Raw genomic sequence first — 56364 nt, forward strand, 5'->3', positions numbered from 1 at the left:
GGCGCGCGGCTTGCGGTCGAGCAGATGATCAATGTGCAGGATTTTGGCGGCATGCTGCACGGCGCTGTCGATTTCGGCCTTGGACTTGCCGGCGATCTTGAGGCCGAAGGCCATGTTGTCGTACAGCGTCATGTGCGGATACAACGCATACGACTGGAACACCATGGCGATGCCGCGCTTGGCGGCCGGCACGTCATTCATGCGGCGCTCGCCGATGTTGAGCTCGCCGGCGCTGATGTCCTCGAGGCCGGCGATCATGCGCAGCAGCGTCGATTTGCCACAGCCGGAGGGACCGACGAAGACGACGAACTCGCCGTCGTCAATGTCGAGATTGATGTCGCGCATCACTTCGTTGTCGTCGTAGCGCTTGGCGAGGTTGCGGATGGTGACGGCTGCCATGATGATCTCCTTGTTTCGTGGTTTTCTTGCTTATGCAGCGCGTCCGGCCAACAAGGCCGCGATCAGCGCAGGCAATTCCTGCATGTCTTCAAATACCAGTTCGGCGCCGGCGTCGAGCAGCTTCCGGCGCATGCCGTGGCGGTCATGCGCCACGCCGGTGAAGCCGAGCACATGCATGCCCGCGCTGCTGGCGGCGCGCACGCCGGTCACGCTGTCGTCGACTGCGACGCAGTGCTGCGGGGCCACGCCATAGCCGGCAGCGGCGGCGAGATAGACATGCGGCGCCGGCTTGGGCCGACCGACGTCGTGCGCGCTGTGGATGTGACCGTCGAACAGGGCGAGCAGGCCGCAACGCTGCAAACCCCTGACGATGCGATCGGTGCTGCTGTTGCTGGCGACCGCCTTGGGCAAATCGATTTTCTGCAAGGCCTCGGCGATGCCCGGTACCAGCTGGACCTCGTCGCCGCAGGCGATGCCGACGGCGATGTTGATGTCGGCGTATTGCGCGGCGTTCAGGCCGAAGCCGAACTCGACGTCGAGCTCATCCAGCAGCAATTCCGTGAACATGCCGAGGCGGGAGGCAATCGCGTGATGCAGCTTGTCGCCGTCGGCGGGATTCTTCAGCAGCAGCGACAGGTGTTCATGCAGCACGCGCAACGCAATGCTCTCGCTGTCTAGCAGCACGCCGTCGCAGTCGCAGACCAGGTGGGTGATTTCCGGCTTCATGTTTCCTTTCATTTACTTCACGGCGCCAAAGGTCAGGCCGCGCACCAGTTGCTTTTGCGCGAGCCAGCCGAGCGCCATGATCGGCGCGATCGCCAGTAGCGAGGCGGCTGACAGCTTGGCCCAGAACAGGCCTTCCGGATTCGAGTAGGAGGCGATGAATACCGTCAGCGGCGCGGCGTCGACGCTGGTCAGGTTGAGGCTCCAGAACGCCTCGTTCCACGACAGGATGATCAGCAGCAGCGCGGTCGACGCCAGTCCCGGCATGGCGGTCGGCAGCAGCAGGTAGATCATCTCCTGCCAGGCGTTGGCGCCGTCGATGCGCGCCGCCTCGAGGATTTCCTTCGGCACGTCGTTGAAATAGGTGAACGCCATCCACACCGCGATCGGCAGGTTGATCAGCGTATAGATCAGCGTCAGGCCGGTGACGGAATCGAGCATGCCGCTGTTCTTGGCCAGCAGGTAGATCGGCACCAGCACGCCCACCGCCGGCATCATCTTGGTCGACAGCATCCACAGCAACAATTTCTGCGTACGGCCGGTCGGGAAGAAGGCCATCGAATACGCCGCCGGCACCGCGATCAGCAGCGACAGCAGGGTCGAACCCAGCGAGACAATCATGGAATTCTTGACGAAGGCCAGGTAATTGCTGCGCTCGAAGACTTCACGGAAGGTGTCCAGCGTCGGCATGAAAATCAGGCTCGGCATGTAGGCCTGGTGCTCCGTCTTGAAGGCCGTGACGGCGACCCAGAAGATCGGGAAGAACAGGATGACGGCGCAGGTCCATGCCAGCAGCCCCACCCAGAGCGGACTCTTTTTTTGGTCGTTCATTTTTCGTTCGCTCCTTTAAGGTTCTTCGCCAGCATGCGCACCAGGAAGAACGACACGATGTTGGCCAGCACCACGGCGAAGATGCCGCCCGCCGACGCGATGCCGATGTCGAATTGCTGCAAGCCGATCGAGTACACCAGGTAAGTCAGGTTGGTGGTCTCGGTGCCTGGGCCGCCGGCGGTGGTGGTGAAGATTTCAGCAAATACCGACAGCAGGAAAATGGTTTCGATCATGATCACCACGGTGATCGCCCGCTTCAGATGCGGCAGCACGATGTAGAAGAAGATGCGGATCGGTCCGGCGCCGTCCAGCTGGGCGGCTTCCTTCTGATCGCCGTCGAGCGATTGCAGCGCCGTCAACAGGATCAGGAAGGCAAACGGGATCCATTGCCACGACACGATGATGATCACTGACAGCATCGGATATTCGGCGAGCCAGTCGATCGGCTCCATGCCGAGGTGGCGCATGACGAAGGCCAGCATGCCGTAGACCGGATGCATGATCATGTTTTTCCAGATCAGCGCAGCCACGGTCGGCATCACGAAGAACGGTCCGATCACCAGCAGCCGTGCGATGCCGCGGCCGCGGAAGGGCTGGTCAAAGAGTACCGCCAGCAAGGTGCCGCCGATCACGCTGATGCCGAGCACGGAACCGATCAGCAAGGCGGTGTTGGCGATCGAAGGCCAGAAGGCGGGATCTTCCAGCAGGAATTGGTAGTTTTCCAATCCGACGAAACCGGTCTGGTCCGGCGACATCAGGTTGTAGCGATTGAAGGAGAAGTACACCGTCATCGCCAGCGGCACAATCATCCACAGGAACAGCAAGGCCACGGCCGGCGTCTGCAGCAGGCGGATCGGCAGGAAACGCTCGCCGCCCGTGCGCTTGCCGCGGCGGGATTTCGGTGTGGATGAAGAAGCGTTGGCTTCGGAAGGCATGGGAGAAGTATTCGATATCGACGACATGGCGGCCTCGAGGCAATCAGGTTCGGGCCGGCGTCGTGAAGGACGGTCCGGCGGAAATCGCTTAAACAGTTTCATGCGCCGCCCGGCGTCAAGCCGGGCCGGCGCATAGCGGCACGATTGGCATTACTTGATATAACGCCCCTGCTTCATCATGCGCACAGTTTGCGCCTGCGCCGTCTTCAGCGCAGCATCGGCAGTGCCCTTGCCTGCCAGCGCACCGGCAATCGCCTGGCCGGTGATGGTGCCGATGGACTGGAACTCCGGAATCGTCGCGAACTGGATGCCGGTGTAGGGCACCGGCTTGACGGTCGGATTGTTGGCATCGGCCTTCTGGATTGCATCGAGGACGAAGTCGGAGAACGGCGAAGCCTTCTTGTACTCGGCGGAAGCGTAAGTCGAGGTGCGCGTACCCGGTGGCACCAATGCCCAGCCGCTATCCTTGGCGACCAGCTTGATGTAGTCCTTGGAAGTCGCCCAGGCGGCGAATTTCTTCGCGGCGTCCTGCGACTTGGACGACTTCGGCACGGCCAGCGACCAGATCCACAACCAATGCGAGCCCTTGTCGGTGGTCGCCATCGGCGCCGGCGCGAACGCGACCTTGTCGGACACCTTGGAATCCTTGCCGTGGTACAGCATGCCGGCGGCGACGGTGGCGTCCACCCACATGCCGCACTTGCCGCCCGAGAACAGCACCAGGTTTTCATTGAAGCCGTTGGAGCTGGCGCCCGGCGGACCGGACTTGCGCATCAGGTCGACGTAGAAATTGACGGCCTGCTTCCATTCCGGCGTATCGAGTTGCGGTTGCCATTTTTCATCGAACCAACGGCCACCATAAGCATTGACCATGGTGCCGACCAGCGCCATGTTTTCACCCCAGCCTGCGCGCCCGCGCAGGCAGATGCCGTAGACGCCCTTGGCCGGATCATGCAGTTGCGAGGCCAGTTTTCCGATCTCTTCCCAGGTCGGCTTTTCGGGCATCTTCAGGTTCTTTTGCGCGAACAGATCCTTGCGGTAATAGGTCATCGAGCTTTCCGCATAGAACGGCAGCGCGTACAGCTTGCCGTCGCTGGTCAGGCCTTCGCGCACGGTCTTGATCAGGTCGGCTTCGTCGTAGTCGGCGGGCAGGCCCGTCATCGGCGCCAGCCAGCCCTTCTTGGCCCAGATCGGCGCTTCATACGCGCCGATGGTCATCAGGTCGAACTGGCCGCTGTTGGTGGCGATGTCGGTGGTCAGGCGCTGGCGCAGCACGCTCTCTTCCATCGTCACCCAGCGCAGCTTGATGTCGGGATTGGCTTTTTCGAACTGCGGCGACAGCTTCTGCAGTTCGATCATGTCGGGGTTATTGATCGATGCGATGTTCAGTGTGACGGGTTCCGCGAAGGAAAAACCGGCAGTACCGAGCATGGCGATAGCGGCAGCAAGGCGTGCCAACGGACGTGCGGGGGCGCGAAGTTTCATGCTTGTCTCCATTGTGTGCGGGCTGAGGATTAGCGTTGCCGCCTTCCTCGCTTCGATGTAATTTTCTGAGCAAAAAATCTATTTGCGAGCAAATAATCAAACATTGACAAAAGATTGTCAAGCATTTGCTTTTTTATTGAGCAAATGTTCAATTTTGATAATAATGACTACCTGACCTGCCACTAAAACACGTGACCAAAGTCCGTACAATGCCGGATCAACCGCCGCAGTACACAAGTGATGTACAAGGGGAACGGCAGGTTCACAACAAGGAAAAACGATGTCATCCAGCTCATCCAAACTCGACTTGGCGGCGCGCGCCGCATGGATGTATTACGTCGCCGGCAACACCCAGAATGAAATCGCCGAGCGCCTTGGCATCTCGCGCCAGATGGCGCAGCGCATGGTGGCCTACGCCGGCGCGTCGAACCTGGTCAAGGTGCAGATCACCCATCCCATTTCGTCCTGCCTGGAGCTGGCGCAGGGCTTGCAGCAGCGTTACGGCCTTGAGGTCTGCCGGGTGGTGCCCAGCAATGCCGACGGCGCCGAGGATGATGCCCAAGGCGTCCAGCAGATGCTGGCCGTGGCCGGCGCCGAATTGATGGAGCAATACCTGCGGCAGGAAGAGCCCTTGATCGTCAACGTCGGCTCGGGCCGCACGCTCAAGGCCGCGATTGAAAAGATAAGCGACATGGAGCGGCCGCAGCATCAGATCGTCTCGATGATCGGCGCCTTCGCATCCGACGGTTCCGCCAACCGCTACGACGTCGCCCTGCTCGCCGCCGAAAAAATGCAAAGCCGCTTTTACCTCTTGCCGGCGCCGCGCGTGGCGGAGAACGAAGCCGACCGCAAGCAATGGTGCAATCATCGGGCCTACCAGATCGTCACCGGTCTGGCGCAACGCGCCGACGTCACCTTTCTCGGCGTCGGCACGATCGCGCTGCAGGGTGCGATGCACGAAGACGGCTTCATCGACGACGACGAAGTGGCGCAACTGCAAAAGCAGGGCGCGGTCGGCGAACTGATCTGCCACGCCTTCGACGCTGCCGGCAAAATGCTGCGTTCGCCGCTGGCCGCGCGCATCACCACGCCGCCGCTCAGTTCACCGCCGGACAAGCCGGTGATTGCACTGGCCGGCGGCCGCAAGAAAGCCGAAGCGGTGCGCGGCGCCTTGCGCGGTGGTTGGCTGACCGGCCTCGTCACCGACGAGTACTGCGCACAGTTTGCGTTGCGGGACTGAATTCCAGGCCCCACCAGAACAACTATTTCAGCATCAGCATTACGGAGACATTCATGCCGCATCCCATTGAATTCGTCGTTTTCGGCGAAGCCCTGACCGACTTCATCCGCCAGCCCGGCGGCGAGTGGCGCGCCCTGCCCGGCGGCGCCTGCTGGAACGTCGCACACGTCGGCGCCCGCCTTGGCGTAGCAACCGGTTATGCCGGCAGCGTCAGCAGCGACGTCTTCGGCGAAGAATTGCGCGTGCTCACGCAAGAGGCAGGACTCGACATGCGTTACCTGCAGCAGGTCGACAAATCGCCGCTGCTGGCGATGGTGACCTCGACCACGCCACCCAATTATTTCTTCGTCGGCGACGACAGCGCGGACCTGCATTTCGATCCGAGCAAGCTGCCTTCCGGATGGATGGATGAGGCGCGCGTATTGCACTTCGGCTGCATCAGCCTGACGCGCGAACCATTGGCTTCCCGCTTGCTGGCGATTGCCACGGAAGGCGCACAACGCGGCAAGCGCATCGCCTTCGATCCCAATTGGCGCAAGCTGATGGATCAGCCCGGCTATCACGTGCTGATGCGCAAGCTGCTGGCGCTGTCGCATTACGTCAAGGTGTCGGATGAAGATCTGGAGAAGTTGTTTCCCGGCGATGCGCAACCGTTGGCTACGTTGAAGGCCTTGGCGCCGCAAGCGGAGATTTTGTTCACGCGCGGGGCGGATGGTTTGTCGTGGATCAAAGGGGAAAGCGTTGTCGACCAGCCGGCTTATCGGGTTGAAGTGATCGATACCGTTGGCTGCGGCGACGCGTCGATGGGTGGGTGGATTGCGAGTATTTTGCGTCAGGCGGACGCGCCGGTGATGACGCATTTGCAGTGCGCTGCTGCTGCGGCGGCGTTGTCGGCGGCGCGGGCGGGGGCTTATGCGGCGACTTGGGATGAGGTGCAGGAGCTGGTTAATCGCTGAGCGCGATGGCTTGTTTTTGTTTTGTTCCGACCAGCGATTTTAGGTACTTCTTCTTTTCTTTCTTCGGACGACCAAGCCGGGGGCGGCCCGGCAGCCGCTCACTTTTCTTGCTTCGCCAAGAAAAGTAAGCAAAAGAAGGCGACCGCAAGTTCGCAGCCCCTTCGGGGTCCCCGGCGGCGGCAGGCGCAAATCGGGAGGGGAAACAAACTCGCTGCGCTCAGACAAGTTTCCCCTCTTTATCCGATTTGCACCTGCCGCCACCGGCTGCTCGCAAGCGGACTTCCAGACTGGCTCGCTGCGCATCGCCAAGGGACTAAGGTGAAGTGATGGTCGTCGTTCTTCGCGGCGTCCGCTAAGGGAATAAGACAATCACGATGCCGAAGGCGAGTAACCCAAGGCAATGCGAAGCGAGCCGAAAAAGAATTCCGCTTATGAGTCGCCGTTGGTGACGTGCTCAAATCGGAAAAAGAAGGGAAACTTGTCTGAGCGCAGCGAGTTTGTTTCCCTTCCCGATTTGAGTGCGGCGCCAACGGGTACCCCGCGCAGCGGGGCGGCGAATCGTTGCGTTGGAGCAGTGCTCCAACCCTTTCTTTGCTTACTTTCTTTGGCGAGACAAAGAAAGTGAGTAGCTGCCGGGCTACCCCCGGCGAAGGGTGGATCGAAGAAAGAACAGCATCAGAATTCACAGAAAGCAAGTCGGAACAACCGAGAAAAACTCACCCCACCTTATCCAACTTAGCCACACTCAAATCCAACAACTTCATCCCAAACTTCCCGAAGTTGATATGCGCCCGCGTACTTCCGCCCCCACCTTCAATGTTGACGATAACGCCCTCGCCAAACTTGGCATGCGCCACGTTCTGTCCAATCCGCCACCCCGAATCCGGCCGCGAAAAATTCTGCGCAATCTTGTTGTTGCCGGACTCCGGCGCAGCATCCCAAGCCGATTTCGGCTGAGCAAACCAGCTGTGCTGTTGCTGCTGAATCTTCGGCGACAACCACTTGATCGACTCCTCCGGCAATTCATCAAAGAAGCGTGAGCGCATGTTGTAGCGCGTCTGGCCATGCAGCATGCGCGTCTGCGAAAAGCTCATGTACAAACGCTTGCGCGCGCGCGTGATGGCGACGTACATCAGACGGCGCTCTTCTTCCACGCCGCCCTCTTCCTTGGCGCTGTTCTCATGCGGGAACAGACCTTCTTCCAGCCCGGTGATGAACACCGCGTCGAACTCCAGGCCCTTGGCGGAATGCACCGTCATCAGTTGCAAGGCATCCTGGCCGGCCTGCGCCTGGTTGTCGCCGGCTTCCAGCGATGCATGCGAAAGGAAGGCCGATAGCGGCGACATGATCGTCGTCAGCGCGGCGTCGGCGTCGATGATTTCAATACCGTCGGCGGTAGTGATGGACGTCCCGGCAACGGCTTGCGCCTGCGGCCCGAGGAAGGCCGGCGCATCGAGGCCATAACCTTCTTCCGAAACGAACAAGGTCGCCGCGCTGACCAGTTGCTCCAAATTCTCGATGCGGTCGGCGCCTTCTTTTTCATTCCGGTAATGCGTGAGCAAACCGCTGCTGTCGAGCACCACCTGCACCATCTCCTGCAAAGGCAGATTCTGCGTTTCAAAACGGGCGGCTTCGATCAGCTTGATGAATCCGTTGAGCGTCGAACCGGCTTTGCCTGCGACATACGGCACCGCTGCATACAGCGAGCAGTTGTATTGACGCGCAGCGTCCTGCAACTGTTCCAGCGCCTTGGCGCCGATGCCGCGCGTCGGGAAGTTCACCACACGCAGGAATGCCGAGTCGTTGTGCAGATTGTCCATCAACTGCAGATAAGCGATCGCATGCTTGACCTCGGCGCGCTCGAAGAAGCGCTGGCCGCCGTACACGCGATACGGAATCGCCGAGGAGAACAAGGCATGCTCCAGCACCCGCGACTGCGCATTGGAGCGATACAGCAAGGCGATCTCGCTGCGCGACCAGCCTTCGGCGATCAGGTTCTTGACCTGCTCGATGATCCATTGCGCTTCCTGCAAGTCGCTGCTGGCCTCGAACACACGCACCTGCTCGCCGTGGCCTGCGTCGGTGCGCAGATTCTTGCCGAGGCGCTTGCTGTTGTTGGCAATCAGGATATTGGCCGCGTCGAGGATGTGGCCGTGCGAGCGGTAGTTTTGCTCCAGCTTGATCAGGTTCTGCACGCGGAACTCGCGCTCGAACGACGTCATGTTGCCGACGTTGGCGCCGCGGAATGCGTAGATGCTCTGGTCATCGTCACCCACCGCAAACACTGCGCCGCTGTCGACCTGGCCTTGGCCGGACATGATCTTGAGCCATTTGTATTGCAGGTCGTTGGTATCCTGGAACTCGTCCACAAGCACATGGCGGAAGCGGCGCTGGTAATGCTCGCGCAGCGGCTGGTTGCGCGACAGCAGTTCATACGTGCGCAGCAGCAGTTCGGCAAAATCGACCACGCCTTCGCGCTGGCATTGCTGATCGTACAGGTCGTAGAGTTCGACGAACTTGCGGTTGTAGTCGTCGTGCGCCTCGACGTCCTTGGCGCGCAGGCCCTGGTCCTTGGCGCCGTTGATGAAGTACATCAGGTTGCGCGGCGGATATTTCTCGTCGTCGACGTTCATCTGCTTGAGCAGGCGCTTGATGGCCGACAACTGATCCTGCGAGTCGAGGATCTGGAAGGTCTGGGGCAACGCCGCGTCGCGGTGATGCGCGCGCAGCAGGCGGTTGCACAAGCCGTGGAAGGTGCCGATCCACATGCCGCGCGTGTTGATCGGCATCATCGCCGACAGGCGCGCGGTCATTTCCTTGGCCGCCTTGTTGGTGAAGGTCACCGCCAGGATGCCCGACGGCGACACTTGCCCGGTCTGGATCAGCCACGCGATGCGCGTGGTCAGCACGCGCGTCTTGCCCGAGCCGGCGCCGGCCAGGATCAGTGCGGATTGTGCGGGAAGGGTGACGGCGGCAAGCTGCTCGGCGTTGAGATTGTGAAGAAGATTTTGCATCCTGCGATTATACGTCCGCGCGTCATTACGAACGCGCGCAGCCTATATATTCCTGTCCGGATCACCCTCGTCAATTGGGTGAAATCCCGCACCGCCAGCAGGTTTGCGTCAAACGGCGTAAAATTCTGCACTGCAACATGGCATTGAGGCCCGTTGCATCCTCTCTTTATCCCTATCATGTCCGAAGAAGCACTCCGCCCAGTTCCTGTCGCCGCCGCCGAAGGCGCGTCTGCCGTCACGCCCGCACAGCCCCATTCCCAAACCGCCGTCATGGTCCAGATCCTGTCGACGGTGTTGTTCACCTTCCTGGCCTACATGACCATCGGCATCCCGCTCGCGGTGCTGCCCGGCTATGTCCACCTCGACCTTGGTTACAGTTCGTTCATCGCAGGCCTGTCGATCAGCGTGCAATACCTCTCTACCTTGATCACGCGCGCCCAGGCCGGCCGCATGGTCGACACCATCGGCCCCAAGAAAACCGTCATGCGCGGCATGCTGGCCTGCGTTGCCAGCGGCGCTTTCCTGGTGCTGGCGGCATGGTCCGCCGAACTGCCGTGGCTGAGCCTGTCCATGATCCTGGTCAGCCGCTTCTGCCTCGGCATCGGCGAAAGCCTGGCCGGCACCGGTTCGATCATCTGGGGCATCGGCCGCATCGGCGCCACGCACACCGCACGCATGATTTCGTGGAACGGCATCGCTACTTACGGCGCACTGGCCATCGGCGCGCCGCTGGGCGTGGCGCTGCTGCACGTGGGCGGCTTCGCGGCGATCGGCTTCCTGGCGCTGGCGCTGCCGTTGATCGGTTACGTGATTGCGCGCCGCCGTCCGGCCGTGCCGGTGGTGCGCGGAGAACGCCTGGCCTTCCGCCTGGTGCTCAACCGCGTGCTGCCTTACGGCATCGGCCTGGCCTTGGGCACCGTCGGCTTCGGCGCCATCGCCACCTTCATCACGCTGTATTACGCCAGCCATCAATGGTCCAACGCGGCCTTCTCGCTGACGCTGTTCGGCGTCTGCTTCATCGGCTCGCGCCTGCTGTTCGCCAATGCCATCAACCGCTTCGGTGGTTTCAAGGTGGCGATCGCTTCCTTCATCGTTGAGGCGTTCGGCCTGACCATCCTGTGGCTGGCCGGTTCGGCGGAAGTCGCCATGCTCGGCGCGGCGCTGGCCGGCTTCGGCTTTGCGCTGGTGTTCCCGTCGCTGGGGGTGGAAGCGGTCGGCCTGGTGCCAGCGCCCAATCGCGGCGCGGCCCTGGGCGCGTATTCGGTGTTCCTCGACCTGGCGCTGGGCATCACCGGGCCGCTGGCCGGATTGATCGTGGGACAGTTCGGTTACGAGGAAGTGTTCCTGTTCGCCGCCATCGGCGCGCTGTGTGCGGTGGCATTGACCTTGTCTCTGTATCGCCGCGCACAACTTGCAAAAAAGCCAATCTGACGGGAACGGCTAACACCTTGTGATGATGGCGATCATCCTCAAGTGTTATTCATGGGCTTGCGGTTTTGACATAAAATCGCAGCGTTGCATTCCATCACACCAAGGAGCGAAACAATGGCAAAGAAAAACGTCGCAGCAATCAACATCGGCATCAACGACAAGGATCGCAAGAAGATTGCGGACGGCCTCAGCAAACTGCTGGCCGATTCCTACACGCTCTACCTGAAGACCCACAATTTCCACTGGAACGTCACCGGCCCGATGTTCAACACCCTGCACCTGATGTTCGAAGGCCAGTACACCGAACTGGCGCTGGCAGTCGACCTGATCGCCGAACGCATCCGCGCACTGGGCTATCCGGCGCCCGGTTCGTACAAGGAATTCGCCAAGCTGTCGTCGATCCCTGAAGCCGAAGGCGTACCCACCGCCGACGAAATGATTCGCCAGTTGGTGGCCGGCCAGGAAGCCGTCACCCGCACCGCGCGCTCGATGTTCCCGGCCGTCGATGCAGCCGCCGACGAACCGACCGCTGACCTGCTGACCCAGCGCATGCAGTTGCATGAAAAGAATGCATGGATGCTGCGCAGCCTGCTGGAAAGCTGATCACTGGCTTTACCGCGCGAAAAAATGCCGCTGACATCATGACGATGCAGCGGCATTTTTCATTTCCGATACGACGCGTTCAAAACAGATCGGCAAACCGGCGCGCTGCCGCTTGCGGATCATCGGTCATGTAGACGCTGCTGATCGCCGCCACCATGTCGGTGCCCTGCGCAATCAGCGGCAGGCAATTCTCCTGCGTCATACCGCCGATGACGACCACCGGCAAGGGGATCTCCTTCTTCGACTCGGCGACGATTTCCGGCGCTGTCTTGAAGTCATATTTTTTTACGCGCGACGGATAGAAGCCGCCGAACGCCACATAGGTCGCGCCGGCTGCGTACGCATCGCGCGCCAGTTGCAGGGTACCGTAGCATGAGGCGCCGACGATCTTGTCCTTGCCAACCTGGACGCGCACGTCCGCTACCGATGCATCGGTGCCGCCGACGTGAATGCCGTCGGCGTCGAGTTCAAGGCACAGGTCAACGTAGTCGTTGATGATGAACGGCGTGTTGTGGCGGCGGCAGACTTGCAGCAACGCACTCGCCTGTTCCTTGCGCAGGATCGCGTCAGCGGTCTTGTGGCGGTATTGCACCAGCGTCGCGCCGCCTTTGATTGCCTGGTCGGTCACACCGACCAGCTTGTCGGTGTCATCCCAGTCCGGGGTCACGATATACAGGCCGCGCAAGGACCATTGTTTGGCTTCACTCATTTGTTTTCTCCAGCAAAGGGGCGTTCATACAGCGGTACGCGATTGGGAATGCGTTGTCCGTCCGCGATCGCGTAGGAAGTTTCCAGCGCGTGCTGGCAATACTGCTGCGCCGTATCGATGGCGTCGCGCATGCCGAGACCTTGCGCCAGTTGCGCCGACAAGGCCGCCGCCAGCGTGCAACCGCTGCCGTGGAATTCGTCCGGCAAACGCGGCCAGCTCCACGACGCAAAAGCACCTTCAGGGCCGAACCAGCGATTGACCACATCCTGATGCTGCGGACCGTGACCGCCCTTGAGCAACACGTTTTCGCAACCGCGCTGCATCAGGATGGCGGCCTGCTGTTCCGGCGCATGCTCGCTGCCGCACAGGCGGTTGGCTTCATTGAGATTGGGCGTGATGACGGTGGCGACCGCATATAAAGATTCAATCGCCCGCGCCGCATCGTCGGTCGACAACTGATCACCCTTGCCGTTGGCCAGCACCGGATCGAACACCACCGGCAAATCCGGCTGACGTGCGCGCAATTGCAAAATCAGGCCCGCAATCGCCTCGGCATTGCGGCGGTTGCCGGCAATGCCGAGCTTGACGGCGCGGATGTCGAAGCGATCGATCAGCACCTGCGCCTGATGGCGAATCAACGCGGCATCGAGCGGGTGCACCGCAAACACGCTGACGTTGTCCTGTACCGTCAACGCGGTCGGCACCGACAGCGGATGGCAGCCGAGCGCGCTGATCGCGGGAATATCCGCCTGCATGCCGGCGCCGCCGCTGGGGTCGGAACCGGAAAACACCAGCACGCACGGCGGCGACGAGCGATACGAAGACATGACCTGGCTCAGACGACCCGGCCCGCCATCGGCGACGATGGCGACGCCGCAAAGCGCTTCGGCACACGACCGGCGAGGAAGGCTTCACGACCGGCTTCCACCGCCAACTTCATCGCCCGCGCCATGCGGATCGGATCGCGCGCACCGGCAATCGCGGTATTCATCAGCACGCCGTCGCAGCCAAGCTCCATCGCAATCGCGGCATCCGAAGCCGTACCGACGCCGGCATCGACCAGCACTGGAATCTTCGATTGTTCGATGATCAGCGACAGATTCCAGGGATTCAGGATGCCCATGCCGGAACCGATCAGCGACGCCAGCGGCATCACCGCCACCACGCCGATGTCTTCCAGCATGCGCGCCTGGATGGGATCGTCGCTGCAATAGACCATCACGTCGAAGCCATCCTTGACCAGCGTTGCGGCGGCCTTCAGGGTCTCCGGCATGTTCGGGAACAGGGTCTTCTCGTCGCCCAGCACTTCCAGCTTGACCAGCTTGTGGCCGTTCAACAATTCGCGCGCCAGTTGCAGCGTGTAGACCGCATCTTCGGCGTTGTAGCAACCGGCCGTATTCGGCAGGATGGTGTAGCGCGAAGGCGGCACCACGTCGAGCAGACTCGGCGCATTCGGATCCTGGCCGATGTTCACGCGACGAATCGCCACGGTGATGATGTCGGCGCCGCTGGCCTCGGTGGCTTCGCGGGTTTCGTTGAGATCCTTGTACTTGCCGCTGCCGACCAGCAGGCGAGAGTTATAGGTTTTTCCTGCAATCGTCAGTCCCGCGTCCGCAGTCAGCGCAGGAGCGTCGTTCATGTTCATGTCAATTCCTTTCAGGTTTCAGCCGCCGCCGATGGCGCGGACCACGTCGACGCGGTCCGCATCGGCCAGCACGCGTCCGGCCCAGAGCTGCGACGGCACCACTTGCCGGTTCACGGCGACCGCCACGGCCTTGCCGGTCAACTCCAATGCAGCAATCAGCTGCGCCAAGTCGGCGCCATCGGCGAGGGCGTGCGGCTTGCCATTCAATTCAATCTGCATCGCATTCACCGCAACGCTCAGGTCTTGGAATAAATCTCGGCGCCCATCTTCACGAACTCCACCGACTTCACTTCCATGCCCTGCTTCAAGGCAGCGATCTCCGAGATGCCTTCCTTGGCGGCGTAATCGCGCACTTCCTGCGTGATCTTCATCGAGCAGAAATGCGGACCGCACATCGAGCAGAAATGCGCTACCTTGGCCGAATCCTTGGGCAGGGTTTCGTCATGGAATTCGCGCGCCTTGTCCGGGTCGAGACCGATGTTGAACTGGTCCTCCCAGCGGAATTCGAAACGCGCCTTCGACAGCGCGTTGTCGCGGATCTGCGCGCCCGGATGGCCCTTGGCCAGATCGGCGGCGTGCGCAGCGATCTTGTAAGTGATGATGCCGTCCTTGACGTCGACCTTGTTCGGCAAACCCAGATGTTCTTTCGGCGTGACGTAGCACAGCATCGCGGTGCCGTACCAGCCGATCTGCGCGGCGCCGATACCGGAGGTGATGTGGTCGTAGCCCGGCGCGATGTCGGTCGTCAAGGGCCCCAGCGTGTAGAACGGCGCTTCGTGGCACTGCTCCAGTTGCAGGTCCATGTTTTCCTTGATCAGGTGCATCGGCACGTGGCCGGGACCTTCGATCATGACCTGCACGTCGTGCTTCCACGCGATCTTGGTCAGCTCGCCCAAGGTCTTCAGTTCGCCCAGTTGCGCTTCATCGTTGGCGTCGTAAATCGAGCCCGGACGCAAGCCGTCGCCGAGGCTGAAGCTGACGTCGTAGGCCTTCATGATGTCGCAGATGTCTTCGAAGTGCTCGTACAAGAAGGATTCCTTGTGATGCGCCAGGCACCACTTGGCCATGATCGAGCCGCCGCGCGAGACGATGCCCGTCATGCGCTTGGCGGTCAGCGGCACGTATTGCAGGCGCACGCCGGCGTGGATGGTGAAGTAGTCGACGCCTTGCTCGGCCTGCTCGATGAGCGTATCGCGGAAGATTTCCCAGGTCAGGTCTTCGGCCTTGCCGTTGACCTTTTCCAGCGCCTGATAAATCGGCACTGTACCGATCGGCACCGGCGAATTGCGGATGATCCATTCACGCGTTTCGTGGATGTTCTTGCCGGTCGACAGATCCATGACGTTGTCGCCGCCCCAGCGGATGGCCCAGGTCATCTTTTCGACTTCTTCGCCGATGGACGAGGTCACGGCCGAATTACCGATGTTGGCGTTGATCTTCACCAGGAAGTTGCGGCCGATGATCATCGGTTCGACTTCCGGGTGGTTGATGTTGGCGGGAATGATGGCGCGGCCGCGGGCGACTTCGTCGCGCACGAATTCCGGCGTGATCATGGCGGGGATAGAAGCACCGAAAGATTGTCCCGGATGCTGGCGGCCCATCAGGTCGGCCAGCTTGTTGCCCATCGGGCCGGAGGCTTTCAGCTCTTCCAGGTATTCCTGGCGGCGCAGGTTTTCGCGGATGGCGATGTATTCCATCTCCGGCGTGATGATGCCCTTGCGCGCGTAGTGCATTTGCGAGACGTTGCCGCCTTCTTTGGCGCGGCGCGGCTTGCGATGCAGATTGAAGCGCAGCTCGGCCAGTGCCGGATCGTTCAGGCGCTGCTGGCCGTATTCGGAAGTCGGGCCATCCAGTTCGTCGGTGTCGTTGCGCTCCAGGATCCACGGCAGGCGTGGCGTCTCCAGACCATTGCGGATGTCGATTTTGGCGTCCGGATCGGTGTACGGACCGGAGGTGTCGTACACGTAGATCGGCGGATTCTTTTCCGAGCCGAACATCGCCGGCGTGTCGGACTGGCTGATCTGGCGCATCGGCACGCGGATATCGGGGCGCGAACCGGTGACATAGATCTTGCGGGAATTCGGTAAAGGCTGGACGGCTGCTTCGTCTACCGTGGCGGTAGCGGAGAGGAATTTCGGATTGGCGTTCATTTTGGCTCCTTTGCTTGAAATTACTTGGCTTGGAGCCAGCAAAGGAGGATTCGGAAAGGAACCTGTTGCGTGCTGAAGAGGCAATGCAATACGGTAGTTCCGGCGCTTCCCTTCGCTGGCATTACCCAGATCAGGTTCAAGGGTATTTCTCACCCGTCAATGTCCGGTCCTTACAACCTACTGCGCGTGCCGATCCTGAGTCTGCGATGCTCACCGTACTAAAGTACGGCTGCGCTTCTTAACTCAGGCTAGACCCGCTCGCTACGGTTGTAAGGCCCGTCGCAAAGACAGGACCCCTAGCATTACTACGTTCAGTTTCAAACGTCGTGGGCCGGATTCTACTCCAATAATTTTGGCGCGGCATCACTAATTTCCACTACTTGCCATGCGCGCAAGGACATGTATCCGATGCTGCTTGATATTGCCAAACAACAATTTCCCCAGTTTTCAAAACCACAATTTCGGGCTGAAAGCCTGTTTGGGCGGCGACTCCTTTATAATGGACGGTTTCGCAAAAACACACGTCAAATCATGGAATTAGCCAAGTCGTTCGAGCCTGCCGATATCGAAAAATTCTGGCGCGAGGAGTGGGAAAAGCGCGGATATTTCGCCGCCACCACCGCGCCTGAAAAGCCGTCGTTCAGCATCCAGCTGCCGCCGCCGAATGTGACCGGCACGCTGCACATGGGCCACGCCTTCAATCAGACCATCATGGACGGCCTGACCCGCTACCATCGCATGCGTGGTTTCAACACCGCCTGGATTCCCGGCACCGACCACGCCGGCATCGCCACGCAGATCGTGGTGGAGCGCCAGCTCGATGCGCAAAAGATTTCGCGCCATGACCTCGGCCGCGAGAAGTTCGTCGAGAAGGTGTGGGAGTGGAAGGAAAAATCCGGCTCCACCATCACCGGCCAGATGCGCCGCATGGGCGCCTCGACCGACTGGGACCGCGAATACTTCACGATGGATCCGAAGATGTCGAACGCCGTCACGGAAGTCTTCGTGCGCCTGTTCGAGCAAGGCCTGATCTATCGCGGCAAGCGTCTGGTGAACTGGGATCCGGTGCTGGGCACGGCGGTCTCTGACCTCGAAGTGGTGTCGGAAGAAGAAGACGGCTCGATGTGGCATATCCGCTATCCACTGGTGGATGGCAGCGGTCACATCACGGTGGCGACGACACGTCCGGAAACACTGCTGGGCGACGTCGCCGTGGCCGTCGATCCGACCGATGAGCGTTATGCGCACCTGGTCGGCAAGATGCTCAAGCTGCCGCTGACTGATCGCGAAATCCCGATCATCAAGGACGAATATGTCGACAAGGAATTCGGCACCGGCTGCGTAAAGATCACGCCTGCGCACGACTTCAACGATTATCAGGTCGGCGCACGCCACGACCTGGAAAAAATCAGCATCCTGACGCTGGACGCCAAAATCAATGAAAACGGCCCGGCCAAGTATCAAGGCCTGGATCGCTTCGAAGCGCGCAAGCAGATGGTTGCCGACCTCGATGCGCAAGGCCTGCTGGAACTGGTCAAGCCGCACAAGCTGATGGTGCCGCGCGGCGACCGCACCGGCGTCGTGATCGAGCCGATGCTGACCGACCAATGGTTCGTCGCCATGAGCAAGCCGGCCCCGGAAGGTACTTACTTCCCGGGCAAGTCGATTGCAGAAGTGGCGCTGGAAAAAGTCGCCAACGGCGAGATCAAGCTGATTCCTGAAAACTGGAGCAACACCTACAACCAGTGGCTCAACAACATCCAGGATTGGTGTATCTCGCGCCAACTGTGGTGGGGCCATCAGATCCCGGCGTGGTACGACGAAGACGGCAAGGTCTACGTGGCGCGCACCGAAGCGGAAGCCCAGGCGCAAGCCGGCGGCAAGACCGTGACCCGCGACAACGACGTGCTCGACACCTGGTTCTCGTCGGCGCTGGTGCCGTTCTCGACGCTGGGCTGGCCGGAAATCACACCGGACTACAAACTGTTCCTGCCGTCGTCGGTGCTGGTGACCGGCTTCGACATCATCTTCTTCTGGGTGGCGCGCATGGTCATGATGACCACGCACTTCACCGGCCAGGTGCCGTTCAATACCGTCTATGTGCACGGCCTGGTGCGCGACGCCAGCGGCCAGAAGATGTCCAAGTCCAAGGGCAACACGCTCGACCCGATCGACCTGATCGACGGCATCGGCGTGGATGAGCTGGTCGCCAAGCGCACCGTCGGCCTGATGAATCCGAAGCAGGCCGCCAGCATCGAGAAGGCCACACGCAAGGAATTCGCCGACGGCATCCCGGCCTTCGGCACCGATGCACTGCGCTTCACCTTCGCCTCGCTGGCGACGCTGGGCCGCAACATCAACTTCGACCTCGGCCGCTGCGAGGGCTATCGCAACTTCTGCAACAAGCTGTGGAACGCCACCCGTTTCGTGCTGATGAACACGGAAGGCCATGACTGCGGCTTCGACGGCCACGTCAAGGGTGAATGCGACAAGGAAAAGCTGCAGTTCTCGCAAGCCGACCGCTGGATCGTATCGCTGATGCAGCGCACCGAGGCCGAAGTTGAAAAGGGTTTCGCCGACTACCGCTTCGACAACATCGCTTCCGCCATCTACAAGTTCGTGTGGGACGAGTACTGCGACTGGTATCTGGAAATGGCCAAGTCGCAAATCCAGAACGGCAACGAAGCGCAGCAACGCGCCACCCGCCGTACTCTGCTGCGCGTGCTGGAAGGCGTGCTGCGCCTGGCGCATCCGGTGCTGCCTTTCATCACCGAAGCGCTGTGGCAAAGCGTGGCGCCGCTGACCGACAAGAAGCTCGACCCGGCCGGCGACTCCATCATGCGTCAACCGTATCCGCAAGCCGATCTGGAAAAGATCGACGTGGATGCGGAAGCCTGGATGACGCAGCTGAAGACGCTGACCGATGCCTGCCGCAACCTGCGCGGCGAGATGCAATTGTCGCCGGCGTTGCGCGTGCCGCTGATCATTGAGACCGAGAATGCGGAAGCGGTGAACTCCTTCCTGCCTTACCTGCAATCGCTGGTGAAGCTGAGCGAGACGCAAGTCGTGACGCAATTGCCTGAGTCGCCGGCGCCGGTGGCCATCGTCGGCGACCTGAAGCTGATGCTGAAGGTGGAAATCGACATCGCGGCGGAACGCGAACGCATGACCAAGGAGATCACCCGCATCAGCGGCGAGATCGTCAAGGCCAATGCCAAGCTGTCCAACGAGAGCTTCGTCGCGCGCGCGCCGGAAGCGGTCGTGGCGCAAGAGAAAGAGCGCCTCGCCAACTTCAGCACCACGCTGGCAAAACTGGAAGAGCAACTGGGGAAGTTGAAATAAGTTGAAGTAAGTTGAAATAAGCTGCCCGGTCAGCTTCCGATGAGCCGCCGTCCTGCAAAGGGCGGCGGCTTTTTTATTGCCTTGTCGCTAACTTTTTTAATCCTTGCCGGACGCCGCCGGCTTGTCTACACTAGCCGGATAAAATTAGAACAATCGTGCTTTTATTTAAACCACCAGTTTCACCAATGGACGGAGACATCATGAAAACTCGCATCATCCTGAGCAGCGCCCTGTTGGCCCTGAGCGCACTAAGCACCGCAAACGCCTGGGCCGCCGACGGCTCGCCTGTCGGTCTGTGGAAAAACATCGACGACGCCACCGGCCAACCCAAGGCGCTGATCCGCATCACCGAGAGCGACGGCGAACTCAAGGGCAAGATCGAGAAGCTGTTCCGCCCGGCAGAGGAAGATCAGAATCCCAAGTGCGTGAAATGTGAAGGCGCGCTGAAAGATCAGCCCATCATCGGCATGACCATCCTCTCCGGCCTGAAGAAAGACGGCGATGAATACAACGGCGGACAGATCCTCGATCCGGCCAACGGCAAGCTGTACAAGAGCAAGCTGACCGTGGTCGAGGACGGCAAGAAGCTCAACGTGCGCGGCTATATCGGCATGCCGATGCTGGGCCGGACACAGACCTGGGTGCGCGAGGAGTAAGCACACTTTCCGCTATGCATCGCAGGCGTCCCTGCATGCGATGCATTCTTCCTTGTCCTTCCTCTCCCCCCCCGTTTGCTGAGCGCTTTCTTCCTGGAATGCGTCACGCAGTTTTTCCGTTCGGAAATAGACAGCTTGCGCAACACCTGTGTTATTTCGTGTTGCCCATTGCCTGCGAAATTGTTAGCCTGAGGATAACAAAACGAGATGGCCGGAATCGTCCCGGCCGAGCTTGTGCATTGCATTCGGCATCGGTCATCCATCGCTTGTCAGAAGGGTCTCTCGGGGGAGGGCAATACAATGCATTCGTCGCCGCGCTTCAGCGTTCTGTGCTTGTCCGTCGCAGTGCTTTTCCTCTCCTGCAGCGTTCCCGCGCGCGCTCAGGATCCTGCCCGCGAAGTGTTGATCGGCTTTGTCGCACCGATGGACGACCTCGATGCTTCCAGCGGCGCGGGAGCCGCGCAGATGGCGATTGACGAGGCCAATGCCGCATCGGTGCGCATCGGCGGCAATCCCGTTATTTTCAAATTACTGCTGCAAAACGACAAGGCCGATCCGCGCACCGCTGAGCAGGTCGCGCGCTATCTGATCAAGACCAACGTCGTCGCCGTCGTCGGTCACTGGACCAGCACCACCAGCATCGCCGTCGCACCGATCTACGCCGAAGCCGGCATTGCGCAACTGGCGCCGATTGCGTGGAGCAGGCGCTTTACGCTTGCCCCGGGCAGCAGCCATTTCCAGGGCGTGGGCAGCGACGACATGGCGATGGCCTATGTGATCGGCTATTTATCGGAGCATGTCCATCCGAAAAGAGTCATGGTGATTGACGACAAGGCCCCGCTGGGCGTGTCGATGGCTGACTCGTTCGAGAAATACGCCAAGGCCGCGGGCATTGAAACCTCGCGCCATTCCGTCAGCACGCAGACCTCGGACTTCAATCCTCAGTTGCAGATCGCCAAGACCAGTCGCCCGGACCTGATCCTGTTCACCGGCCGCAGCGCGCAAAGCACGGCGATTGCGCGCAACCTCAAGCGCATGGGCGTGTCGTCCAGCCTGATGATGACCGGCCCCGTGGTGTCGACGGATTTCCTGGCGCAGATCAATTACAGCGATGAAGATCTCTATGCCATCGTTCCCGGCCCGTCGACGGACGGCAGCAAGATACAGGCCTTCAGGAAACGCTACATGGCGCACTTCACACGCGAACCGGCGCCGTTCGCCATGTTTGCCTACGACTCCGTCCACACGCTGATCGCCGCTATCAAAAAGGCCGACAGCCTCGATCGCCAGAACATCATCGCCGCCTTGTACGCGGTCAACTACACAGGACTCAGCGGTGCGATGTCCTTCCGTCCCGACGGCACGCTCAAGAATCCCACCTACACATTGCACCAGACGGAGAAAGGTCGCTGGACGGTACGCAGACAATTCAAGTCTCCGGGCTGAAGCGAAACCGCCATGCACAGAGAAGCATCACATTTGCACTGGAGAACGTATGTCGATTTCCTGTCGCTTCGCAGTTCCATTTTTCTTGCTGTGCTCAGCGCTGGCGTCATCGGCATCGTGGGCGCACTCAGCCGCTCCCACGACCGAGATCGTCACGATCGGTTTCGCAGCGCCTCTGGCGGAAGTTTCCGCGCGCCAGGGCCGCAACGCCGCGCTGCTGGCCATCGAAGAAATCAACAAGGGCAATCCTACCGTCAACGGCCGCGCGATCGTCTTCGAGTTGCTTGAGCAGGACGATAAAGCTGATCCGCGCATCAGCGAATTCATCGCGCGCTCGTTCGCCAACAGCAAGGCCATCGGCGTCATCGGCCATTGGAACAGCGCGACGACGGTAGCGGCCGCCCCCATCTATCACACTGCAGGGCTGGCGCAAATTTCACCATTCTCGTGGAGCCGCAGCTTCACGCAGAAATCCTACAAGACGGCGTTCCAGACCATCGGCAGCGACGACGTCGGACTCGCGCTTGCGGCCGATTACCTGATCGGGGAACAGAAACTGAAACGCGTGCTGGTGCTCGACGACGGCGGATTCCTCGGCATCAGCATGGCGGATTATTTCTCCAATCATGTGAAGGCCGCCGATGGTGAAGTCATTCAGCGCATGTCCATCAGCGGCAATACGTCGGATTTCAATCAGCCGCTGCAAAGGGCGCGGGAGGCCAAGGCCGAGTTGATTTTCTTCAGTGGCCGCGTGATGCAGAGCGATGTCTTGGCGCGCAGTCTGCAACGTTTTCGCCTGCCGGCAAAATTGCTGCTGACGGGCAGCGTGGTGTCGCCGGCTTTCCTGAAAAACGCCGGCGACATTGACAGCACCATTCTCGCCATCGTACCCAGCACGCCGTTGGACAAGCGTCCCGGCATGGCGGCGTTGCAGAAGAAATACGCCGAACGCTTCGGCGGCGAGATGATCCCGTTCGCGGTGTACTCCTACGACAGCGTGCAATTGCTGGCAGCTGCGACGAAGAAGGCCAATTCTCTGGATCGTGCCAAGATCATCGATGCGCTGCACGAGATCAAATATAGCGGCGTCAGCGCCAACATCGCCTTCGATGCCAACGGCGCGCTGCTCAAGCCGGGTTACACGCTTTACAGTTATGAGCGCAAGGGATGGACGCCGCTGCGGGTCTTCAATGGCAAGTAGAACGACGCGTCAGCGCGTGGGCTTGCGCTGGGCGACGAAGCGATCAAGCTGGCCTGCAAAGGCGCGGCCGTCAGCCTGGCTGAACGCCGCCGGACCACCGGTCTCGACACCGCTGCCGCGCAGTTCTTCCATGAAATTGCGCATCGTCAGATGCTGCTGGATATTGTCGACGGTGTACATCTCGCCGCGTGGATTGAGCACGGCGACGCCGTTGGCGACGACTTCGGCAGCGAGTGGAATATCGGCCGTGATGACGAGGTCGCCGGCTTGTGCGAGCTTGACGATTTCCTTGTCGGCGACGTCAAATCCGGCCGGAACCACGATCGATTTGATGAAGCGTGAAGGCGGCGTGCGCAGGTACCGGTTGGCCACCAGCGTCACCGAGATCTGAGTGCGATCGGCAACGCGGAACAGCATGTCCTTGATCACGCCCGGACAGGCGTCGGCGTCAACCCAGATATGCATGACTCACCTGCGGCACCTGTTTGCTGCCGAAAAGGAAATCAGACAAACGACACCGTCAGTCCCGGCAATGCGACGCCGGAAAACGCGGTGATCCAGGTCTGCCCGGCTTCCACCGGATAGGCGTCGGTCCAGGTGCCGGTGGTGATGATTTCTCCGGCCTGCAAGGGCGCGAATTGCGGCTGGGTCTTGAGCAACTGATGCAGATGCCACAGCGCATGCAAAGGGCTGTCGGCTTCGTCGTTGAAGAAGCCGGCCGCGCGCAGCCGGCCGGTGCTGTCGGTGCTGCTCGACAGCGAGACGCTGGCGCTGGCCAGTATCTGCGGCAGGTTGTGGCGCGTGGCCGACGACAGCACGTGCGGCTCGCCGATGATGAGCGTGCCGTGCAGGCCGAAGGCGGCGATCGAATCGGCCACCGTGAATTCCCAGTTGGCGAACGGACAGGCGACGATCTCGAAACCGTGCGCCATCCATTCGATGCATTCGGCCAGTTCGTCGATGGTCGCGTCCGGCGATGGCGCCTGCCCGAGCTTGAAAACGATCTCCGGCTCGATGCGCGGCTGCAACGCCCCCTTCAGGCATTGCTTGCCATGGTTGTCCTCGGCGTAGCGCACCGTCGAGTCGTAGATGTGCGCCCAGATCGGAATGCGCGCGTCGTCGGTGACACCGTATTTGTCCCAGGTCTTGTGCACGGTGAAGCCGATCTTGCGGCCGATTGGTTGCTCGCCTTGCGCCACACGGATGTCGATGATGCGGCGCGCAATGTCGTAGGCATCGTCAACGGAGAGAGGCTGGGAAGAGGACAGGAGCGGCAACAGGCGTGTGTTTGCACGGGCATCGAGGAGTTGATGCGCGTACCTGCTGGCTTGGCTCGACATAAGCATGAGAGGCTCGCCCACAAAGATAGTGATTAGCTATCCATTGTCGGTGACGATTAATTTTTGCACAAGTGAAAATAAAGAAATCACAAGAAGTTCGCATGAATTTCTTGGCAAATTTCTAATGAATTGACGAGATGACGAGACACTTTTCCGGCGCGGCAATCGTCCGGCCAAATGGTCAGGCCAATGTCAGTTTGCGCGGAAGTTGACGCAGTTCAACAGCTGTTGCAGATGAGCACGCGTGCGTACGAGAAACGTGAGAAGGAGTGTACCGGCAGCAATGCCGATACAATTTTTGAGCAGGGATTCAACCGGCCCAAAGGTCGCCGTTGGGGCCTGTGCGCGGCGCCGTCACGCCGAAGTGGGTGTACGCCGCCGGCGTCGCCACGCGGCCGCGCGGCGTGCGTTGCAGATAACCTTGCTGGATCAGGTAAGGCTCCAGCACGTCTTCGATGGTGTCACGCTCTTCACCGATTGCCGCAGCGAGATTGTCGAGTCCGACCGGACCGCCGTTGAATTTGAACAGCACGGCTTCGAGCAGCTTGCGGTCCATCACGTCAAAGCCGACCGGATCGACGTCGAGCATTACCAGCGCGGCGTCAGCCATGGCTTGCGTGATCCGGCCGTTGCCCTTCACTTCCGCATAGTCGCGCACGCGACGCAGCAGGCGGTTGGCGATGCGCGGGGTGCCGCGGCTGCGCTTGGCGATTTCCAGCGCGCCTTCTTCGACGATCGGTGCATTCAGCAGGCCGGCGCTGCGCGTGACGATGCGGGCCAGCTCCGGCGGCGTGTAGAACTCCAGGCGCGCAACGATGCCGAAGCGGTCGCGCAGCGGATTGGTCAGCATGCCGGCGCGCGTGGTGGCGCCGACCAGCGTGAACGGCTGCAGGTCCAGACGCACCGAACGCGCCGCCGGGCCTTCGCCGATCATGATGTCGATCTGGTAGTCCTCGAGCGCGGGATAGAGGATTTCCTCCACCACTGGCGACAAGCGATGGATCTCGTCGATGAACAGCACGTCGTTGGCTTCGAGATTGGTCAGCAGCGCGGCCAGGTCGCCGGCGCGCTCCAGCACGGGGCCGGAAGTCTGGCGCAGGTTGACGCCCATTTCGCGCGCGATGATGTGCGCCATGGTGGTCTTGCCAAGGCCCGGCGGGCCGAACAGCAAGGTGTGATCGAGCGCTTCGCCGCGCTGGCGCGCCGCCGAGATGAAGATCTCGAGCTGGCCGCGCACTTTTTCCTGGCCGACGTATTCGTCGAGCTGCTTGGGCCGCAGCGCGCGTTCGATGGCCTCCTCGTTGGCCGAGGCAGGCGTGGCGGCGATGATGCGTTGTTCGGAAAAGTCGTCGGTCTGGATGCTCATGATTTACCGTTCAGGCTTTGGACAGTGCTTTCAGTGCGTGCTTGATGCCGTCCGAGACGCTGGCATCGGCCGGCACCTGCTTCAGCGCCAGAGTCGCTTCCTTGTCGGAATAACCGAGCGCCAGCAAGGCGTTGAGGATATCCGAAGTCGCGTCGTGATGCACCGCGCCGCCGACCACGCCGAGATCGGCGCCGAGCTTGCCCTTGAGTTCAAGCAACAGGCGTTCCGCGGTCTTCTTGCCGATGCCGGGGACCTTGGTGAGACGACCGGCTTCCTGCAGCGTCACCGCCTGCGCCAGATCGCTGACCGACATGCCGGACAGGATCGACAACGCGGTGCGCGCGCCGACACCGGAAATCTTGATCAGCTCCTTGAAGGTATTGCGCTCTTCGGCGCTGCCGAAGCCGAACAGCACGTGGGCGTCTTCGCGGATCGCCAGGTGCGTCAGCAGCACCACTTTTTCGCCGAGGCCGGGCAGATTGTAGAAGGTGCTCATCGGCACGCCGACTTCATATCCGACGCCGTTGCAGTCGACCAGCAATTGCGGAGGATTTTTTTCGAGCAGGATTCCGGAGAGGCGACCGATCATGATGGGCAGGTATCGAAAGTGAGTCGAAAAATGGATTATCGGAATGATACAGTACTGTTCGGATAAACAGTATATGAATCCGCCGAGCCGGCCCCCTGCACTTGCCTTGAAGCACCTTGCCGGGCTATCGTCTGGCCTCACGCATCAACAACCACGCAAGGATCCCATGGCAGGCAGCAGCTTTTTCGCATTGATCGACGACATCGCCGGCATTCTCGACGACGTCTCCGCCATGACCAAGGTCGCCGCCAAGAAAACCGCAGGCGTGCTTGGCGATGATCTGGCGCTCAATGCGCAGCAGGTGTCCGGCGTCAACGCCGACCGCGAACTGCCGGTGGTGTGGGCGGTAGCGGTGGGCTCGCTGAAGAACAAGGCGATCCTGGTGCCGGCCGCGCTGGCGATCAGCGCCTTCGCGCCCTGGGCGGTAACGCCGCTGCTGATGCTGGGCGGCGCCTTCCTGTGCTTTGAAGGCTTCGAGAAGCTGGCGCACAAGTATCTGCCGCACGAAGAAGAACATCTTGACGAGACTGCCGCTCCTGAAGCCGCCGAAAGCGAACAGGACAAGATCAAGGGCGCCATCCGCACCGACTTCATCCTGTCGGCGGAAATCATCGCCATCACGCTGGGCACGGTGGCCGGCGCGCCTTTGCAGCAACAGATCACGGTGCTGGTCGGCATCGCGCTGATCATGACGGTGGGTGTCTATGGCGTGGTCGCGGGCATCGTCAAGCTTGACGACGGCGGTCTGTACCTGCTGCGCACCGGTGGAAAATTCGCGCAGCGCATCGGTCGCGCCATTCTGGTGGCGGCGCCCTACATGATGAAGAGCCTGACCGTGATCGGCACGGTGGCGATGTTCATGGTGGGCGGCGGGATCCTGACGCACGGCATCGCGCCCGTGCATCACTGGATCGCCGATGTCAGCGCCCCGCTGGCGACGGTGCCGGTGGTCGGCGGCTTGTTGTCGGTGCTGGCGCCGTCGGCGCTGGATGCCGTGTTCGGGGTGATTGCCGGCGGCGTGGTGCTGCTGGCGGTGACGGCGGTGCAACGCGTGCTGAAAATCGTCAAAAAGAAGTAGCGCCTAACCGACCAGACGACCGCCGCGCATGCGCAGGCCCTTCTTGGCCAGCCCCGGCGCCAGTCCGCCCAGCGCGCTGAGTATGTCGCCGCTGTGCGCATGGCAGATCGCCACGCCGAGCGCGTCAGCCGCGTCGGTGCCCGGCAAACCCGGCAGCGCCAGCAAGCGCTGCACCATATCCTGCACCTGCTGCTTCTGCGCCTTGCCGTGACCGGCGACGGCTTGCTTGACCTGCAGCGCGGTGTATTCCGCCACCTGCAGATCGGCCTGCACCAGCGCGCAAATCGCCGCGCCGCGGGCCTGGCCGAGCAGCAGCGTGGATTGCGGGTTGACGTTGACGAAGACTTTTTCGATCGCCGCGCAGTCGGGCGTGTACGTCTGGATCACCTCGCCGATGCTGGCCAGGATGACCTTGAGACGTTGCGGCAAATCGCCGTCCGGCGTCTTGATGGTGCCGGAGGCGATATAGGCAAGCTTGCTGCCCTGCTTGTGGATCACGCCAAAGCCGGTGGTGCGCAAGCCGGGATCAATGCCAAGAATTTTCATGCAGACACAATGTGAGTTAATCGTTTCGGATGGAGCTCCGGACCTGGCGGCAATCAAGGCGCCTTGACCACCTTTACTATTTTCCAATCCCCGCCCTGCGCTTCATATACGGTAAACACAGGATCGCGCAGATTTCCTTCCCGGTCGAAGGATATAAGGCCGGTCAGTCCCCTGAATTTCTCCGCATGCAGCGTGTCGATCAATTTGCCCGGATCGGCCGAATTGCCCTGCCGGATCGCTTCCCCCAACATCAGCACCGCATCATAGGCGCGCAAGCTGCTGACGTCGATATACGATGAAGAAAACCGCGCGATGTAGTTCTTTTCAAAATTCTTCCATCCCGGCAGTTTATCTCGTTGCTGGTCGGATTCCAGCGTAAAAATATTGCCGGCGCCGTTGACCTGATTCAGGAAGTTCTGGTTGTTCATGCCGTTCATCGCATTCAGGAAACGCGTCTTCACGCCCAGACGCTTGGCGCTGGCGATCATGTTGGCCGCCTGCAGATGCGTGCCGCCCCAGAATATCGCATCCGCCCTGCTCTCCTTGACATCGGCCAGCGCCTGGTTGAAATCAGAGGTTTTGTCGCTGACCGAATAGCGGCCAAGCAAGAGACCGCCTGCTTGCCGGAAACCCTCGCTGAACTGATCCGCCATCGCCATGCCTGACGGCGTCTTGTCGTCGATCACGGCCATGCGATCAACCTTCAGGTCGCCATACACATAATGCCCGAAAAGAATGCCGCCCTGTTCGCTGTGGCCGAACATGCGGAAGGTGTTGTCATAGCCGAGCTGCGTGAATTTGTGGTTGGTGGCGCCGACCGAGATGTGCGGAATGCGCGCGGCCCGGACTTGTTCGGCGGTGGCGATGCATACCGTCGAACTGTGGCAGATGAGCGCAGCGGGATTTTTCTTTAGCAGATAGTCCGTCGCCAGTTTGCTGGCGTTGGCATCGAAACGATCGTCTTGCGGAATCAGCTCAAAGACGACCCTGGCGTTGTTGACCTTGACGGCTTTCTTGTTCAGTTCATCGATCGCCAGTTTCGCACCGTTGGTCATGCTGACGCCGCGCGCCTGGTTGGAGCCACTGAGGGGCGCCAGGAAACCGATGACCACCTTGGTCTCCTGAGCGAAGCCTGAGTCAGGGAACACACTTAATCCCGACAGCGCCAGCAGCAAGAACAAGCGGGGACACGGGCTGAAAAACAGACGAAGCAGACGGTTCATCGGCAGCCTCCAACGAGAGAAAGTGATCGCTCATTATCCATCGAAGAATTGCCTTAATGACAATACCAGACTGCTCCCTACGCAAAAAACAACAAGCCCGGCACTAGGCCGGGCTTGGATGCGGTGTTACAGCGTCAAAAAAGGATCATCTGCGGATCAGTGGCGGAAGTGACGCGTACCAGTGAGCAGCATCACGACATCGCGTTCATTCGCTGCATCGATCACTTCCTGATCGCGCATCGAGCCGCCCGGATGGATCACGCTGGTCGCGCCGGCGTCAACCACCACGTCCAGACCATCGCGGAACGGGAAGAAAGCATCCGACGCCACTGCTGAGCCGGCCAGCGTCAGGCCGGCGTTCTGCGCCTTGATCGACGCGATACGGGCGGAATCGATACGGCTCATCTGGCCGGCGCCGACGCCAAGGGTCATGCCATTGCCGCAGAAGACGATGGCGTTGGACTTGACGAACTTGGCGACGCGCCAGGCGAACATCAGGTCTTGCAGTTGTTGCGGTGTCGGTTGCTTCTTGCTGACGACCTTGACGTCGGCCAGCAGCACATTCTTGGCATCCGGCGATTGCACCAGCAGACCGCCGCCGACGCGTTTGAAGTCATACGCGTTGAGACCATTACCCAACGGGATTTCCAGCAAGCGGACGTTTTGCTTGGCGGCGAAAATCTTCTTTGCTTCGGCGCTGAAGGACGGCGCGATCAGCACTTCGACGAATTGCTTGGCGACCGCTTCGGCGGCGGCGCCGTCGAGTTCGCGGTTGAAGGCGATGATGCCGCCGAAGGCCGAGGTCGGATCAGTCTGCAAGGCCTTGCTGTAAGCCTCCAGCGGATTGCCGCCGACCGCCACGCCGCACGGGTTGGCGTGCTTGATGATGACGCAGGCGGTAGTGTCGGCGGCGTCGAAGGTCTTGACGCACTCCCACGCCGCATCGGCGTCGGCGATGTTGTTGAACGACAGTTCCTTGCCTTGCAGCTGGGTGTAGCTGGCCAGCGCGCCGTCGATCTTCCTGACGTCGCGGTAGAACGCCGCCGATTGGTGCGGGTTTTCGCCGTAGCGCATATCCTGCACTTTTTCGAAGTGCAGGTTCAGGATTTCCGGATAGGCGCTGCGCGTGGCGTGCTGCTTGTCTTCGCCCAGCGAGGTGAAATAGTTGGTGATGGCGCCGTCGTATTGCGCGGTGTGGGCGAATACTTTCTTGGCCAGCGCAAAGCGCTTTTCGTACGGCAGATCGCCGCTTGCCTGCAGATCAGCCAGCACGCCGGCGTAGTCGGTCGGATCGCAGATCACAACGACATCCTTGTGGTTCTTGGCCGACGAACGCAGCATCGCCGGACCGCCGATGTCGATGTTTTCGATCGCGTCTTCCAGCGAGCACTCTTCCTTGGCGATGGTCTGCTGGAACGGATACAGGTTCACCACCACCATGTCGATCGTCGGGATGCCGTGCTTGTCCAGCGCAGCCACATGCTCAGGAAAATCGCGGCGCGCCAGGATGCCGCCATGCACTTTCGGATGCAGCGTCTTGACGCGGCCGTCCAGCATTTCCGGGAAACCGGTGTAGTCGGCGACTTCGGTCACCTTGACGCCGTTGTCGGCCAGCAGCTTGGCGGTGCCGCCGGTGGACAGGATGTTGACGCCCAGGGCGGACAGTGCGCGCGCAAAGTCGAGCACGCCGGCTTTGTCGGAAACGGAGATGAGTGCTTGTTTGATCATGATGGCATGAAGGAGGAGAAGAACTGCGTGGATGAAGGAATTCGGTGACGTGTGGATGTAGCCGGCGATACGCTTTCAGGCGTACCGCCGCGTGCAAGTGTTACAGCAAGCCGTGCTGCTGCAATTTCTTGCGCAGGGTATTGCGATTGATGCCGAGAATTTCTGCGGCTTGTGACTGATTGCCGTCGGCGCGCGCCATCACTGCTTCGAAGATCGGTTTCTCGACCGTCAAAACAACCATGTCATAGACATTCGATGGCAACTGCTCGCCCAGGTCCTTGAAATACTTGTCAAGGCTCTTCCTGACGACATCCTCGATACTTTCTTTACTCATTACGTGCTACTTCTGTTCTTTTTAGTGTGTTGATCAATAGCCTTCAATCCTGCGTGCAGCTATGCTGCCAGCGGCTGATCGGCAATCCCGTATTGTAACCGCTCGCCATATGCCGCCTGCGATTCAAAGAAATCGCGCACTGCGTTCCATTGCAGCTGGCAATCCTCGAGGCGGTTCATGCGCTGCCGGAATTGTTCCCCCTCCGGCAGGTCGCGGACATACCATCCGATGTGCTTGCGCGCCGTGCGTACGCCGAGATACTCGCCGTAAAACGCATAGTGCGCCTGCAGATGTTCCAGCATCAGTTCCTGTACTTCGGCCACCATCGGCGCCGGCAGATGCGTGCCGGTGCGCAGGAAGTGGTCGATTTCACGGAAGATCCACGGCCGTCCCTGCGCCGCGCGGCCGATCATGACGGCGTCGGCGCCGGTGACCGCCAGCACGTGTTTTGCGCGCTCGGGCGTGGTGATGTCGCCGTTGGCAACCACCGGGATCTTCACGGCCGCCTTGACGGCGGCAATCGTTTCGTACTCGGCTTCGCCGCTGTAGCCGTCGGCACGCGTGCGGCCGTGCAGCGTCAGCATGGCGATGCCGCTTTGCTCCGCCATGGCGGCAATGGCCAGGGCGTTCTTGTTTTCGCGATTCCAGCCGGTGCGGAATTTCAGCGTCACCGGCACGTCGACCGCATTGACCACCGCGTCGAGAATCTGTCCCACCAGCTTTTCGTTCTGCAACAGGGCCGAGCCGCACCAGCTGTTGCAGACCTTCTTGACCGGGCAGCCCATGTTGATGTCGATGATCTGCGCGCCGCGATCGACGTTGTGCTTCGCGCAATCGGCCAGCATGGCGGGATCGGCGCCGGCGATCTGCACCGCCTTCGGCTCCATCTCACCGTCGTGGTTGGTGCGGCGCGAAGTCTTCTCGCTTTGCCACAGGCGTGGATCCGAGGCCGCCATTTCCGACACGGCGTAACCCGCCCCCAGTTGCTTGCACAACTGACGGAAAGGCCGATCCGTCACACCAGCCATCGGGGCGACGAAAACGTTATTGCGCAGGGAATGCGGGCCGATATTCACAGGTCGATGGACGGTGCGGTCGTGTGGTTGCTGGGGAAGGGCGCTATTTTAGCGCGATTGGTCCTCCGCCCCAACAAGAATCGGTCTTGCAGCGCAGCGGCGACAACACATTGCCGAAGCGACAAGAATTGCCGCCTGGCGCCGTATTTCATCCGACAGAACGCGACTGAAAGCGGATCAGCGATCCACTTCGTCCAGCACGTCGGCCGACAAATGGGCAACATCGGCCCACTGCGCGATGTGCAGGCGCTCGCCGTCCCACTGCATGCGGTTGATGCCAGCGTTGAAGATATCGAAATCGCGTGCGTGCGCGAAGCCGGTCTGGCGCGACCAGCGATAGATGCATTCAAGCACGCCGCCGTGGGTGACGATGGCGATCTTGCGGTGCTGCCGGCTGTTGCTGTGGCGGATCAGGCGCGTGACCGCACCGACGGCGCGCTCGGAGAATTCGCGCATGGTTTCGGCGACGCGTTCGCCGGCAGGATAGCGTGCATCTAGTTCGCGTGCTTTCCAGGCGGCATAGTCTTGCGGATAGCGTTGCGCGATGTCGTGATGCTGCAGGCCTTCGAAGCCGCCGTAGCAACGCTCGCGCAAAGCTTCGTCGATGTGCACGTCCTTGCCTTGCAGCGTTGCCACCGCCTGCGCGGTGTCGCGCGCGCGTTGCAGGTCGCTGGCGTAGATCGCGTCCAGCGGCTCGTTACCGAGCGCCCGACCCAACGCCGCCGCCTGCCGCTGCCCTTCGGCGTTGAGTGGAATGTCGATGTGGCCTTGCAGCCGTTTGTCGACGTTCCAGTCGGTTTCACCGTGGCGGATCAGCAGGATGTCAGTCGTGGCGGGCGTGGCAGTCATGGCGATGTTACTTGATCAGGTCGGGATTGAGCGTGTACGTGCCGGTGATGGCTGCCTGCGCCAGCACATGGCCTTGCAGCGCGTTGTGCACGTCGGTGCCGGTGAACTTGCCGGTGACGGTCAGTTGTTCCTGGTCGATGGCGTACAGCGTGAAGATGTAACGGTGCGCAATTGCGTCGTTCCACGGCGGGCAGGGGCCGTCGTAACCGAAGTAGTCGCCGCTCATGTCGCCATCGCCTGCGAACCAGCTGGTGTAATCGTTGAGGCCGTGGCGCGCGCCCGACAGCGGATCGCCGGGAATCGCCGGACCGGCCTTGCCGCGCGTGGTGACGGCGCTGCTGAATTGCCCCGCAGCCAGTTCGGCGACGCCGGCCGGAATATCGACCAGAGTCCAGTGGAAGAAATCAACGCGCGGCAGATCGGCCGGCACGGTCTTGCCTTCCTGATTGACGTCGTCGCCGCGCGACGGTACATCAGGATCGTGGACCACCAGCACCAGCGACCTGGTGCCGGGAGGCAAATCGCTCCAGGCCAGGTGCGGATTTTTGTTGGACGACAGGGCTACGTGGTTTTTGGGATCGGATACGGCAAAGGCGAATTCGCCCGGAATGACTGCGCCGTCCTGAAAAGAATCGCTCCAGAGTTTCATGTGTGCTCTCCTTTGAAAATCAGCCTGCTGTTGAATATCAAAAAATATCGTCGGGCCGCCGCCGGCGTTACTTACCGCCAACTTGCAGCCAGAATGTGACGGGCCCGTCATTGGTCAGCGAGACCTGCATGTCGGCGCCGAAACGGCCGGTTTCGACCACGCCGTGACGGGCTTTCGCCTGCGTAACGAAATGATCGAACAGGTGCTTGCCTTCCGCCGGCGGCGCCGCCGGCGTGAACGACGGCCGGGTGCCGGAGCGGGTATCGGCCGCCAGCGTGAACTGCGGCACCAGCAGCAAGCCGCCCTGCACGTCGGTCACGCTGCGATTCATCTTGCCGGCTTCGTCGGCGAACACGCGATAGGCCAGCAACTTGGTCAGCAGCGCGTCGGCTTCCCTGACAGTGTCGCCGCGTTCGGCGCAGACCAGCACCATCAAACCGGGGCCGATGGCGCCGACTTGCTCGCCTTCCACTACGACATCAGCTTTGCGGACTCGTTGCAATAATCCGATCATGACGCTGTAACGGTCGCTGTCATTGCGACAAGGTAACGCGGGCGAACTTGCGCTTGCCGACCTGCACCACGAACACGCCGGCTTCAACCTTCAGACCTTTGTCACTGATCACCGTGCCGTCGATGCGCACGCCGCCCTGCTCCACCATGCGCAAGGCCTCTGACGTCGAAGCGCACAGATTGGTCTGCTTGAGCAATTGACCGATGCCCAGCGGCGCGCCGGACAGGCTGACTTCCGGCACGTCGTCCGGAATGCCGCCCTTGGAGCGGTTGACGAAATCGGCCAGCGCGTCTTCAGCTGCCTGCTGCGAGTGGAAGCGCGTGACAATTTCCTGCGCCAGCGCCACCTTGATGTCGCGCGGATTCTTGCCGGCGGCGACGTCGGCCTTGAAGCCGGCGATGTCGGCGATCGAGCGGAACGACAGCAGCTCGTAGTAGCGCCACATCATCACGTCGGAAATGCTCATCACCTTGGCGAACATGGTATTGGCAGGTTCGGTGATACCGATGTAGTTGTTCTTGGACTTGGACATCTTGTCGACGCCGTCCAGGCCTTCCAGCAGCGGCATGGTCAGGATGCATTGCGGCTCCTGGCCGAAATCCTTTTGCAGCTCGCGGCCGACCAGCAGGTTGAACTTCTGGTCGGTGCCGCCCAGTTCAAGGTCCGACTTCAGCGCGACCGAGTCGTAGCCCTGCATCAGCGGATACAGGAATTCATGCACCGAAATCGGCGTGCCTTCCTTGAAGCGCTTAGTGAAATCGTCGCGCTCCATCATGCGCGCCACGGTGTAGCGCGAAGCCAGCTGGATCATGCCGCGGCTGCCGAGCGGATCGCACCATTCGGAGTTGTAACGGATCTCGGTCTTCGCGGCATCAAGCACCAGACTGGCCTGGGCGAAATACGTCTTGGCGTTGACTTCGATCTGCTCGCGCGTCAGCGGCGGGCGGGTGGCATTGCGGCCGGACGGGTCGCCGATCATCGAGGTGAAATCGCCGATCAGGAAGATCACGTTATGACCGAGGTCCTGCAACTGGCGCATCTTGTTCAACACCACGGTGTGACCCAGATGCAGGTCGGGCGCGGTCGGGTCCAGGCCCAGCTTGATGCGCAGCGGCTGGCCGCTCTTTTCGGCGCGCGCCAGCTTTTGCGCAAATTCACTTTCGATGAGCAACTCATCGACGCCGCGCTTGGTGATGGCCAGCGCTTCCTGGACTTTATCGGACAGGGGCAAGGGGGCTTGTGGAGCTTGGGAGGTTGGCTGTTCGGCGTTCATTGATATAACTAAAAAATAGGCTTTTGTAGGACAGTACCGGATTGACGCTTTGCTATAATCGCGCTTTCGTCTTTCTGCCGCACGCCATTTAGAAGCGCAATCAGCAGAGAATTTAGCATTCATCGCCTGTCGAGAATCTGTAAAAAGCGTGCGTCATCGGGGAGTCATTGACGATGCTTGCGGTTGAATGGCAACCTGGTTGGCCGGTACATGTTTCACCATACCGGCAGCGCGGAACGATCCGCCAACTGCATTGCCATCCTGCAACAGGATTCGGAACAAGCGTAAACGGTAGATTTTAACGTATTGCATGTTCCCTAAAGATAAATTCGCGCGCGCCGCTTCCCTGTACCGCACCACCCATCTCTTCTGCCAAGAGAAATTCCACGGTTCTTCCCGCAAGACCAAGATCCTGTCCGCCGGCGCCCTGTTCCTCGGCGCCTTCACGATCGGCGCCGCCGGCTTCGCACCAGCCGAGCCGGACACCTCCGATGCGCCGGTCCACGCCATCGTCAAGGACCTGGCCTTGCCTGATTTACAACAGCAGATCGCGCAACTGGCAGACCGCGAAGAGTTTTACGTCAACGAAGAAAAAGTCCGCTCCGGCGACACGCTGGCAAGCTTGCTGACACGCCTGGGCGTGGACGACGAGGCCGCAGCCAACTTCATCAAGTCCGATACCCTGGCCCGCGCTGTCATGCAGTTGCGCGCCGGCAAGCGCGTGATGGCTCGCACGTCTGAAGACGGCGAGCTGCAACAGCTGACGGCGACACTGAGCGACGGCCGCGACGGTCAAGCGGTCAACAACCTCGTGATCGAACGCAGCGGCGACACCTTCAAGGCCAGCACCGCGCCGGCCGTGCTGGAACGCCGCGTCGAAATGCGCTCCGGCCAGATCCGTTCGTCGCTGTTCGCGGCGACCGACAATGCGCAGATCCCGGACAGCGTGGCGACCCAACTGGTCGACATGTTCTCGACCAACATCAACTTCGCCTCCGACCTGCGCCGCGGCGACCGCTTCAACGTGGTCTATGAAACCTTCTACAACAATGGCGAACCGGTGCGCACCGGCCGCGTGCTGGCAGGCGAATTCAGCAACGCCGGCAATACCTACCAGGCGGTCTGGTTCGATGAACCGGGCAGCAAGATCGGCGGTGGTTATTACTCGTTCGACGGCAAGTCGCTGAAGAAAGCCTTCCTCAAGTCGCCGCTGGCCTTCACGCGTATTTCATCGGGCTTCTCGATGCGCGTGCACCCTATCCTCGGCATCTGGAAGCAGCACACCGGCGTCGACTTTGCGGCGCCGACCGGCACCCCGATCCATGCATCGGGCGACGGCGTGGTTGATTTCGTCGGCAAGCAGAACGGCTACGGCAACATCGTCGTAATCAAGCACTGGAACAATTACTCCACCGCGTACGGCCACATGAGCCGCTTCGCCACCGGCCTGCGCAAGGGCGACAAGATCAGCCAGGGTGAAGTGATCGGCTTTGTCGGCATGACCGGCTGGGCCACCGGTCCGCATTTGCACTACGAATTCCGCGTCAGCAACGTGCCGCGCAATCCGCTGTCGGTTGACGTGCCGAATGCACAACCGCTGGGCGGCGGCCAACTGGCCCGTTTCCGCGCAGTCTCGACCGACATGAACCGCCGCCTGTCGCTGTTGCGTCCTGCCGGCGAGAACGGCAACGTGACCCTGGCGTCGCGCTAAACCGGACTCCCGAACCGCAAAGCCGGTGATGGAATCGCTGTAAAATTGCAGCGACTCCATCACCGGTTTTTTTATGTCCGCCGATCTCTCTTCGCTGCAACGCTCCGCTTCCTCTTCCCTGTATATCGGCCTGATGTCAGGCACCAGCCTCGATGGCGTCGACGGCATGCTGGCTTCGCTGCCGGACGACGGCCAGCCGATGGCGACGCTGGCGACGGCCTATGTACCATTTCCAGAAGATTTGCGCGCGGCGCTGATGGCGCTGCAGGCCAACGGCGAGAATGAATTGCAGCGCGAAGCATTGGCGGCCAACCAGTTGGCCAATTACTACGCCCAATGTGTGGCGCAACTGCTGGAAAAGAGCGCGATCCCGGCAGCCTATATCCGCGCCGTCGGCGTGCACGGACAAACCATCCGCCATCGCCCCGAACTCGGCTATACACGCCAGACCAACAACCCCAGCTTGCTGGCCGAACTGTGCGGCATCGACGTCATCGCCGACTTTCGCAGCCGCGATGTCGCCGCCGGCGGCCAGGGCGCGCCGCTGGTGCCGGCCTTCCATCAGGCTGTGTTCGGTAGCGACGACGAGATGCGCGTGGCGGTCAATATCGGCGGCATCAGCAACATCAGCATCCTGCCGGCCGGCAAGCAAGCCGCCACGTCAGGCTTCGACACCGGTCCCGGCAATGTATTGATGGATGCGTGGATCGCTCGCCACCAAGGCCGAAGCTATGACGCCGACGGCGCCTGGGGCGCGTCCGGAAAAGTGGATGCAGCCCTGCTGGCGGCCTTGCGCAGCGACGACTATTTCGCATTGCCGCCGCCCAAGAGCACCGGCCGCGACCTGTTCCATGTCGAATGGCTGGAGCAGCGCCTGCAAGGTTTCCCATCTCTGCCGCCGGTTGACGTGCAGGCGACGCTGACCGCCTTCACCGCATCTACCATTGCCGACGCCATCGTCGCGCACGCATCCGCTGCCGCAGCGGTCTATGTCTGCGGCGGCGGGGCTTACAACGGGTATTTGCTGGAGTTGCTGGCGCAAGCCTTGCAGGCAGGTGCGGATCGCCCGATTCCGGTCATGTCGACGGAAGTGCTGGGGGTGGCGCCCAATCACGTGGAGGCTTTGGCCTTCGCCTGGCTGGCGCAACGCTTTTGCCTGCGCCTGCCGGGCAATCTGCCTGCCGTCACCGGGGCGCGCGGTCTGCGTGTGCTGGGCGGTCTCTATCCGGCGCAGTAGCTCCCCGCACCGGATCTGATCAATACCGGTAAACCCGGCCGCCGTCCAGGCGCACGCGATCGCCGATGCGCAGATCGCCGGCGCTGTCCTGCGCGAAGGTCTGGGTAGAACCGTCGTTCATGCGCACGCGGATGTTGTAGACCTCACGTCCGCCGTGATTCTTCTGCACCTGATTACCCACCACGGCACCGCCCACCGCACCTGCGACGGTTGCCGCTGTACGTCCGGAGCCGCTGCCGATCTGGTTGCCCAGCAGGCCGCCCACCGCGCCGCCGACCAGCGTACCGCCGACGCCGCTGCTGTTTTCATGCGCCACGTCAATGGCCTCGATGACACCGGTCGCATTGTACGAATACGAAGGCGGCGGCGCGCCCGCGTTGTTGGGTTGCGAACGGTAATCCGGGCCGGCGCAACCGTTGAGGAGCGCCAGCATGCTCAAGCCGATGGCGAGCAGGGAGATGTAATGATGTTTCATTGCCGAAGTCCTTGGTCTGTCTTGCTGTCGGGAAGCGCGCATGCGGCGTGGCTGTACAGGCGGGCTGTGTAGACGTATTGTCGATCGGCATGCCGGACTGCAACATCGGAGAAGCGCTCAAATCCTTGTCAGACATTCCCTGCAGAAAGCGCCCACCGGCGCTGCACAATCTTTCCCGGAAACAAGCCGGAAACCCTGAAAAGCATCTCTAAAGCCCGTCTTCTCTGCGACATGAATGGTAGGTTGCAGATGCAAGATGATTGTTCGGTCGGCGTTTCCGGGGAGATCAGATGCGTCACACGTTTTTGATTTGGTGGGCTGTTGCAGTTTGTGCCGTCATGACAACCACGGCAAACGCGGCGGCTGCAGATGCAACTTCCCAGACCGTGCTGATCGGCGTCATCGGACCGATGAAGATTCCGCGCGGCGAAAGCACCCGCGACGCCGCCCAATTTGCGGTGGACCGGATCAACGCGCAAGGCTTGCGCATCGGCGATAAAAACGTCCAGCTGAAGTTATTCCTGGCGGACGACAAGAACGATCTCAACCTGGCTGTCATCAATGCCCGCGCCGCCGTCGCCGCAGGCGTAGTCGGCGTGATCGGACACCTCACCACCGACGCCAGCATTGCTGCCGCCAAAATCTACAACGAGGCCGGCGTGGCGCAACTGTCGCCGACTGCGGCCGGGCGCGAATTCACGCAGCTGGGTTATTCAACCGTGTTCCAGCTGCTGGGCCATAGCGAGTACACCGCGCAATACCTGGCGGAAACCGCCATCAAGGTGCTGCGCGCCAAACGCATCATGCTGATCGACAATGACACCCTGCTGGGCAAGGCGCTCGCGCGCGGCTTCTTGACTGCTGTGTCGCGCCAGGGAGGCCAGGTCGTCGAGAGTGAAAAAATCAACGCCAAGAGTTCGGATTTCAATGCAGCCATCGCCAAGATCACCAGTAGCGGCGCCGACCTGGTGTTCTTCGCGGGCGTGGCTCCGCAGACCAACGCCTTTGCCACGCGCTTGCGCCAACTAGGCCTGCAAACCCGATTGTTGCTGGCCGGCGGCGCCATCAACCCGCTCTTTCCGCGCAAGACCGAGGAATATCCCGAAGGCACGCTGGTGCTGGTCAACGGCAATCCGGTGGAGAAGGTGCAGAATTTCAAACGGCTGGAGCAAGCTTATCGGGAGAGATACACGTCGCCGCTGATACCGCAGACCTGGTTCGCCTACGACGCGGTGGACATGCTGGCGGAGGCCATGAAGCGCGCCGGATCGACCAATCCGCGCCTGCTGTCGCCGATCCTGCATCAGATGAAATTCAATGGGCTGTCCGGGCCGATCTCGTTCGCAGCCGACGGCAGCCTGATAGCGCCGCCTTACACCTTGTATCGTGCGGAACAAGGTAGCTGGAAGACCCTCAATACGCTGCCCTGAAGAAAAAAATCAGTTCAACCAGCCGCGCCGGCGGAAATACCAGAACGGCGCTATCGCCGAGGCGATCATCATCAAGATCGCCACCGGATAGCCGCCGGCCCAATGCAGCTCCGGCATCCAGTCGAAGTTCATGCCGTAAATGCTGGCGATCAGCGTCGGCGGCAGGAAGGCGACCGAGGCCACCGAGAAGATCTTGATGATCTTGTTCTGGTTGATGTTGATGAAGCCGACGGTGGCGTCCATCAAGAAGTTGATCTTGTCGAACAGGAAGGCGGTGTGGCCGTCCAGCGATTCGATGTCGCGCAAAATCTGGCGCGCATCCTCGAACTGGTCCGAACTGAGCAGGCGGCCGCGCATCAGGAAGCTGACCGCGCGGCGCGTATCCATCATGTTGCGGCGGATGCGGCCGTTCAAATCTTCTTCGTGGGCGATGGCGTTGAGCACTTCGGCGGCGGCCTGGTCGGACAGGCTTTTCTTGAGCACGCTGTGGCTGACCGTTTCGAGCTTCTGGTAAATGCCTTCAAGCGCGTCGGCCGAATACTCGGCGTCGGTTTCGTACAAATCCAGCAGCACATCGCGGTAGTCGCCGATCGAACCGGGGCGCGAACGGGCGCGCATGCGCACCAGGCGGAACACCGGCAAGTCTTCGGCATGCATGGAAAACAGGATGTTGCGCGCCAGGATGAAGGCCACCGTCATGGTGGCCGAGGTGTCGTCGTCGCCTTCGAACAGAAAGTCGGTGCGCAGGTGCAGGTCGCCGTTCTCCGCTTCGAAATAACGCGCCGACGCTTCGATGTCGCTGAATTCGTCTTCGTCGGGCAGCGTCACGCCATAAATGCTCTTGACCCAGTCGCGCTCCTCATCAGTCGGCTCGGTCAGGTCGACCCAGACCGGCGCGATGGTTTCCAGATCGCTGCGGCTGTCGATGTTGACCTGGTTCAGTCGACCGTTCTGCAAAACAAAAACATTAATCATGTGATCTCACTGTCAGGACAAGACGACTGAGGATGCCGGATGGGCCAGATAACAAAAAATTGCAGAATCGACATGCTCTGCAATGGGCCGCCCGCGAAACGAACGCAAGTGTACGTTTTAGCTCCACGGCAGGCAAGCACGTTCCTGCAGCGGCAGCGTCCGGACGCCTTATTTCTTCGCCGCAGGCTTGGCGGCGGGCTTGGCCGCGGGCTTTTCCACCGGTTTGGCCGGCGGCAGTTCGGCGCCGTTCATGCGGCGCAGGATCAGGCCGGTACGATTGGCGAGGTAAGCCGAGCCGGGATTCTTGTCGTAAAAACGCGGCCGCGGCAGCATCACCGCCAGCCGTGCAGCCTGGCTGGGGCCGAGATTGGCGGCGGGCGCGCCGTAGTAATGCAGCGACGCGGCTTCGGCGCCGAATACGCCGTTGCCCCACTCCACCACATTGAGATAGATCTCGAAGATGCGTTGCTTGTCCATCAGGAACTCAAGCATGTATGTGATGATGAATTCCTGCGCCTTGCGCAGGTAGCTGCGTTCGCCCGACAGGAACAGATTCTTGGCCAACTGCTGGGTAATGGTGGAGCCGCCGGCGACCACCTTGCCCTTCTTGGTGTTCTTTTCGTAGGCTTTTTGCAGCGCGTCCCAGTCCACCCCTTCGTGTTCGGAAAAGTTGGAATCCTCCGACGCAATGATGGCGCGCTTGAGGTTGTTGGAAATGCGGTTGTACGGCACCCACTTGAATTGCAATTGCGCCTTGGGATTCTTTTCCTGCAGCAGCGACAACTGCTGCCGCATGAAGCTGGTGGACTCGGGATTATGGTCGACCCACCACCAGATCTGCACGAAGAAATACAGTTGCAGCAGGAACAGCAAGGTGACCGGCAATACGATCAGCCACAGGAACAGCTTGCGCAGGAGCTTCATTTTCTGATGTTGTTATATGGAGTGTTTGGCGTGATTCGGACAAGCCTAGTCGGTGGCGGGCAAAGCTGCAAGCGGTCGCTTCACTATTTCCTCGCGCGATTTTCCTGTTGCCCAAGCTGCTGGCGCAACGCGCGGAAGACCTCGGCGGTTTCCGGCCGCACCCCGCGCCACAAAAAGAAGGATTCAGCAGCCTGCTCCACCAGCATGCCGAGACCATCGCGCGCGACTGCGCCGTGGCGATGGGCAAACTCCATGAACACCGTGGGCTGCTTGCCATACATCATGTCGTAGGCCAGCGTGGCGCCGGAAAACACGCTCGCAGGCAGTGGCGGCACGTCGGCGTCGAGGCTGGCGGAGGTGGCGTTGATGATGACGTCGAAGCCGGCTTGCAGGGCGGTGAATTCGGCCGCCTCAAGCTTGCCGAATTCGGCGAATTGCGCGGCCAGTTCCTGCGCCTTGGCGGGGGTGCGATTGGCGATGGTCAGCACAGCCGGTTGCTGCTCCAGCAACGGCAACAGCGCGCCGCGCGCGGCTCCGCCCGCGCCCAGCAGCAATACCCGTTTGCCGGCCAGCGAGACGCCGGCGTTGTGCACAATGTCGGCCACCAGTCCCGCGCCGTCGGTGTTGTCGCCCAGAATCACGCCGCTTTCGAATTTGAGTGTATTGACCGCGCCGGCCAGCCGCGCTCGCTCGGTCAGGTGATCGGCCAGCGCATGGGCGTCAAGCTTGAACGGCACCGTGACGTTGGCGCCCTTGCCGCCGTTGGCGATGAACACCTTGACCGCCGCCTTAAAACCTTGCAGCGGGGCCAGCAGGCGCTCGTAGCTCAGTTGCTGGCCGGTCTGCGCGGCGAACTGCGCATGGATTTCAGGCGATTTGCTGTGGGCAATCGGATTGCCGATAACGACGTATGCATCCATGGAGGTACCTGCCTTCTTGTGTTCTTGGAGCCGCTCTTAGTTGGAACTGCTCAGGTCGGTCTGCAACGTCTCTTCACGCGTGAAGCGGAAGCGCGTGATGACTTCCCAGATGTCGTCCTTGCCGCCGGTGGTGCGCATGTTGTCGGGGAAGCGGCCGAACGGCGCCGAGCGCCGTACGATCGTCAGCGCCGCCGCGTCCAGTGCCAGGTTGCCGGAACTGCGTTCTACCCGCACGCCGCCTTCCTTGTCGTAAATGCTGCCGTCCTGGTACACCGGGATGTATATCACCAGCTCGCCATACAGCTTCTTGCCGTCCCGCTGCGGGAAATTCAGCGTGCCGATTTTTTCGATCTTTTCCTGCAGGGCCTTGTAATACATCGCGTAGCCGGCTTCACGCGTGCGTGCGGTGATCTGGGTCTTCTTCGGCCGCTTGTTGTATTCCTCGATATTCTTGGCAACCTCGGCTTCCATGCGCGCGACCGCCTTGGCGGTGTCGAGCAGGTCCTTGGCGTTCAGCTGTGGCTGCACTTCCTTGTGCGGTTCGCGCTCGGGCGTGGCGACCACGGGCGCCTTCTTGTTCATCTGCGCCAGGATTTTCTGCTGCTGCGCTTCGAGCTCGGCCACCTTGCGCTGCGCTGCCTTGACGCTGTCGCCGGTCTCGACCTTGCGCATGTCCGGCAAGGGGGACTTGGCGCGCCCTTGGTTGGCGTTGCCGCCGCCGTCGAGGTTGGCCTGCGCAATCGCATCGGCCTTGACCGGCGCCTTGTCATGCTTGGCATTGACCAGGATCACTTCCAGCCCGGGATCGGCCGGCTTCAGACGGAACGCATCCGGCGCGGCAAACCGCACCGCCAGCAGGGCCGCGTGCACCAGCACGGACCCGGCGAGGGCGATGGTCAGGAAGCGGTTTTCAGCAAAAAATTTCACAGGTGCATGAACCAGATTAAAACGCGATTTTACGACAAAGACCGGCTCATTCCGCAGCGGAAGGCGTGCCTGCGGTTTGATCGCCGGCGACTGGTTCGGCTTCATCGGCTTCGTCGGCTGCATCGGTCTCATCTGCAACAGGCTCCTCGGCGCCGTCGGCAGCATTCGCCATGCCATCGAGCAAAGCCTCGTCGTCGTCGTCCATTTGTTCGGCGTCGGCAGCCGGCTGTGCGGTCGGGATGTCGAGCAGGCGTGCTTCCACGGTCAGGTCGACTTCATCCCAGCGCAACAGATCCAATTTGACCTGCAGGCCGCGCGCAACCTGCGGCATGCCGGGCAAACGAATCACCAGCGGGATATCGACCAGACGCAGGATTTCGTCCTTGAGCACGACGGCGTCGACCTGGCGCGCTTGCTCTTGCGCCAGCCAGCGCAGGCACCAGTAACGCTCCATGCCGGACTGGAAGTCGGCATAGCCGGAGTACGCCGAATCGAAGGCCGAGACGATGGCGAACAAGTCGGCGTCGCGCGGCTTGAACGGCGCCGCCAGCGGCGCGGTCACACCATGTTCCAGGCAGGCCAGGATCTGCCACTGATTGACCAGATCGGTATAGCGGCGCAGCGGCGAGGTGCTCCACGCATATTGGTCCACACCCAGACCCTGATGCGGTGCCGCGTGCGTGACCATGCGTACCTGCATCTTGGCAGCCCAGCCACCGGCGCCGCCACCCTGTGCGCGGTAGATGCCAGGCACGCCGTGGTCGGCCATGAACTTGCCCCAGGTGCTGTTGGCGAAGATCATCAGCTCGGCGACGATCTTGTCGAGCGGCGCGCCGCGCTTGCGGCGCGTGATGGTGACCACGTCGTTGTCGACGTAGAAGTTGAAATCGACGCGGTTGTTCTGCTCCGGACGCAGGCCGAAACTTTCGCGCTTGGCCATGCGGCCCTGCTCCAGCACCTGCACCCATTGCCACAGCAAGCCGATGTCGTCCTTGTGCGGATACTCGCCGCTGTTGTTCGCCAGCGCTTCTTCGGTGACCAGCGCATCGAGATCGTTGTGACGCAGATTGGCGGAAATCGGCACGATCTCCGCGCGCGTCTCGGTCGAGATCACCGACCAGTCGACCGGGTTGAGCGTCGCATACAGCGACAGCGCCGGGCAGTTCTTGCCTTCGTCGAGCGTGAAGGCTTCGACCAGCACGTCGGGCAGCATGGTGATCTTTTCGCCCGGCATGTAGACGGTCGACATGCGTTGGCGCGCGAGCGCATCAAGCGCGTCGTCGCGCTTGATGCCGAGGCCGGGCGCGGCGATGTGGATGCCGACGCGCACGTTGCCGTCGGCCAGCCTGACCACCGACAGCGCGTCGTCGATTTCGGTGGTGGTGACGTCGTCGATCGAGAATGCCTGCACGTCGGCCAGCGGCAGATCCTTGGGCACGGGGGGAATCGTCACGTCAGGGAAGCCGCTGCCTTTCGGGAAGAACTCGAAAAGGAATTTGGCGTAATGCAAATCCTTGGGCGAAGCCAGCCCGCCGGTTTGCAGCATGAGGCGCTGCGGCGTGGTCTGCAATTCCTTGCAGGCGGCGTCGAGGGCCTTGAATTCGATGCTGTTCTTGTCGGGACGGAACAGCAAGGTCAACGCCAGCGGCTTGAATGCATCGGGCAACTTGCCGGCCTTCAACTCGTCGACGTATTGCGCCTGCACCAACGCCTGCTGCTTCTTCTTTTCCAGACCGGCCTGGGCCGCCTGCAGCGAAGCCAGCGGCGCCGCCTTGTAGCGACCCTTGCCCTTCTTGTAAAAATAAATCGGCGCTGAATGCAGGCGCAGCAACAGGCCGGCCGCTTCGTGCGGCAGCGGCGCGTGGCCAAAATACTCAGTGCCCAGCTCGGCGAAACCGAACTCGTCTTCGCCCGCGACTTCCCACAGGAAATCGAGGTCAATGTCCTGCAGGATGATTTGCGCGTCTTCCAGCAACTTGGCCGGAGCCGGCGATGCGAATTGCAGCATCACGTCCTTGGACTTGACCTTGGTGCGCTTGCCGGAAGCCATTTCGACCTGATAGGCCTCGCCTTGCTGCGACAGCACGGCGCCAGCCTTGAAATCGCCGGATTCTTCAAAAAATAAATTCATCGGGTGCTTGCTTGCGTATTCAATGCCATCAGTTTGCTGAGGGCGGGTAAAAAAACATCGGTCACCAGCATGACGCTGCCGTGGCGACGGAACAGGGAGCGGCGCGCATACAGCGGAAGCTGGGGCGGCGCCTTGGAATGAAGATCAATCACGGTGCCGATACGGCGCACCAGCGGATGATTGGCATGCAGGCGCGCGTACTGCAGCGGCGCGCGCGCGACCAGCGGATCGGAAAACAGACTGGCGCCCAGCGGCCGTACACCGAGATGGCGGAAGAACGGCCACGCCGAGGCGGACGCCAGCGGCGTCACCGTGTGGCCGAAGATCACGGGTTCGCCGTCGCAATACAGAATCACGTCGCGTTCTTCGACAGGCTGGCGCGGTGTCGCCAGGCCGAGGAAGCCGGCCTCATCGGCTAGCGCATTGCCGGGACGCTGACGCAGGCGCAGCACGCGCAATTCATTGCAGCGGGCGCGCAGCTTGAACGTCATCGAACCGGGATCGGTCAGCCATGCGCGCAACAGCGGCGCCGGTTGCAGCGCATTGGCATGGTCGAACCAATGCGCGTGGGTCTTCTTCATCATCAGCTTAGCGCCTCGCCACCGTCTTGCAAGGCATTCGATGCATCAGGCGACATGCCGCAAAACGCCAGCACGCTGTCGGCATAGTCGGCAAATCCGGCGATGCCATGGTCGCTGCCCTGGATCACGGTCTGCCGTGCGCCGGGATAATGCGCCACCATCTCGCGCCAGTCCAGCACCTCGTCGCCGGTGGCGGCGATCAGGAAATAACGTTCGGGCCGGGTGATCTTGTCCACCACCAAGACGCGGAGTTCGTCGATATAGGCATGCTTGAACTCGAACGGTTCGTCGGAATGGTAGTGCGTGGTCACGCCGACGTAGGATTCCAGATCGCGCGGCGGCTTGACGGCGGGATTGAGCAACACGGCGCGGCAGCCCAGATGCTCGGCCAGCCACGTCGCGTAAAAGCCACCCAGCGACGAGCCGATCACGGTCAGTTGTTCCGGCGGGAACTGTTCAGCGTAATCCAGCGCCAGCCGGATTGCTTCAGCAGGCGAAGCCGGCAGTTGCGGACAGTAATATTCATCCGCGCGTCCCAATGCCTGCAGGCGTTCGGCCATGTGGCGCGCCTTGAAGGAATGCGGTGACGAACGAAAGCCGTGCAGATACAAAATCATGCCAGCGCGTCCAGCAACTTCTGATGGACGCCGCCGAAACCGCCGTTGCTCATGACCAGGACGTGGTCGCCCGAACGCGCAGCCTGCTTGATGGCCTGCACCAGCGCGCCGAGGTCATCGAAGGCGCGGGCCTTCTCGCCCAGCGGAGACAGCGCTTGCGCCAGGTCCCAGCCCAGGGCTTCCTTGCCGGAGCCCTTGGCGCCGTAGCCGAACACCAGATCGGCATCCGCCAGGCTGGCCGGCAAGGCGTCTTTCATGGTGCCCAGCTTCATGGTGTTGGAACGCGGCTCCAGCACGGCGAGGATGCGCCCGCCGCCGTCCTTGCCGACCTTCTTGCGCAGGCCGGCCACCGTGGTGGTGATGGCGGTCGGATGATGTGCAAAATCGTCGTAGACGGCGATGCCGTTGACGGTGCCGCGCAGCTCCATGCGGCGTTTGACGTTTTCAAACTTTTCCAGCGCGGCGATCGCCTGCGCTGCCGGCACGCCGACGTGACGCGCGGCGGCGATTGCCGCCAACGCGTTCATGCGGTTGTGTTCACCGGTCAGCGACCAGTTGACCGTGCCTTGCGGCACGCCGTTGAAGCCGATGTCAAAGCTGCCGTCGTCATGGGTGGCGAGCGACCAGCCGGTTTGGCCGGCTTCCACGCCGAAATTTTCATGCTCGCTCCAGCAGCCGCGCTCAATCACGCGCTCCAGCGCCGGCTCGCGGCCATTGACGACCAGCCGGCCGATACCGGGTACGGTGCGCACCAGATGATGGAATTGGGTTTCGATCGCCGTCAGATCGGGGAAGATATCGGCGTGATCGTATTCCAGATTGTTCAGGATCGCGGTCTTGGCGTGGTAGTGCACGAACTTGCTGCGCTTGTCGAAGAAGGCGGTGTCGTACTCGTCGGCTTCGATGACGAAGAAGATGGAGTCTTCCTTCTTGCCGTTCCTGACGCCGGACAAGCGCGCGGAAATGCCGAAGTTCATCGGCACGCCGCCGATAAGGAAGCCCGGCGCGTAACCGGCGTCTTCGAGAATCCAGGCCAGCATGGCCGAGGTGGTGGTCTTGCCGTGCGTGCCGGCCACTGCCAGCACCCATTTATCGCGCAGGATGTGGTTGCCCATCCATTCCGGGCCGGACACGTAAGGCAAGCCACGGTTGAGGATTTCTTCCATGAGCGGGTTGCCGCGCGAGACCACGTTGCCGATGACGAACAGATCGGGTTGCAAGGCGACTTGCTCCGGATCAAACCCCTGGATCAACTCGATGCCTTGCGCCTCCAGCTGGGTGCTCATCGGCGGGTAGACATTGGCGTCGCAGCCGGTGACCTTGTGGCCGGCTTCTTTCGCCAGAACCGCCAGACCGCCCATGAAAGTGCCGCAAATGCCGAGGATGTGAATGTGCATAGTGAATCTTGATAAGGAATCCCGAGATTTTACCTGACGTGGCGGCCTCCACGACGATCATCTCGCCGCCGGGGACCCGATTGCTGATTGACGCAGGAAGAACCTGCCCAGGATCTGTAGCGAGAGGCCGTCAGCCGGTGGCGGCCGGAGCACAGGAACCGGAATGTACTTTATTCCGAGCACCGCCCGACGCCGGATCACGGCCTCGCAGTAAGATCATGGGCAGGTTCGGGGTATTATTGCGGCCATGCATCAGACCGATATCGAACTCCTGCGCGCGGAAATCGCCGCGGCAGCCGCCCGCATGATCGCCGAAGACGGCGCCGACTACGCCAGCGCCAAACGCAAGGCGGCGCGCCAGATCTTGGGCGATGCCAAGGCGCGCGGCGAGATCCTGCCCGATAACGCACAGATCGAAGACGAAGTGCGCGCGTATAACGAATTGTTCTTCGGCGACACCCAGCCGGCGCGATTGTTGCACTTGCGGCAACTGGCGGTGCAGGTAATGGAAGAACTCTCGCGCTTCAATCCCTACCTGACCGGCGCGGTACTGAACGGCACTGCCGGCGAGCATTCCGACATCCATTTGCAATTATTTACGTCCAGCGCCAAGGACGTCGAGATTTACCTGCTGAACAAGAACGTCAACTTCGAGGTCAGCGAAAGCAATCATTTCAAGGGCGGCCAGGCGGTGGTGGAGACGCTGAGCTTCCTGCTGCCGCAAAAAGGCCGCGCGCCGGAAGGCGTGCACCTGGCCGTGTATGATGTTGACGACCTGCGCGGCGGTGTGCGGACCGCATCAGGCAAACGCACCGAACGCGCCGATATCGACGCAGTTCGACGTCTCATCGTGGAAGAAGACTCATGAAAAAGCGAAATTACCTGCTGTTTGTGCTGATTGCGATCCTGGCCGCCGGCGTCGGCGTCTATACCAGCCACAAACAGGCCCAGACCCCGCCTACCCCGCAGACACCGGAAGCGCGCGCCGTCGCCAATCTGTTTGCGCAGACCATGCCCGACGCCGCAGGCAAGCCGCAGGCCTTGTCGCAATGGAAAGGCAAGCCCCTGATCATCAACTTCTGGGCCACCTGGTGCGCGCCTTGCGTGGAGGAAATGCCGGAACTGGCTGCCTTGCAGGCGGAAGTTGCGCCGGTGCAAATCATCGGCATCGGCGTCGATTCCCAGGAGAACATCGCGCAGTTTGCGGAAAAATTCCATATCTATTATCCTCTCTACGTTGCCGGCACCGGTGCCACCGATCTGCTGCGGCAATTCGGCAATCAGGCCGGCGGCCTCCCCTTCACGGTCCTGGTGGGACTGGACGGCAACCTGAAAAAGGTCTATCTTGGGCGCCTGAATTTTGATGAGCTGCGCCGCGACCTCGCCTCCCTCAAAAACATGTAAATAAAGTTTTTCTTGCCAAATGAAGGCATTTGACGGCAAAATGCGCGCATCGTCGTCAAACGGAGCTTTATCTCCATGGCAATAAACCTTCTCCTCCTTAATGGGCCCAACCTGAATCTGCTGGGCACCCGGGAGCCTGAAGTCTACGGATCGACCACCCTGGCTGACATCGAGCAGCGTGCGGCGGCGCAAGCGAGCAAAGCCGGCGCACGCCTGAGCGCTTTCCAGAGCAACCACGAAGGTGCGCTGATCGACCGCATCCATGCCGCCCGCAAGGAAGGCGTGGACGCCATCGTGATCAATCCCGGCGGACTCACCCATACCAGCGTGGCATTGCGCGATGCGCTGGCGGGCGTGGCCATTCCTTTTGTCGAAGTGCATATCTCGAATATCCACCAGCGCGAGGAATTCCGTCACTTTTCCTATCTTTCCGGCATCGCCAAGGCCGTATTGTGCGGCTTCGGCGTCGATGGTTACCGGCTGGCGATTGATCACCTGCTGCTGCAGCCATAAGGATCCCGTCCCACTCTTTTCCATCAGCATCGCCATGTTGCATGCAGCATGAGCCGATGGTGACCCAATCAACTAGTTATATCCCTATTTAATACTGAGGAATTCACATGGATTTACGGAAACTCAAAACCCTGATCGATCTGGTCGCGGAATCTGACATCGAAGAGCTGGAAGTCACCGAAGGCGAAAGCAAGGTTCGCATCGTCAAGTCGTCCGCCACGCCGCAAAACCAGGTCGTGATGATGCAGCCGCAGGCAGCGTATCCGCAAACCCTGCAAGCCGGCGCCGCTCCTGCCGCCCCGGTTGCTGCAGCAGCGCCGGTCGCGCCTGCCGCACCGGAAGGCCACATCGTCAAGTCGCCGATGGTCGGCACCTTCTACCGCTCCTCCGCTCCGGGCGCTCCGGCGTTCGTCGAAGTCGGCAAGGAAGTCAAGGAAGGCGAGACCATCTGCATCATCGAAGCAATGAAGCTGCTCAACGAAATCGACGCCGACAAGGCCGGCGTGATCAAGCAGATTCTGGTTGAAAACGGCCAACCGGTCGAATTCGGTCAGCCACTGTTTGTGATCGGCTAATCCTGCCAGAATACGGATGCATGTCCGGCGCCTGCCTGCGCAAGATCGCGGCAGGCGGATGCGCGGACCATCCGGGGCGGATCTGGTTATCTGTTTGTAAACGCTTGACTATTGGCGACGCACATCCCTCATATGTTTGAAAAAATCCTTATCGCCAACCGTGGCGAAATCGCTCTCCGTATCCAGCGCGCATGCCGTGAAATGGGCATCAAGACCGTGGTCGTTCACTCCGAAGCGGACCGCGAGGCGAAATACGTGAAGCTGGCGGACGAATCGGTCTGTATCGGCCCGGCTCCTTCCGCGCTGAGCTACCTGAACATGCCGGCGATCATCAGCGCCGCTGAAGTGACCGACGCTCAGGCGATCCATCCGGGCTACGGCTTCCTGTCGGAAAACGCCGACTTCGCCGAGCGCGTCGAGAAATCCGGCTTCGTCTTCATCGGCCCGCGCCCTGAAAACATCCGCATGATGGGCGACAAAGTGTCGGCCAAGCAGGCCATGATCCGCGCCGGCGTGCCGTGCGTACCTGGTTCGGAAGGCGCCCTGCCCGACAATCCGAAGGAAATCGTGCAGATCGCGCGCAAGATCGGCTATCCGGTCATCATCAAGGCGGCAGGCGGCGGCGGCGGCCGTGGCATGCGCGTGGTGCATACCGAAGCAGCGCTGATCAACGCCGTCACCATGACCAAGACGGAAGCCGGCGCAGCCTTCGGCAATCCGGAAGTCTATATGGAGAAGTACCTGGAAAATCCGCGCCACGTGGAAATCCAGATCCTCGCCGACGAACACAAGCAAGCCATCTGGCTGGGCGAGCGCGATTGCTCGATGCAGCGCCGCCACCAGAAGGTTATCGAAGAAGCGCCGGCGCCGGGCATCCCGCGCAAGATCATCGAGAAGATCGGTGAGCGCTGCGCCGAAGCCTGCCGCAAGATGAACTACCGCGGCGCCGGCACCTTCGAGTTCCTGTACGAAAACGAAGAGTTCTACTTCATCGAAATGAACACCCGCGTGCAGGTCGAACATCCGGTCACCGAGATGATCACCGGCGTCGACATCGTGCAGGAGCAGATCCGCATTGCCTTCGGCGAAAAGCTGCGTTACCGCCAGCGCGACATCGAACTCAAGGGCCACGCGATCGAGTGCCGCATCAACGCCGAAGACCCGTTCAAGTTCACGCCATCGCCGGGTCGCCTGACCGCATGGCATGTGCCGGGCGGTCCTGGCATCCGCGTCGATTCGCACGCTTACGCCGGTTACTTCGTGCCGCCGAACTATGACTCCATGGTTGGCAAGGTGATCTCTTACGGTTCGACCCGCGAGCAGGCAATCCGCCGCATGCAGATCGCACTGTCGGAAATGGTGGTCGAAGGCATTTCAACCAACATCCCGCTGCACCGCGAGTTGATGGTCGATGCCCGCTTCATCGAAGGCGGCACCAACATCCACTATCTCGAGCACAAGCTGTCTGAGCGCCCCACCGCGCCGACGGCGGACAAGCCGGTGAAGAAATAAGTTGAAGCAGTAAGTTAAAGAAGTAAAGGCAAAGAAACCGATGGGCTGGACCGAAATTGTCATTCAAGTCACGCGTGACCAGGCTGAGGCGCTCTCCGACGCCTTGATGGAGTCGGGCGCGCTGTCGGTTTCGGTGGAAGACGCCGACGAAGGCACCGTCGCCGAGCAGCCGCTGTTTGGCGAGCCCGGCATGGAGCCGACCGAAGCGGCGTGGGAACGCAGCCGCGTGGTCGCTCTGGCCGACGTCGACGCCGACCATGCCACCATCGTCAACGATGCCGCCAAGGCCATCGGCCTGGACTACGCCCTGCCGTTCGCCTTGCGTTCGGTGGAAGAGCAGGACTGGGTGCGCCTGACGCAATCGCAATTCGAACCTATCCACATCGGCAAACGCATCTGGGTCGTGCCAAGCTGGCACGACGCACCGGAACCTGATGCGCTGGTGCTGGAGCTCGACCCCGGCCTGGCCTTCGGTACCGGCAGCCATCCGACCACCCGTCTGTGCATGGAATGGCTGGAGCAGCATGCGGTCGATGCGGCGACCGTGCTCGACTACGGCTGCGGCTCCGGCATTCTGGCGCTGGTCGCCAAGAAGCTCGGCGCGCAGCATGTAATCGGCGTCGACATCGATCCGCAAGCGCTGGAATCGGCGCGCTTCAACAGCGAGCGCAACGCCTGCGACGACATCGAATACCACCTGCCGGAAGCCTTCGTCCGCAGCTATCCCGAAAGCCAGACCTTCGCCATCGTGGTCGCCAACATCCTGGCCGGCCCGCTGCAACTGATGGCGCCGATGCTGGCCGGACGCGTGGCGCCGGGCGGTTCGCTGGTGCTGTCGGGCGTGCTCGATCGCCAGGCCCAGGACGTCATCGCCGCCTATGCGCCCTACCTCGAACTGAGCGTGTGGGCCGAGCACGAAGGCTGGGTCGCATTGGCCGGCCGCGCGCCGACGGTGTAAGCATGCAGCGCGGCCTCGCCCATCGCCGACACGGCAGCGCCGGATTGCCTCCGGCCTGCATAGCCCCCGACGAGGTCTGCTGATGGCGCTGGCGACCCAATGTCCCTTCTGCCAGACGACATTCCGCGTCGCCCAAGATCAGCTCAAACTGCGCGGCGGCCTGGTCCGCTGCGGCACTTGCAAGGAAGTTTTCAACGGCAACGACCATCTGGTCGCGCCGGAAATCGCCCAGCAACTGGTCGTCGCGCCGCCGACGCCGACTCCCGCTCCCCGCTCCATTGAATCCGCAGAACCGCATGCGCCGCTGGGCTGGCCTCCGTTGCCTGGATCGCCGCCGGTGCAGCCTGTGCAAGCTGCAACCATCCCGGCGCCTGCCGAGGATTCATCGGCACCCGCAGCACCGCCGCCATGGATGGCCACCGCCAATCTGTCCGCCGCCTTCGCCAGCATTGCAGCGGAAACCAACGATGCTCCCTGGGGTGCGCCTCCAGTGCAGAAGAACGACGCGCCGGACGCGGCACCGCCGGCTGCGCAAGAAACCGCACCTGAACCAGCGTCGGCAGCCTCCTTCCCGCTGCCGGGCTCGCCCACGACGGCGCCGGCTTCTGCCGACAATGCGGCAGCACCGCTTGCCGTGCCGGACGCCAGCGTCAACACACTGACACAAGCCTTGTCGTACCCGGTTCCTCAGACCTCTTCCGTCACGCTGACTGACACTGACGCAGCCGAAGCGAAGACTGAAGCGGCAGCGCTTGTCACGCCGAAACAGCAAGCTGTCCAAGAAGCCGGCGCGGAAGAAGAATCTGAAGAAGAGGAGACTGAGGAGGCAGAATACGACGAAGACGCTCCCGCTTTCGTTCAGAAAGCCGAACGTCGCGAACGCCTGGGCCGGATCGTCCGCGTCGCCATGATCGTCGGAGCCGTCATCCTCGGCATCGCGCTGCTGCTGCAGGCGACCTATGTCTGGCGCAACACCGTCGCCGCTTGGCTGCCGTCGACGCGGCCGTTGCTGGCTGCGGCCTGCGCACCGTTGCATTGCTCCGTGGGCCTGCCCGCCAGCATCGACCAACTGGTGCTGGACTCAAGCGAACTGCAATTGGTGCCGCCCAATCAGAACATCTATACCTTGTCGGCGCTGCTGCGCAACCGCGGCTATGGCGCGCAGGCATGGCCTTATCTGGAACTCACGCTCAACGACGGCGACGAAAAAGCCATCACGCGCCGCGTCTTCACGCCGCGCGAGTACCTGGCTTCGGCGAAACTGGTCGACAGCGGCCTGGCCGGCGAAGGCGAGCAGCAGATCAAGCTGACCTTCGAGCTGGCCCAGCCCGCCGCCTCCGGCTACCGCATTTACCTGTTCTACCCCTGACCCCTCGCTCGCTGCCGGCCACTGCCCGCTGACCGCAACAAACGACACAAAGGCACGGGGATTCTTCTACAATGCTGCATTCCCAACTTTTTCAGACTACGCCATGAGTTCACTGATTTGCGGCTCGCTCGCCTACGACAACATCATGCAATATGACGGCCGCTTCTCCGAAGCCCTGCTGGCCGATCAGTTGCACAAGATCAACGTGTCCTTTCTGGTGCCCACCATGCGACGCGAGTTCGGCGGCTGTGCCGGCAACATCGCCTACAACCTGAAACTGCTGGGCGGCGAACCGGTAATCATGGCGACCGTGGGCCAGGACAGCGCGCCATACCTGCAGCGCTTCAAGGATCTCGGCATTTCCACCGACAACATCCGCGTGATCGACAGTTCGTTCACCGCACAATGCTTCATCACCACGGACGCCGGCAGCAACCAGATCACCGCTTTCCATCCGGGCGCGATGACCTTCTCGCATGAGAACAAGGTCGCCGATGCCGGCGCGGTCAAGTTCTCCATCGTGGCGCCGGACGGCCGCGACGGCATGCTGCAACACGCCGAGCACAGCGCCCAACAGAATATCCCGCTGATTTTCGATCCGGGTCAGGGCTTGCCGATGTTCAGCGGCGACGACCTGAAGCATTTCATTGAGCTCGCCACCTATGTCGCGGTCAACGATTACGAAGCCGAATTGCTGACCACCCGCACCGGCCTGAGCCTGGAGCAGATCGCCGGACAAGTCTCGGCGCTGATCGTCACGCGCGGCGAACTGGGCGCAGAGATCTATGCGGACGGCCAAAAGATCGACATCCCTTGCGTACCGGCCGAGACCATCGCCGATCCGACCGGTTGCGGCGACGCCTTCCGCGCCGGCATGCTGTTCGGCCTGGAAAAGGGCATGGACTGGGCTACCATCGGTCGCCTGTCCAGCCTGATGGGCTCGATCAAGATCGCTTCGCAAGGACCGCAGAATCACGCTCCTACCCTGGCCGAAATCGACGACCGTTTCCACAAGGCCTTCGGCTACCGTTTCGCCTGATCGTATTGAGAGCAGCCGCCCTGCGGCTGCCCGCTCACTGCTCACCGCTCATTGAAAGGATTGATCATGAAACGCTTCGTTTCCACGCTCGCCATCTCGTGTGCGGTGTCCCTGCTGGTTGCGTCCGGCGCAATGGCGGCCCTGAAAGCAGGCGACAAGGCGCCCGATTTCACGGCGCAGTCCTCGCTCGGCGGGCAGGTGTCGACCTTCTCGCTGGCCGATGCGCTCAAGAAAGGTCCGGTGGTGCTGTACTTCTATCCGGCCGCATTTACCACCGGCTGCACTATCGAAGCGCACTTGTTCGCCGACGCCATCGATCGCTACAAGGCACTCGGCGC

Annotated in this window: 53 protein-coding genes, 1 pseudogene and 1 riboswitch (2 of these 55 only partly in view); of the genes and pseudogenes, 21 read left to right on the forward strand and 33 right to left on the reverse strand. The window is 61.3% G+C overall.

Annotated features, from left to right (window positions below; all coding sequences use genetic code 11):
- The 5 genes and pseudogenes from ugpC to ACIROY_RS18460 all read right to left on the reverse strand — a co-directional run.
- Nucleotides 1–399, reverse strand: the beginning of a protein-coding gene (gene ugpC, locus ACIROY_RS18440; RefSeq protein ID WP_402275434.1) for a sn-glycerol-3-phosphate ABC transporter ATP-binding protein UgpC. It extends 717 nt beyond the left edge of the window; 399 of the gene's 1116 nt are visible here — the first part of the coding sequence; its start codon is at nt 397–399; the stop codon falls past the left edge of the window.
- Nucleotides 400–429: 30 nt separating this feature from the next.
- The gene (locus ACIROY_RS18445) at nt 430–1125 is read right to left on the reverse strand and encodes an HAD-IA family hydrolase (RefSeq protein ID WP_402275437.1); all 696 of its coding nucleotides are present in this window, start codon (nt 1123–1125) and stop codon (nt 430–432) included.
- Nucleotides 1126–1137: 12 nt separating this feature from the next.
- Nucleotides 1138–1920, reverse strand: a pseudogene (locus ACIROY_RS18450) (carbohydrate ABC transporter permease); the annotation flags it as partial.
- Nucleotides 1921–1949: 29 nt separating this feature from the next.
- Nucleotides 1950–2915, reverse strand: a complete 966-nt coding sequence (locus ACIROY_RS18455) for a carbohydrate ABC transporter permease (RefSeq protein WP_402275440.1) — start codon at nt 2913–2915, stop codon at nt 1950–1952.
- Between the two features lie 123 nt (nt 2916–3038).
- The gene (locus ACIROY_RS18460) at nt 3039–4319 is read right to left on the reverse strand and encodes an ABC transporter substrate-binding protein (RefSeq protein WP_402275960.1); all 1281 of its coding nucleotides are present in this window, start codon (nt 4317–4319) and stop codon (nt 3039–3041) included.
- Between the two features lie 334 nt (nt 4320–4653).
- Here ACIROY_RS18460 and ACIROY_RS18465 point away from each other — a divergent pair, with 334 nt between their 5' ends.
- Together ACIROY_RS18465 and ACIROY_RS18470 are read left to right on the forward strand one after the other, a co-directional pair.
- Nucleotides 4654–5613, forward strand: a complete 960-nt coding sequence (locus ACIROY_RS18465) for a sugar-binding transcriptional regulator (protein WP_402275443.1) — start codon at nt 4654–4656, stop codon at nt 5611–5613.
- A 53-nt stretch (nt 5614–5666) separates the two neighbouring features.
- Nucleotides 5667–6569 carry a carbohydrate kinase gene (locus ACIROY_RS18470; RefSeq protein WP_402343112.1) on the forward strand — a complete coding sequence of 301 codons (903 nt, stop codon included), beginning with the start codon at nt 5667–5669 and terminating at the stop codon, nt 6567–6569.
- A gap of 716 nt (nt 6570–7285) precedes the next feature.
- Here the strand turns inward: ACIROY_RS18470 and ACIROY_RS18475 are convergent.
- Nucleotides 7286–9583 (reverse strand): UvrD-helicase domain-containing protein, encoded by a 2298-nt coding sequence (locus ACIROY_RS18475; RefSeq protein WP_402343115.1) that lies wholly within the window; start codon nt 9581–9583, stop codon nt 7286–7288.
- Nucleotides 9584–9760: 177 nt separating this feature from the next.
- On the opposite strand from ACIROY_RS18475, the gene ACIROY_RS18480 reads away from it, so the two are divergent.
- Together ACIROY_RS18480 and ACIROY_RS18485 are read left to right on the forward strand one after the other, a co-directional pair.
- Nucleotides 9761–11014, forward strand: a complete 1254-nt coding sequence (locus ACIROY_RS18480) for an MFS transporter (RefSeq protein WP_402343118.1) — start codon at nt 9761–9763, stop codon at nt 11012–11014.
- Between the two features lie 114 nt (nt 11015–11128).
- A complete protein-coding gene (locus ACIROY_RS18485) occupies nt 11129–11617 on the forward strand; it encodes a Dps family protein (protein WP_402275457.1) in 489 nt (162 codons plus the stop codon).
- A 79-nt stretch (nt 11618–11696) separates the two neighbouring features.
- On the opposite strand, the gene thiE is transcribed toward ACIROY_RS18485, so the two are convergent.
- The 5 genes from thiE to thiC are packed head-to-tail and all read right to left on the reverse strand — an operon-like array spanning nt 11697 to nt 16121.
- A complete protein-coding gene (thiE, locus tag ACIROY_RS18490) occupies nt 11697–12326 on the reverse strand; it encodes a thiamine phosphate synthase (protein ID WP_402343121.1) in 630 nt (209 codons plus the stop codon).
- Nucleotides 12323–13153 carry a hydroxymethylpyrimidine/phosphomethylpyrimidine kinase gene (locus ACIROY_RS18495; RefSeq protein WP_402343124.1) on the reverse strand — a complete coding sequence of 277 codons (831 nt, stop codon included), beginning with the start codon at nt 13151–13153 and terminating at the stop codon, nt 12323–12325. Before ACIROY_RS18495 ends, thiE begins: the two co-directional genes overlap by 4 nt.
- An 8-nt stretch (nt 13154–13161) precedes the next feature.
- On the reverse strand, nt 13162–13971 hold the full coding sequence (locus ACIROY_RS18500) for a thiazole synthase (protein WP_402343127.1): 810 nt from the start codon (nt 13969–13971) through the stop codon (nt 13162–13164).
- Between the two features lie 18 nt (nt 13972–13989).
- Nucleotides 13990–14190, reverse strand: coding sequence for a sulfur carrier protein ThiS (thiS, locus tag ACIROY_RS18505; RefSeq protein WP_402343130.1), 201 nt, complete (start codon nt 14188–14190; stop codon nt 13990–13992).
- 17 nt (nt 14191–14207) lie between these two features.
- A complete protein-coding gene (gene thiC, locus ACIROY_RS18510) occupies nt 14208–16121 on the reverse strand; it encodes a phosphomethylpyrimidine synthase ThiC (protein WP_402275466.1) in 1914 nt (637 codons plus the stop codon).
- 90 nt (nt 16122–16211) lie between these two features.
- Nucleotides 16212–16429: riboswitch (TPP riboswitch) on the reverse strand.
- 223 nt (nt 16430–16652) lie between these two features.
- Here thiC and ACIROY_RS18515 point away from each other — a divergent pair.
- From ACIROY_RS18515 to ACIROY_RS18530, 4 genes are all read left to right on the forward strand, one after another.
- Nucleotides 16653–19463, forward strand: a complete 2811-nt coding sequence (locus ACIROY_RS18515; RefSeq protein ID WP_402343133.1) for a valine--tRNA ligase — start codon at nt 16653–16655, stop codon at nt 19461–19463.
- Nucleotides 19464–19663: 200 nt separating this feature from the next.
- Nucleotides 19664–20119: a DUF2147 domain-containing protein gene (locus tag ACIROY_RS18520; protein WP_402343136.1), complete on the forward strand. Its 456-nt coding sequence runs from the start codon at nt 19664–19666 to the stop codon at nt 20117–20119.
- Nucleotides 20120–20518: 399 nt separating this feature from the next.
- Nucleotides 20519–21565 carry a branched-chain amino acid ABC transporter substrate-binding protein gene (locus ACIROY_RS18525; RefSeq protein ID WP_402343139.1) on the forward strand — a complete coding sequence of 349 codons (1047 nt, stop codon included), beginning with the start codon at nt 20519–20521 and terminating at the stop codon, nt 21563–21565.
- 49 nt (nt 21566–21614) lie between these two features.
- A complete protein-coding gene (locus ACIROY_RS18530) occupies nt 21615–22766 on the forward strand; it encodes a branched-chain amino acid ABC transporter substrate-binding protein (RefSeq protein ID WP_402343142.1) in 1152 nt (383 codons plus the stop codon).
- Between the two features lie 9 nt (nt 22767–22775).
- On the opposite strand, the gene ACIROY_RS18535 is transcribed toward ACIROY_RS18530, so the two are convergent.
- The 4 genes from ACIROY_RS18535 to ruvA form a co-directional block, all read right to left on the reverse strand.
- Nucleotides 22776–23231: a YaiI/YqxD family protein gene (locus ACIROY_RS18535; RefSeq protein WP_402343145.1), complete on the reverse strand. Its 456-nt coding sequence runs from the start codon at nt 23229–23231 to the stop codon at nt 22776–22778.
- A 38-nt stretch (nt 23232–23269) separates the two neighbouring features.
- Nucleotides 23270–24112 (reverse strand): 2-keto-4-pentenoate hydratase, encoded by an 843-nt coding sequence (locus ACIROY_RS18540; RefSeq protein WP_402275480.1) that lies wholly within the window; start codon nt 24110–24112, stop codon nt 23270–23272.
- 304 nt (nt 24113–24416) lie between these two features.
- Entirely contained in the window at nt 24417–25472 is a 1056-nt protein-coding gene (gene ruvB / locus ACIROY_RS18545) for a Holliday junction branch migration DNA helicase RuvB (RefSeq protein ID WP_402275482.1), read from the reverse strand.
- A 10-nt stretch (nt 25473–25482) separates the two neighbouring features.
- Complete coding sequence (gene ruvA / locus ACIROY_RS18550; protein WP_053194902.1) at nt 25483–26061, reverse strand: Holliday junction branch migration protein RuvA; 579 nt, start codon at nt 26059–26061, stop codon at nt 25483–25485.
- 166 nt (nt 26062–26227) lie between these two features.
- Here ruvA and ACIROY_RS18555 point away from each other — a divergent pair, with 166 nt between their 5' ends.
- Nucleotides 26228–27139: a DUF808 domain-containing protein gene (locus ACIROY_RS18555; RefSeq protein WP_402343148.1), complete on the forward strand. Its 912-nt coding sequence runs from the start codon at nt 26228–26230 to the stop codon at nt 27137–27139.
- Nucleotides 27140–27142: 3 nt separating this feature from the next.
- On the opposite strand, the gene ruvC is transcribed toward ACIROY_RS18555, so the two are convergent.
- The 9 genes from ruvC to tyrS form a co-directional block, all read right to left on the reverse strand.
- Nucleotides 27143–27685, reverse strand: coding sequence for a crossover junction endodeoxyribonuclease RuvC (gene ruvC / locus ACIROY_RS18560; protein WP_402343151.1), 543 nt, complete (start codon nt 27683–27685; stop codon nt 27143–27145).
- Between the two features lie 53 nt (nt 27686–27738).
- Nucleotides 27739–28908, reverse strand: coding sequence for a branched-chain amino acid ABC transporter substrate-binding protein (locus tag ACIROY_RS18565; protein ID WP_402275489.1), 1170 nt, complete (start codon nt 28906–28908; stop codon nt 27739–27741).
- Nucleotides 28909–29064: 156 nt separating this feature from the next.
- Nucleotides 29065–30636 (reverse strand): bifunctional phosphoribosylaminoimidazolecarboxamide formyltransferase/IMP cyclohydrolase, encoded by a 1572-nt coding sequence (gene purH / locus ACIROY_RS18570; protein WP_402343154.1) that lies wholly within the window; start codon nt 30634–30636, stop codon nt 29065–29067.
- A gap of 100 nt (nt 30637–30736) precedes the next feature.
- Entirely contained in the window at nt 30737–30970 is a 234-nt protein-coding gene (locus ACIROY_RS18575; RefSeq protein ID WP_007883354.1) for a Fis family transcriptional regulator, read from the reverse strand.
- Nucleotides 30971–31029: 59 nt separating this feature from the next.
- Complete coding sequence (dusB, locus tag ACIROY_RS18580; protein ID WP_402275494.1) at nt 31030–32046, reverse strand: tRNA dihydrouridine synthase DusB; 1017 nt, start codon at nt 32044–32046, stop codon at nt 31030–31032.
- A gap of 177 nt (nt 32047–32223) precedes the next feature.
- Nucleotides 32224–32895, reverse strand: coding sequence for a histidine phosphatase family protein (locus ACIROY_RS18585; protein ID WP_402275497.1), 672 nt, complete (start codon nt 32893–32895; stop codon nt 32224–32226).
- A 7-nt stretch (nt 32896–32902) separates the two neighbouring features.
- A complete protein-coding gene (locus ACIROY_RS18590) occupies nt 32903–33544 on the reverse strand; it encodes a YbhB/YbcL family Raf kinase inhibitor-like protein (RefSeq protein WP_402275499.1) in 642 nt (213 codons plus the stop codon).
- A gap of 67 nt (nt 33545–33611) precedes the next feature.
- On the reverse strand, nt 33612–34058 hold the full coding sequence (dtd, locus tag ACIROY_RS18595; protein WP_402343156.1) for a D-aminoacyl-tRNA deacylase: 447 nt from the start codon (nt 34056–34058) through the stop codon (nt 33612–33614).
- Nucleotides 34059–34077: 19 nt separating this feature from the next.
- Complete coding sequence (gene tyrS / locus ACIROY_RS18600) at nt 34078–35331, reverse strand: tyrosine--tRNA ligase (protein ID WP_402275504.1); 1254 nt, start codon at nt 35329–35331, stop codon at nt 34078–34080.
- Nucleotides 35332–35641: 310 nt separating this feature from the next.
- Here tyrS and ACIROY_RS18605 point away from each other — a divergent pair, with 310 nt between their 5' ends.
- Both ACIROY_RS18605 and ACIROY_RS18610 read left to right on the forward strand, forming a co-directional pair.
- A complete protein-coding gene (locus ACIROY_RS18605) occupies nt 35642–37042 on the forward strand; it encodes a peptidoglycan DD-metalloendopeptidase family protein (RefSeq protein ID WP_402343159.1) in 1401 nt (466 codons plus the stop codon).
- 73 nt (nt 37043–37115) lie between these two features.
- The gene (locus ACIROY_RS18610) at nt 37116–38279 is read left to right on the forward strand and encodes an anhydro-N-acetylmuramic acid kinase (RefSeq protein ID WP_402343162.1); all 1164 of its coding nucleotides are present in this window, start codon (nt 37116–37118) and stop codon (nt 38277–38279) included.
- Nucleotides 38280–38298: 19 nt separating this feature from the next.
- On the opposite strand, the gene ACIROY_RS18615 is transcribed toward ACIROY_RS18610, so the two are convergent.
- Nucleotides 38299–38754: a glycine zipper 2TM domain-containing protein gene (locus ACIROY_RS18615; protein ID WP_402343165.1), complete on the reverse strand. Its 456-nt coding sequence runs from the start codon at nt 38752–38754 to the stop codon at nt 38299–38301.
- A 338-nt stretch (nt 38755–39092) separates the two neighbouring features.
- Between ACIROY_RS18615 and ACIROY_RS18620 the strand changes: the two genes are divergently transcribed.
- Entirely contained in the window at nt 39093–40184 is a 1092-nt protein-coding gene (locus ACIROY_RS18620) for a branched-chain amino acid ABC transporter substrate-binding protein (RefSeq protein WP_402275515.1), read from the forward strand.
- 9 nt (nt 40185–40193) lie between these two features.
- Here the strand turns inward: ACIROY_RS18620 and corA are convergent, their stop codons facing one another.
- The 8 genes from corA to mpl all read right to left on the reverse strand — a co-directional run bounded on the left by corA (nt 40194) and on the right by mpl (nt 48656).
- A complete protein-coding gene (gene corA / locus ACIROY_RS18625; RefSeq protein WP_402275517.1) occupies nt 40194–41159 on the reverse strand; it encodes a magnesium/cobalt transporter CorA in 966 nt (321 codons plus the stop codon).
- A 168-nt stretch (nt 41160–41327) separates the two neighbouring features.
- Nucleotides 41328–42083: a monofunctional biosynthetic peptidoglycan transglycosylase gene (mtgA, locus tag ACIROY_RS18630; protein WP_402275519.1), complete on the reverse strand. Its 756-nt coding sequence runs from the start codon at nt 42081–42083 to the stop codon at nt 41328–41330.
- Nucleotides 42084–42166: 83 nt separating this feature from the next.
- Complete coding sequence (gene aroE / locus ACIROY_RS18635) at nt 42167–43003, reverse strand: shikimate dehydrogenase (protein WP_402343168.1); 837 nt, start codon at nt 43001–43003, stop codon at nt 42167–42169.
- A 36-nt stretch (nt 43004–43039) separates the two neighbouring features.
- Nucleotides 43040–43930, reverse strand: coding sequence for a TonB C-terminal domain-containing protein (locus ACIROY_RS18640; RefSeq protein ID WP_116436656.1), 891 nt, complete (start codon nt 43928–43930; stop codon nt 43040–43042).
- Nucleotides 43931–43976: 46 nt separating this feature from the next.
- Nucleotides 43977–46061 (reverse strand): ribonuclease catalytic domain-containing protein, encoded by a 2085-nt coding sequence (locus ACIROY_RS18645; RefSeq protein WP_402343171.1) that lies wholly within the window; start codon nt 46059–46061, stop codon nt 43977–43979.
- Nucleotides 46058–46645 carry a chorismate--pyruvate lyase family protein gene (locus ACIROY_RS18650; RefSeq protein ID WP_402275526.1) on the reverse strand — a complete coding sequence of 196 codons (588 nt, stop codon included), beginning with the start codon at nt 46643–46645 and terminating at the stop codon, nt 46058–46060. The genes ACIROY_RS18645 and ACIROY_RS18650 overlap by 4 nt, the downstream gene beginning before the upstream one ends.
- Nucleotides 46645–47259 carry a YqiA/YcfP family alpha/beta fold hydrolase gene (locus ACIROY_RS18655; RefSeq protein ID WP_402343174.1) on the reverse strand — a complete coding sequence of 205 codons (615 nt, stop codon included), beginning with the start codon at nt 47257–47259 and terminating at the stop codon, nt 46645–46647. Before ACIROY_RS18655 ends, ACIROY_RS18650 begins: the two co-directional genes overlap by 1 nt.
- A complete protein-coding gene (mpl, locus tag ACIROY_RS18660; protein ID WP_402343177.1) occupies nt 47256–48656 on the reverse strand; it encodes a UDP-N-acetylmuramate:L-alanyl-gamma-D-glutamyl-meso-diaminopimelate ligase in 1401 nt (466 codons plus the stop codon). The genes ACIROY_RS18655 and mpl overlap by 4 nt, the downstream gene beginning before the upstream one ends.
- Nucleotides 48657–48903: 247 nt before the next feature.
- Between mpl and ACIROY_RS18665 the strand changes: the two genes are divergently transcribed.
- The 9 genes from ACIROY_RS18665 to ACIROY_RS18705 form a co-directional block, all read left to right on the forward strand.
- Entirely contained in the window at nt 48904–49524 is a 621-nt protein-coding gene (locus tag ACIROY_RS18665; RefSeq protein WP_402275534.1) for a hypothetical protein, read from the forward strand.
- Nucleotides 49521–50060, forward strand: coding sequence for a TlpA family protein disulfide reductase (locus ACIROY_RS18670; protein ID WP_402275537.1), 540 nt, complete (start codon nt 49521–49523; stop codon nt 50058–50060). The genes ACIROY_RS18665 and ACIROY_RS18670 overlap by 4 nt, the downstream gene beginning before the upstream one ends.
- Nucleotides 50061–50135: 75 nt before the next feature.
- On the forward strand, nt 50136–50573 hold the full coding sequence (aroQ, locus tag ACIROY_RS18675) for a type II 3-dehydroquinate dehydratase (RefSeq protein ID WP_116436605.1): 438 nt from the start codon (nt 50136–50138) through the stop codon (nt 50571–50573).
- A gap of 107 nt (nt 50574–50680) precedes the next feature.
- Nucleotides 50681–51148: an acetyl-CoA carboxylase biotin carboxyl carrier protein gene (gene accB, locus ACIROY_RS18680; RefSeq protein WP_402275540.1), complete on the forward strand. Its 468-nt coding sequence runs from the start codon at nt 50681–50683 to the stop codon at nt 51146–51148.
- Nucleotides 51149–51280: 132 nt separating this feature from the next.
- A complete protein-coding gene (accC, locus tag ACIROY_RS18685) occupies nt 51281–52660 on the forward strand; it encodes an acetyl-CoA carboxylase biotin carboxylase subunit (RefSeq protein WP_402275543.1) in 1380 nt (459 codons plus the stop codon).
- A 40-nt stretch (nt 52661–52700) separates the two neighbouring features.
- On the forward strand, nt 52701–53618 hold the full coding sequence (gene prmA / locus ACIROY_RS18690; RefSeq protein WP_402275546.1) for a 50S ribosomal protein L11 methyltransferase: 918 nt from the start codon (nt 52701–52703) through the stop codon (nt 53616–53618).
- 82 nt (nt 53619–53700) lie between these two features.
- Complete coding sequence (locus ACIROY_RS18695) at nt 53701–54987, forward strand: DUF3426 domain-containing protein (RefSeq protein ID WP_402343180.1); 1287 nt, start codon at nt 53701–53703, stop codon at nt 54985–54987.
- Nucleotides 54988–55090: 103 nt separating this feature from the next.
- Nucleotides 55091–56026 carry a carbohydrate kinase family protein gene (locus ACIROY_RS18700; RefSeq protein ID WP_402343183.1) on the forward strand — a complete coding sequence of 312 codons (936 nt, stop codon included), beginning with the start codon at nt 55091–55093 and terminating at the stop codon, nt 56024–56026.
- A gap of 66 nt (nt 56027–56092) precedes the next feature.
- On the forward strand, nt 56093–56364 hold the beginning of the coding sequence (locus ACIROY_RS18705) for a peroxiredoxin (protein WP_402343186.1). Its footprint extends 274 nt past the window's final position; only the first 272 of its 546 coding nucleotides appear in the window; it begins with the start codon at nt 56093–56095; the stop codon falls past the right edge of the window.

Source organism: Herbaspirillum sp. NPDC101396, from assembly GCF_044767365.1.
Taxonomy (GTDB): Bacteria; Pseudomonadota; Gammaproteobacteria; order Burkholderiales; family Burkholderiaceae_D; genus Herbaspirillum.

Coding starts and splice junctions, on each gene's coding strand:
- ruvB (WP_402275482.1), bottom strand. CDS start 25,472: ATGAGCATCCAGACCGACGACTTTTCCGAACAACGCATCATCGCCGCC.
- ACIROY_RS18575 (WP_007883354.1), bottom strand. CDS start 30,970: ATGAGTAAAGAAAGTATCGAGGATGTCGTCAGGAAGAGCCTTGACAAG.
- ACIROY_RS18665 (WP_402275534.1), top strand. CDS start 48,904: ATGCATCAGACCGATATCGAACTCCTGCGCGCGGAAATCGCCGCGGCA.
- ACIROY_RS18475 (WP_402343115.1), bottom strand. CDS start 9,583: ATGCAAAATCTTCTTCACAATCTCAACGCCGAGCAGCTTGCCGCCGTC.
- ACIROY_RS18695 (WP_402343180.1), top strand. CDS start 53,701: ATGGCGCTGGCGACCCAATGTCCCTTCTGCCAGACGACATTCCGCGTC.
- accC (WP_402275543.1), top strand. CDS start 51,281: ATGTTTGAAAAAATCCTTATCGCCAACCGTGGCGAAATCGCTCTCCGT.
- tyrS (WP_402275504.1), bottom strand. CDS start 35,331: ATGAACGCCGAACAGCCAACCTCCCAAGCTCCACAAGCCCCCTTGCCC.
- ACIROY_RS18530 (WP_402343142.1), top strand. CDS start 21,615: ATGTCGATTTCCTGTCGCTTCGCAGTTCCATTTTTCTTGCTGTGCTCA.
- ACIROY_RS18520 (WP_402343136.1), top strand. CDS start 19,664: ATGAAAACTCGCATCATCCTGAGCAGCGCCCTGTTGGCCCTGAGCGCA.
- ACIROY_RS18650 (WP_402275526.1), bottom strand. CDS start 46,645: ATGATGAAGAAGACCCACGCGCATTGGTTCGACCATGCCAATGCGCTG.
- ACIROY_RS18470 (WP_402343112.1), top strand. CDS start 5,667: ATGCCGCATCCCATTGAATTCGTCGTTTTCGGCGAAGCCCTGACCGAC.
- aroQ (WP_116436605.1), top strand. CDS start 50,136: ATGGCAATAAACCTTCTCCTCCTTAATGGGCCCAACCTGAATCTGCTG.
- ACIROY_RS18565 (WP_402275489.1), bottom strand. CDS start 28,908: ATGAACCGTCTGCTTCGTCTGTTTTTCAGCCCGTGTCCCCGCTTGTTC.
- ruvC (WP_402343151.1), bottom strand. CDS start 27,685: ATGAAAATTCTTGGCATTGATCCCGGCTTGCGCACCACCGGCTTTGGC.
- ACIROY_RS18585 (WP_402275497.1), bottom strand. CDS start 32,895: ATGACTGCCACGCCCGCCACGACTGACATCCTGCTGATCCGCCACGGT.
- purH (WP_402343154.1), bottom strand. CDS start 30,636: ATGATCAAACAAGCACTCATCTCCGTTTCCGACAAAGCCGGCGTGCTC.
- ACIROY_RS18515 (WP_402343133.1), top strand. CDS start 16,653: ATGGAATTAGCCAAGTCGTTCGAGCCTGCCGATATCGAAAAATTCTGG.
- mtgA (WP_402275519.1), bottom strand. CDS start 42,083: ATGAAGCTCCTGCGCAAGCTGTTCCTGTGGCTGATCGTATTGCCGGTC.
- thiE (WP_402343121.1), bottom strand. CDS start 12,326: ATGAGTGAAGCCAAACAATGGTCCTTGCGCGGCCTGTATATCGTGACC.
- ACIROY_RS18445 (WP_402275437.1), bottom strand. CDS start 1,125: ATGAAGCCGGAAATCACCCACCTGGTCTGCGACTGCGACGGCGTGCTG.
- thiS (WP_402343130.1), bottom strand. CDS start 14,190: ATGCAGATTGAATTGAATGGCAAGCCGCACGCCCTCGCCGATGGCGCC.
- aroE (WP_402343168.1), bottom strand. CDS start 43,003: ATGGATGCATACGTCGTTATCGGCAATCCGATTGCCCACAGCAAATCG.
- ACIROY_RS18605 (WP_402343159.1), top strand. CDS start 35,642: ATGTTCCCTAAAGATAAATTCGCGCGCGCCGCTTCCCTGTACCGCACC.
- thiC (WP_402275466.1), bottom strand. CDS start 16,121: ATGAACGCCAATCCGAAATTCCTCTCCGCTACCGCCACGGTAGACGAA.
- prmA (WP_402275546.1), top strand. CDS start 52,701: ATGGGCTGGACCGAAATTGTCATTCAAGTCACGCGTGACCAGGCTGAG.
- dtd (WP_402343156.1), bottom strand. CDS start 34,058: ATGATCGGATTATTGCAACGAGTCCGCAAAGCTGATGTCGTAGTGGAA.
- ACIROY_RS18460 (WP_402275960.1), bottom strand. CDS start 4,319: ATGCTCGGTACTGCCGGTTTTTCCTTCGCGGAACCCGTCACACTGAAC.
- ACIROY_RS18500 (WP_402343127.1), bottom strand. CDS start 13,971: ATGAACATGAACGACGCTCCTGCGCTGACTGCGGACGCGGGACTGACG.
- ACIROY_RS18540 (WP_402275480.1), bottom strand. CDS start 24,112: ATGCTTATGTCGAGCCAAGCCAGCAGGTACGCGCATCAACTCCTCGAT.
- ACIROY_RS18590 (WP_402275499.1), bottom strand. CDS start 33,544: ATGAAACTCTGGAGCGATTCTTTTCAGGACGGCGCAGTCATTCCGGGC.
- ACIROY_RS18455 (WP_402275440.1), bottom strand. CDS start 2,915: ATGTCGTCGATATCGAATACTTCTCCCATGCCTTCCGAAGCCAACGCT.
- ACIROY_RS18620 (WP_402275515.1), top strand. CDS start 39,093: ATGACAACCACGGCAAACGCGGCGGCTGCAGATGCAACTTCCCAGACC.
- accB (WP_402275540.1), top strand. CDS start 50,681: ATGGATTTACGGAAACTCAAAACCCTGATCGATCTGGTCGCGGAATCT.
- mpl (WP_402343177.1), bottom strand. CDS start 48,656: ATGCACATTCACATCCTCGGCATTTGCGGCACTTTCATGGGCGGTCTG.
- corA (WP_402275517.1), bottom strand. CDS start 41,159: ATGATTAATGTTTTTGTTTTGCAGAACGGTCGACTGAACCAGGTCAAC.
- ACIROY_RS18465 (WP_402275443.1), top strand. CDS start 4,654: ATGTCATCCAGCTCATCCAAACTCGACTTGGCGGCGCGCGCCGCATGG.
- ACIROY_RS18670 (WP_402275537.1), top strand. CDS start 49,521: ATGAAAAAGCGAAATTACCTGCTGTTTGTGCTGATTGCGATCCTGGCC.
- ACIROY_RS18555 (WP_402343148.1), top strand. CDS start 26,228: ATGGCAGGCAGCAGCTTTTTCGCATTGATCGACGACATCGCCGGCATT.
- ACIROY_RS18615 (WP_402343165.1), bottom strand. CDS start 38,754: ATGAAACATCATTACATCTCCCTGCTCGCCATCGGCTTGAGCATGCTG.
- ACIROY_RS18655 (WP_402343174.1), bottom strand. CDS start 47,259: ATGATTTTGTATCTGCACGGCTTTCGTTCGTCACCGCATTCCTTCAAG.
- ACIROY_RS18495 (WP_402343124.1), bottom strand. CDS start 13,153: ATGTCTTCGTATCGCTCGTCGCCGCCGTGCGTGCTGGTGTTTTCCGGT.
- ACIROY_RS18485 (WP_402275457.1), top strand. CDS start 11,129: ATGGCAAAGAAAAACGTCGCAGCAATCAACATCGGCATCAACGACAAG.
- ACIROY_RS18645 (WP_402343171.1), bottom strand. CDS start 46,061: ATGAATTTATTTTTTGAAGAATCCGGCGATTTCAAGGCTGGCGCCGTG.
- ACIROY_RS18535 (WP_402343145.1), bottom strand. CDS start 23,231: ATGCATATCTGGGTTGACGCCGACGCCTGTCCGGGCGTGATCAAGGAC.
- ruvA (WP_053194902.1), bottom strand. CDS start 26,061: ATGATCGGTCGCCTCTCCGGAATCCTGCTCGAAAAAAATCCTCCGCAA.
- ACIROY_RS18610 (WP_402343162.1), top strand. CDS start 37,116: ATGTCCGCCGATCTCTCTTCGCTGCAACGCTCCGCTTCCTCTTCCCTG.
- ACIROY_RS18700 (WP_402343183.1), top strand. CDS start 55,091: ATGAGTTCACTGATTTGCGGCTCGCTCGCCTACGACAACATCATGCAA.
- ACIROY_RS18480 (WP_402343118.1), top strand. CDS start 9,761: ATGTCCGAAGAAGCACTCCGCCCAGTTCCTGTCGCCGCCGCCGAAGGC.